Source organism: Microcoleus sp. N3A4 (genome assembly GCF_036701805.1).
In the GTDB taxonomy this organism is placed as follows: domain Bacteria; phylum Cyanobacteriota; class Cyanobacteriia; order Cyanobacteriales; family Microcoleaceae; genus Microcoleus.
The window spans coordinates 1-54,660 of sequence record NZ_JAUBRJ010000054.1; the positions used below are offsets into that span (position 1 = coordinate 1).

Annotated in this window: 54 protein-coding genes, 1 tRNA gene and 3 pseudogenes; 32 read left to right on the plus strand and 26 right to left on the minus strand. The window is 45.3% G+C overall.

The window, feature by feature from the left end; genetic code table 11:
• Positions 1 to 134: 134 nt before the first annotated feature.
• Entirely contained in the window at positions 135 to 776 is a 642-nt protein-coding gene (locus QUA56_RS25500) for an RNA-guided endonuclease TnpB family protein (RefSeq protein ID WP_333363520.1), read from the plus strand.
• 575 nt (positions 777 to 1,351) lie between these two features.
• Here the strand turns inward: QUA56_RS25500 and QUA56_RS25505 are convergent.
• Positions 1,352 to 1,673: pseudogene (locus QUA56_RS25505) on the minus strand (IS701 family transposase); the annotation flags it as partial.
• Between the two features lie 50 nt (positions 1,674 to 1,723).
• Between QUA56_RS25505 and QUA56_RS25510 the strand changes: the two are divergent.
• Complete coding sequence (locus QUA56_RS25510; RefSeq protein WP_333363523.1) at positions 1,724 to 1,972, plus strand: XisI protein; 249 nt, start codon at positions 1,724 to 1,726, stop codon at positions 1,970 to 1,972.
• 183 nt (positions 1,973 to 2,155) lie between these two features.
• Positions 2,156 to 2,401: a type II toxin-antitoxin system Phd/YefM family antitoxin gene (locus tag QUA56_RS25515; RefSeq protein WP_333363443.1), complete on the plus strand. Its 246-nt coding sequence runs from the start codon at positions 2,156 to 2,158 to the stop codon at positions 2,399 to 2,401.
• A 38-nt stretch (positions 2,402 to 2,439) separates the two neighbouring features.
• Here QUA56_RS25515 and QUA56_RS25520 read toward each other — a convergent pair whose 3' ends face one another.
• From QUA56_RS25520 to QUA56_RS25530, 3 genes are all read right to left on the minus strand, one after another.
• Entirely contained in the window at positions 2,440 to 2,700 is a 261-nt protein-coding gene (locus QUA56_RS25520; protein WP_333363444.1) for a hypothetical protein, read from the minus strand.
• 13 nt (positions 2,701 to 2,713) lie between these two features.
• Entirely contained in the window at positions 2,714 to 3,010 is a 297-nt protein-coding gene (locus QUA56_RS25525) for a flavoredoxin (protein ID WP_333363445.1), read from the minus strand.
• Between the two features lie 63 nt (positions 3,011 to 3,073).
• Positions 3,074 to 3,202 carry a hypothetical protein gene (locus QUA56_RS25530; RefSeq protein ID WP_333363446.1) on the minus strand — a complete coding sequence of 43 codons (129 nt, stop codon included), beginning with the start codon at positions 3,200 to 3,202 and terminating at the stop codon, positions 3,074 to 3,076.
• Here QUA56_RS25530 and QUA56_RS25535 point away from each other — a divergent pair.
• Positions 3,193 to 3,321, plus strand: a complete 129-nt coding sequence (locus QUA56_RS25535) for a DUF5674 family protein (RefSeq protein ID WP_333363447.1) — start codon at positions 3,193 to 3,195, stop codon at positions 3,319 to 3,321. The genes QUA56_RS25530 and QUA56_RS25535 overlap by 10 nt on opposite strands.
• Positions 3,322 to 3,338: 17 nt before the next feature.
• Here QUA56_RS25535 and QUA56_RS25540 read toward each other — a convergent pair whose 3' ends face one another.
• Positions 3,339 to 5,756, minus strand: coding sequence for a VWA domain-containing protein (locus QUA56_RS25540; RefSeq protein WP_333363448.1), 2,418 nt, complete (start codon positions 5,754 to 5,756; stop codon positions 3,339 to 3,341).
• A 280-nt stretch (positions 5,757 to 6,036) separates the two neighbouring features.
• Here QUA56_RS25540 and QUA56_RS25545 point away from each other — a divergent pair, with 280 nt between their 5' ends.
• The 3 genes from QUA56_RS25545 (at position 6,037) to QUA56_RS25555 (ending at position 8,080) form a co-directional block, all read left to right on the plus strand.
• Entirely contained in the window at positions 6,037 to 7,416 is a 1,380-nt protein-coding gene (locus QUA56_RS25545) for an NB-ARC domain-containing protein (protein ID WP_333363449.1), read from the plus strand.
• A gap of 121 nt (positions 7,417 to 7,537) precedes the next feature.
• Entirely contained in the window at positions 7,538 to 7,879 is a 342-nt protein-coding gene (locus QUA56_RS25550) for a DUF433 domain-containing protein (RefSeq protein ID WP_333363525.1), read from the plus strand.
• Between the two features lie 114 nt (positions 7,880 to 7,993).
• Positions 7,994 to 8,080: a DUF5615 family PIN-like protein gene (locus QUA56_RS25555; protein ID WP_333363528.1), complete on the plus strand. Its 87-nt coding sequence runs from the start codon at positions 7,994 to 7,996 to the stop codon at positions 8,078 to 8,080.
• Between the two features lie 308 nt (positions 8,081 to 8,388).
• Here QUA56_RS25555 and fba read toward each other — a convergent pair whose 3' ends face one another.
• The 5 genes from fba to QUA56_RS25580 form a co-directional block, all read right to left on the minus strand.
• Positions 8,389 to 9,468, minus strand: a complete 1,080-nt coding sequence (fba, locus tag QUA56_RS25560; protein ID WP_333363450.1) for a class II fructose-bisphosphate aldolase — start codon at positions 9,466 to 9,468, stop codon at positions 8,389 to 8,391.
• A 241-nt stretch (positions 9,469 to 9,709) separates the two neighbouring features.
• Positions 9,710 to 9,781: transfer RNA gene (locus QUA56_RS25565), tRNA-Lys, on the minus strand.
• A 67-nt stretch (positions 9,782 to 9,848) separates the two neighbouring features.
• Positions 9,849 to 10,718, minus strand: a complete 870-nt coding sequence (locus tag QUA56_RS25570; protein ID WP_445242950.1) for an aldose epimerase family protein — start codon at positions 10,716 to 10,718, stop codon at positions 9,849 to 9,851.
• Between the two features lie 134 nt (positions 10,719 to 10,852).
• The gene (locus QUA56_RS25575; RefSeq protein ID WP_333363452.1) at positions 10,853 to 12,934 is read right to left on the minus strand and encodes a CapA family protein; all 2,082 of its coding nucleotides are present in this window, start codon (positions 12,932 to 12,934) and stop codon (positions 10,853 to 10,855) included.
• 12 nt (positions 12,935 to 12,946) lie between these two features.
• Positions 12,947 to 13,102 carry a hypothetical protein gene (locus QUA56_RS25580; RefSeq protein WP_333363453.1) on the minus strand — a complete coding sequence of 52 codons (156 nt, stop codon included), beginning with the start codon at positions 13,100 to 13,102 and terminating at the stop codon, positions 12,947 to 12,949.
• Positions 13,103 to 13,705: 603 nt separating this feature from the next.
• Here QUA56_RS25580 and QUA56_RS25585 point away from each other — a divergent pair.
• On the plus strand, positions 13,706 to 14,017 hold the full coding sequence (locus QUA56_RS25585; RefSeq protein ID WP_006633466.1) for a DUF6679 family protein: 312 nt from the start codon (positions 13,706 to 13,708) through the stop codon (positions 14,015 to 14,017).
• A 426-nt stretch (positions 14,018 to 14,443) separates the two neighbouring features.
• On the opposite strand, the gene QUA56_RS25590 is transcribed toward QUA56_RS25585, so the two are convergent.
• Positions 14,444 to 16,078 (minus strand): MBL fold metallo-hydrolase, encoded by a 1,635-nt coding sequence (locus QUA56_RS25590; RefSeq protein WP_333363531.1) that lies wholly within the window; start codon positions 16,076 to 16,078, stop codon positions 14,444 to 14,446.
• 26 nt (positions 16,079 to 16,104) lie between these two features.
• On the opposite strand from QUA56_RS25590, the gene QUA56_RS25595 reads away from it, so the two are divergent.
• The 7 genes from QUA56_RS25595 (at position 16,105) to QUA56_RS25625 (ending at position 21,505) form a co-directional block, all read left to right on the plus strand.
• Positions 16,105 to 16,326 carry a hypothetical protein gene (locus QUA56_RS25595; protein ID WP_333363454.1) on the plus strand — a complete coding sequence of 74 codons (222 nt, stop codon included), beginning with the start codon at positions 16,105 to 16,107 and terminating at the stop codon, positions 16,324 to 16,326.
• A 444-nt stretch (positions 16,327 to 16,770) separates the two neighbouring features.
• Positions 16,771 to 17,640, plus strand: a complete 870-nt coding sequence (locus QUA56_RS25600; protein ID WP_333363455.1) for a phycobilisome linker polypeptide — start codon at positions 16,771 to 16,773, stop codon at positions 17,638 to 17,640.
• A 207-nt stretch (positions 17,641 to 17,847) separates the two neighbouring features.
• Complete coding sequence (locus QUA56_RS25605; RefSeq protein WP_333363456.1) at positions 17,848 to 18,645, plus strand: phycobilisome rod-core linker polypeptide; 798 nt, start codon at positions 17,848 to 17,850, stop codon at positions 18,643 to 18,645.
• Positions 18,646 to 18,814: 169 nt separating this feature from the next.
• A complete protein-coding gene (locus QUA56_RS25610) occupies positions 18,815 to 19,573 on the plus strand; it encodes a phycobilisome rod-core linker polypeptide (protein WP_333363457.1) in 759 nt (252 codons plus the stop codon).
• Positions 19,574 to 19,805: 232 nt separating this feature from the next.
• Entirely contained in the window at positions 19,806 to 20,339 is a 534-nt protein-coding gene (locus QUA56_RS25615; RefSeq protein WP_333363458.1) for a phycobiliprotein lyase, read from the plus strand.
• Positions 20,340 to 20,551: 212 nt separating this feature from the next.
• Complete coding sequence (locus QUA56_RS25620; RefSeq protein ID WP_333363459.1) at positions 20,552 to 21,151, plus strand: chromophore lyase CpcT/CpeT; 600 nt, start codon at positions 20,552 to 20,554, stop codon at positions 21,149 to 21,151.
• Positions 21,152 to 21,226: 75 nt separating this feature from the next.
• Positions 21,227 to 21,505, plus strand: coding sequence for a CpeR family transcriptional regulator (locus QUA56_RS25625; RefSeq protein ID WP_333363460.1), 279 nt, complete (start codon positions 21,227 to 21,229; stop codon positions 21,503 to 21,505).
• A 122-nt stretch (positions 21,506 to 21,627) separates the two neighbouring features.
• Here the strand turns inward: QUA56_RS25625 and QUA56_RS25630 are convergent, their stop codons facing one another.
• Positions 21,628 to 22,218, minus strand: a complete 591-nt coding sequence (locus tag QUA56_RS25630; protein ID WP_333363461.1) for a phycobiliprotein lyase — start codon at positions 22,216 to 22,218, stop codon at positions 21,628 to 21,630.
• A gap of 151 nt (positions 22,219 to 22,369) precedes the next feature.
• Here QUA56_RS25630 and QUA56_RS25635 point away from each other — a divergent pair, with 151 nt between their 5' ends.
• The 7 genes from QUA56_RS25635 (at position 22,370) to QUA56_RS25665 (ending at position 32,257) form a co-directional block, all read left to right on the plus strand.
• Complete coding sequence (locus QUA56_RS25635; RefSeq protein WP_333363462.1) at positions 22,370 to 23,218, plus strand: pentapeptide repeat-containing protein; 849 nt, start codon at positions 22,370 to 22,372, stop codon at positions 23,216 to 23,218.
• A 557-nt stretch (positions 23,219 to 23,775) separates the two neighbouring features.
• Positions 23,776 to 24,981: a glycosyltransferase gene (locus QUA56_RS25640; RefSeq protein ID WP_333363463.1), complete on the plus strand. Its 1,206-nt coding sequence runs from the start codon at positions 23,776 to 23,778 to the stop codon at positions 24,979 to 24,981.
• A gap of 226 nt (positions 24,982 to 25,207) precedes the next feature.
• Positions 25,208 to 26,608 (plus strand): glycosyltransferase, encoded by a 1,401-nt coding sequence (locus QUA56_RS25645; RefSeq protein WP_333363464.1) that lies wholly within the window; start codon positions 25,208 to 25,210, stop codon positions 26,606 to 26,608.
• 117 nt (positions 26,609 to 26,725) lie between these two features.
• Positions 26,726 to 26,869 (plus strand): hypothetical protein, encoded by a 144-nt coding sequence (locus QUA56_RS25650; RefSeq protein WP_333363465.1) that lies wholly within the window; start codon positions 26,726 to 26,728, stop codon positions 26,867 to 26,869.
• Positions 26,866 to 27,657 (plus strand): ABC transporter permease, encoded by a 792-nt coding sequence (locus tag QUA56_RS25655; protein ID WP_333363466.1) that lies wholly within the window; start codon positions 26,866 to 26,868, stop codon positions 27,655 to 27,657. Before QUA56_RS25650 ends, QUA56_RS25655 begins: the two co-directional genes overlap by 4 nt.
• Positions 27,658 to 29,730, plus strand: a complete 2,073-nt coding sequence (locus QUA56_RS25660; RefSeq protein WP_333363467.1) for a Wzt carbohydrate-binding domain-containing protein — start codon at positions 27,658 to 27,660, stop codon at positions 29,728 to 29,730.
• Positions 29,731 to 29,863: 133 nt separating this feature from the next.
• Entirely contained in the window at positions 29,864 to 32,257 is a 2,394-nt protein-coding gene (locus QUA56_RS25665; RefSeq protein WP_333363468.1) for a sulfotransferase, read from the plus strand.
• Between the two features lie 59 nt (positions 32,258 to 32,316).
• Here QUA56_RS25665 and QUA56_RS25670 read toward each other — a convergent pair whose 3' ends face one another.
• From QUA56_RS25670 to QUA56_RS25705, 8 genes and pseudogenes are all read right to left on the minus strand, one after another.
• Positions 32,317 to 33,537, minus strand: a complete 1,221-nt coding sequence (locus tag QUA56_RS25670; protein WP_333363469.1) for an NAD(P)/FAD-dependent oxidoreductase — start codon at positions 33,535 to 33,537, stop codon at positions 32,317 to 32,319.
• A gap of 7 nt (positions 33,538 to 33,544) precedes the next feature.
• The gene (locus tag QUA56_RS25675) at positions 33,545 to 33,913 is read right to left on the minus strand and encodes an aspartyl protease (RefSeq protein WP_333363470.1); all 369 of its coding nucleotides are present in this window, start codon (positions 33,911 to 33,913) and stop codon (positions 33,545 to 33,547) included.
• Positions 33,910 to 34,227, minus strand: coding sequence for a hypothetical protein (locus QUA56_RS25680; RefSeq protein ID WP_333363471.1), 318 nt, complete (start codon positions 34,225 to 34,227; stop codon positions 33,910 to 33,912). Before QUA56_RS25680 ends, QUA56_RS25675 begins: the two co-directional genes overlap by 4 nt.
• A 151-nt stretch (positions 34,228 to 34,378) precedes the next feature.
• On the minus strand, positions 34,379 to 35,077 hold the full coding sequence (locus QUA56_RS25685) for a hypothetical protein (RefSeq protein ID WP_333363472.1): 699 nt from the start codon (positions 35,075 to 35,077) through the stop codon (positions 34,379 to 34,381).
• 191 nt (positions 35,078 to 35,268) lie between these two features.
• Positions 35,269 to 37,176, minus strand: coding sequence for a 1-deoxy-D-xylulose-5-phosphate synthase (dxs, locus tag QUA56_RS25690; RefSeq protein WP_333363473.1), 1,908 nt, complete (start codon positions 37,174 to 37,176; stop codon positions 35,269 to 35,271).
• Positions 37,177 to 37,393: 217 nt separating this feature from the next.
• Entirely contained in the window at positions 37,394 to 37,660 is a 267-nt protein-coding gene (locus QUA56_RS25695; RefSeq protein ID WP_333363474.1) for a DUF4926 domain-containing protein, read from the minus strand.
• A 15-nt stretch (positions 37,661 to 37,675) separates the two neighbouring features.
• Positions 37,676 to 38,113: pseudogene (locus QUA56_RS25700) on the minus strand (DUF6883 domain-containing protein).
• Positions 38,114 to 38,275: 162 nt separating this feature from the next.
• On the minus strand, positions 38,276 to 38,491 hold the full coding sequence (locus QUA56_RS25705) for a hypothetical protein (protein WP_333363476.1): 216 nt from the start codon (positions 38,489 to 38,491) through the stop codon (positions 38,276 to 38,278).
• 135 nt (positions 38,492 to 38,626) lie between these two features.
• Between QUA56_RS25705 and QUA56_RS25710 the strand changes: the two genes are divergently transcribed.
• Positions 38,627 to 38,839, plus strand: a complete 213-nt coding sequence (locus QUA56_RS25710; RefSeq protein ID WP_333363477.1) for a helix-turn-helix transcriptional regulator — start codon at positions 38,627 to 38,629, stop codon at positions 38,837 to 38,839.
• Between the two features lie 235 nt (positions 38,840 to 39,074).
• Here the strand turns inward: QUA56_RS25710 and QUA56_RS25715 are convergent, their stop codons facing one another.
• Entirely contained in the window at positions 39,075 to 41,162 is a 2,088-nt protein-coding gene (locus QUA56_RS25715) for a thioredoxin domain-containing protein (RefSeq protein ID WP_333363479.1), read from the minus strand.
• Positions 41,163 to 41,289: 127 nt separating this feature from the next.
• Between QUA56_RS25715 and QUA56_RS25720 the strand changes: the two genes are divergently transcribed.
• A complete protein-coding gene (locus QUA56_RS25720; protein ID WP_333363481.1) occupies positions 41,290 to 42,864 on the plus strand; it encodes an outer membrane protein assembly factor BamB family protein in 1,575 nt (524 codons plus the stop codon).
• Between the two features lie 189 nt (positions 42,865 to 43,053).
• Positions 43,054 to 43,551 carry a 2TM domain-containing protein gene (locus QUA56_RS25725; RefSeq protein ID WP_333363483.1) on the plus strand — a complete coding sequence of 166 codons (498 nt, stop codon included), beginning with the start codon at positions 43,054 to 43,056 and terminating at the stop codon, positions 43,549 to 43,551.
• Between the two features lie 120 nt (positions 43,552 to 43,671).
• On the opposite strand, the gene QUA56_RS25730 is transcribed toward QUA56_RS25725, so the two are convergent.
• The 4 genes from QUA56_RS25730 to QUA56_RS25745 all read right to left on the minus strand — a co-directional run bounded on the left by QUA56_RS25730 (position 43,672) and on the right by QUA56_RS25745 (position 46,167).
• Complete coding sequence (locus QUA56_RS25730) at positions 43,672 to 44,523, minus strand: Uma2 family endonuclease (RefSeq protein WP_333363486.1); 852 nt, start codon at positions 44,521 to 44,523, stop codon at positions 43,672 to 43,674.
• A gap of 97 nt (positions 44,524 to 44,620) precedes the next feature.
• On the minus strand, positions 44,621 to 44,911 hold the full coding sequence (locus QUA56_RS25735) for a hypothetical protein (protein WP_333363489.1): 291 nt from the start codon (positions 44,909 to 44,911) through the stop codon (positions 44,621 to 44,623).
• A complete protein-coding gene (locus QUA56_RS25740; RefSeq protein WP_333363492.1) occupies positions 44,887 to 45,414 on the minus strand; it encodes a hypothetical protein in 528 nt (175 codons plus the stop codon). The genes QUA56_RS25735 and QUA56_RS25740 overlap by 25 nt, the downstream gene beginning before the upstream one ends.
• Before the next feature lie 3 nt (positions 45,415 to 45,417).
• On the minus strand, positions 45,418 to 46,167 hold the full coding sequence (locus tag QUA56_RS25745) for a hypothetical protein (protein WP_333363497.1): 750 nt from the start codon (positions 46,165 to 46,167) through the stop codon (positions 45,418 to 45,420).
• Between the two features lie 436 nt (positions 46,168 to 46,603).
• On the opposite strand from QUA56_RS25745, the gene QUA56_RS25750 reads away from it, so the two are divergent.
• The 7 genes and pseudogenes from QUA56_RS25750 (at position 46,604) to QUA56_RS25780 (ending at position 53,525) form a co-directional block, all read left to right on the plus strand.
• Positions 46,604 to 46,948 (plus strand): hypothetical protein, encoded by a 345-nt coding sequence (locus QUA56_RS25750; protein ID WP_333363500.1) that lies wholly within the window; start codon positions 46,604 to 46,606, stop codon positions 46,946 to 46,948.
• A gap of 80 nt (positions 46,949 to 47,028) precedes the next feature.
• Positions 47,029 to 47,184 (plus strand): hypothetical protein, encoded by a 156-nt coding sequence (locus QUA56_RS25755; protein ID WP_333363502.1) that lies wholly within the window; start codon positions 47,029 to 47,031, stop codon positions 47,182 to 47,184.
• Between the two features lie 797 nt (positions 47,185 to 47,981).
• Positions 47,982 to 48,608 (plus strand): annotated as a pseudogene (locus tag QUA56_RS25760) (VOC family protein); the annotation flags it as partial.
• Positions 48,609 to 48,809: 201 nt separating this feature from the next.
• The gene (locus QUA56_RS25765; RefSeq protein WP_333363507.1) at positions 48,810 to 49,046 is read left to right on the plus strand and encodes a hypothetical protein; all 237 of its coding nucleotides are present in this window, start codon (positions 48,810 to 48,812) and stop codon (positions 49,044 to 49,046) included.
• 123 nt (positions 49,047 to 49,169) lie between these two features.
• A complete protein-coding gene (locus tag QUA56_RS25770; RefSeq protein WP_333363509.1) occupies positions 49,170 to 50,549 on the plus strand; it encodes a cytochrome P450 in 1,380 nt (459 codons plus the stop codon).
• Positions 50,550 to 50,605: 56 nt separating this feature from the next.
• The gene (locus tag QUA56_RS25775; protein WP_333363511.1) at positions 50,606 to 51,985 is read left to right on the plus strand and encodes a cytochrome P450; all 1,380 of its coding nucleotides are present in this window, start codon (positions 50,606 to 50,608) and stop codon (positions 51,983 to 51,985) included.
• A gap of 172 nt (positions 51,986 to 52,157) precedes the next feature.
• Positions 52,158 to 53,525: an MATE family efflux transporter gene (locus QUA56_RS25780; protein ID WP_333363514.1), complete on the plus strand. Its 1,368-nt coding sequence runs from the start codon at positions 52,158 to 52,160 to the stop codon at positions 53,523 to 53,525.
• A 364-nt stretch (positions 53,526 to 53,889) separates the two neighbouring features.
• Here QUA56_RS25780 and QUA56_RS25785 read toward each other — a convergent pair.
• The coding region (locus tag QUA56_RS25785) for an HNH endonuclease (RefSeq protein ID WP_333363517.1) at positions 53,890 to 54,660 on the minus strand (771 nt) is incomplete at its 5' end.

A 54,660-nucleotide genomic window follows, 5' to 3' on the forward strand; every position in this document is an offset into this window, starting at 1 on the left:
TCATCTTTATTTGGCAATTTTACTAGCTTTTTCATTTTAACCCTTTTTGGGCATACTCGCCAAAGTGAGATGCACCCATTCAAGTTCCTGTAATTGGGATTCTGAAAACTTATGAAAGGCTACCGCAAGTATCAATCAAGTCTTGTACGATATCCCGTCAAGCCGACAGGTGGTTTATCAGTTTCAGATTTGACGTAGAACAGAAAGAGTTAGGCAATGCAAGTGTTGTAGGAGTTGACCTCGGCATTAAAGCATTAGCCACTATCTCAACAGGTGAAGTAATTTTGGGTGCAAAGTCCTACAATAAATATGCAGCCAAACTGTCAAGAATGCAATGGTTAAACCGCCATAAAGTTATCGGTTCAAGCAACGGTCAAAAAGCGCAAATCAAGATTGCTAGACTGCACAATAAAATAGCCAACATCCGCAAAGATACTTTGCACAAGCTAACGACACTACTCGCCAAAAACCACGGTGTAATTGTCGTAGAGGACTTAAATGTATCAGGGATGATGGCTAATCATAAACTAGCCACGTCTATCGCTGACATGAGCTTTTTCGAGTTTCGTCGCCAGTTAACCTATAAATGCGAGTTGTACGGTTCAAAGCTGGTAATTGCTGACCGTTGGTTCCCATCCAGCAAAACCTGCTCTAACTGTGGAACTAAAAAAGAAACACTCAGTTATGGCGAGCGAGTGTTTGAATGCAGTCATTGCGGCTTAGTTATTGACCGCGATTTGAACGCAGCAATTAATTTGTCAAAAACCGTCAGTTAGACGGGGATAGCCTGCGGACTGGTGAGTGCCGACACTGCCAGAATGAAACAGGAAGTAAGGTTCAAAGTCCAGCTTTGTATAAAGCTGGGTAGCTTTGGGTAAGTCTTATGTAACGGTCACGCTACCCCCGGTCAATCGATTGCGCGATTTTAGATTTTAGATTTTAGATTTTAGATTTTAGAATTGAAGCATTCACCCCACGAATAAATTCGAGGGCTCCTTTATCGGATACAGGTTTTTTATTTCTGGACGGATGAATCCGGGGGCTTGTATCCTGGATGCTTTCGGTCACGTTAGTAGTCAATAATGAACCTAATGGAATGCAGACCACGAAAGTAGGCTAATCTAACAGCCTAAGTTGGAAAGGAGCAAGGGGAAGCACGGAAGGATTAATCACCAGTAATCGTCGTTTGCACGCTTCGTGATGAATAAATAGTGAAATAAGGCTGAAACACTCTCACCAAAAGGTAAGTGGGTAGAAGTAGAGTTGATGATTCTCTAGTTCGACGAAATATAATCCCACCGGAGTAGAGATGGAACCCGACCCGTGACGAATCTCAAACACATAGCGGGACTTAAACAAATTTCAAGCCCAAACAGAGCATCGAACTGGCTTTGTAAGCTGAGAATACATCCCAGTTTTCGTTCAACCACTTCATAAACCGAAAAGAGATCGCTGTCCTAAACGCTTCGAGTCCAAGAGTAAAGGTGTTTAAAGGTTTATTTGCCCGCCTACGTCTTAATCCTCCGGTTAAGGTATGCCAGAGGATGAAACTGTAGGAACAAAACACCAAAATTAAATGCTTCATTAAACTGCGTTTATCCCTAACTAGATATTCTTTTAGCCCTAACGATCGTGAGAGCCTCACGATAGAAAAATTCTACCCAATTTCTTTCAAATTCTCACGAAATATGCTGCATACAAGCCTTCTTATGGAGAAGTGGATGTGCAAGTTGTTTTTGACACAGAACACAATCATTATCAAGTTGTTCGAGTGGGTTGGGATAAAAAACAGCGAATTTACGGTTGTCCTATACATCTCGATATTAAGGATGGCAAAATCTGGATTCAGCAGAATGGAACAGAAATCGATTTAGGGCAAGAGCTGGTTAATATTGGTGTGCCGAAGTCGGACATTGTGGTTGGGTTTCATCCACCTTATATGCGTCAGTTCACAGAATTTGCAGTGAGTTAAAACTAACGTTGATGCTTTTGGTTGGAGACATCGATCGCTCTTGATGCGTGATGGGCGATCGCTCTGGGTACAATCATCGCACTGTTTGGTATTTGCTGTGAGGGGCGATCGATCTTTTTTCACTCTAGCATCGCTTTCCGTCTAATCCTCGCATTATCATAATAGTAGAAATAGAATAAGATTGTGAAAGGTGAACAAATGGCACAAATTACCACGACTGAATTACCCCAAACCCTCCAGACTCTATTTATAGAGGTCGAACGTACCAAAACCCCTTTAACTGTCATCCATGAAGGAAAAGCATTAGCGATTATTTATCCTGCGACCACCCAAGCTCCACGGCCCACCTTTGGTACACTGAAAGGAAGCGGTGAAATATTAGAAGATTTAATTGCTCCTGTCGCCGAACTGTGGGAAGTTTTGGAATGAAACTTTTACTTGATACCCGCATTGAGCTAGCGATCGCACTAGAGTGTTGCTTGAACAAGCATATCCTCTACTTGCCTAATTTGCTTCCAATCAATTATTGCAACCCAAAGACTTTCCTCTTCTGAATATTGCACTACGCCATCGACTTCTAACTCTTCGCTATACAACTCTAGCAATTGACCATCTTCCAACTTAATATTTTGGCGACTCAAATCTTCAATCGTACCAACGCAATTTAGGCGAAGGCGACCCTGCTCATCCGCATTATGAAAATCTGCAAAGATTCTGGGATATTTCATATTTTTACTTTACTCAGGATGATTGTTGTGATGGATTAGGAATCGTTGGTGTCAGCAGCAGACTTGCTTGTTCTGGTGTTAAGCCAGTTAATGTTGCATGATTTGGGCTTCGGCCAGAAGTACGGATGACATCTCCATCGGACGATCGCACCTCACGAACTGTCGTCACACCAACTTGTCCATGAGGGATTGTCACTGCTAACTCTGCGACAGACAATCCTACTCCACATTCTACAGAAATTCCCCTGATGCCGCTGGGGTGAGTTGCCGTGCTGCGTTTAATATCTTCGCTTGCGATTTCGACCGCCACGAACTACTAAGGCCTCGTTTGGAATTCTTTCCACAAGTGTAGGCTGTTTGATTCAAGTACGCGCTATACTTTAGCAGAAATGTTTGCCCATAGTGCGATCGCTTTTTTGTTTTGGTTGGCGATCGCTCTAGTTGGCAAAAATTCTGATTCAAGACCGGGCGACTCAAGAGCAACTTGAATAAATGTTAGCAATTCTTAGCAGTTATATTAAACTAGCAGTGGATATCGAACGGGAAATTTTGGCAGGTGGTGGAGAATTTCATGCTGATTTTGTAAGCTTTTACTACTTTTTCGCGAATCTCGATCGTTAAATGGTTTCAGCACTGATTCACACACCTATGAAAACATTTGGAGTCAGTGTACTTGTTTCTACGCCTTGAACTATTGCTAAATAATTATTGTTAAGTCTAATTGCAGTAGAAACAGTGGGAAGTCCTCCATTTAACTGTAAGGTAATTGGTTCAAACACAAGCTGATTTAGTAACAAGCCACTCGCTAAGCCTATTGTGTCTCCCGGCTGGAAGTCTGTAATGACATCTGCTTGCTCTGGCAAACCCACAGCCGAGTTACCTGTAATGAAAAACGTATCATTACCTGGACCACCGATAAGAACATCTTGACCTAAATCTCCCCATACTTGATCGTCACCGACACCACCATCTACCATATCGTTGTCTTTGCCACCATACAATGTGTCATTGCCCTCTAATCCGATCAAGATATTATTGCCCCTGTAACCAAGTAGTCGGTCATTACTGGGACTACCATTAATAATATTTTGCGTAGGTGTGGTAATCGAGACTGTTTGATTTTCTGCTGATGTTCCCAGGGCTTCAAGGATTACGTCAACAATCTCAGAAGCATCGGCTGCATTTAAAGCTTTACCACCCGTTGCAGTAGCAAGGCTTTGAAAATCAGCCGCAGTCCTTGAGTCATTGCCAATCAGAATCGTGAAAATTTCAACTGGGATTTTGGCTTGATTATCGGTTTGTAAAGCGAAGCGTGTAACAGCAAGGTTGCTTGCAATGTTGCTGGTCTTAATATCACCTGCAATTGACATCGAGCTGGGGAGACTACTAGCAGATACTGACTTTCCCACATTAGATGCAAGTGCAAGTACCTGTGCCCGAAGTTCAGTGTCTTTGGGTGGTGCATCGCCAAACAGGATGATTCGTCGGACATCTGCCTCTGCACGCCACTCTCCAGCATCACCAGACAGAGCGCGGATTAAGCCAGCATTAACTACTTCAGGAAAGTCATCTCCACCACCGACCGAAATGCTGTTGATTGCGTTGAGAGCGGCGGTTTTCCGTTGTTCAATGTCAGGTTGATCCGTAAAGGGTAGAAAGATATTTGTCCCAGGATCGTTGTACCCAACTACAGCAATTCGAGAGCCATTAGAGTTAGTCTCGTCAGGACTCACAGAGTCAGGAGAGTCACTTTTCTCTCCCAATACTATGTTGATAATCTCACTAGCACGGGCTTTAACTTCATCAATGTCATCAGACATACTGTCGGTGGTATCAATGACGAAGGCGATATCTTGTGCTAACCCCTTCTCAAAGACTATCTTCTCTATATTCTTAAGGATGTCTGTGCCGTCACGCGATGGAATCTTGTCACTGATTCGTTGGGAGCCATCGGCCAACTTCTGTATGTCATATTCATCTTTCGCGCCTTTATAGACTGCTGTGTCAAATCCGTCACCTCCATCAAGCTCATCGTCGAAAGTTCTTCCTCTAAGTTGATCGTTGCCAGCACCACCAACTATAAGATATGGTTTCGATTCTACTATCGGGTCTAATGATGAAAGATTAGGGTCATTTTTAGGGCTACCATATATTACTTTAAAAGAATCAGAAGCACGTCTGTAAAACAAGAAGGGATCTGTTTTAAGATTTGCTATGTATTCAATACCCTGTTGAGCGAGTTTCGCTAATCCGCCTGAAATATTTCCCCCTACTAGCCCGAATCTACCTAATGCAACGTCACCCTCACGGCTTTGATCAGTTGCAAAATTTTCCTGGCTGTAACCATTCGGATAAGTTTTTCCCGTCCCCTTAAATTCTATATAAACTGGAATACGAGCCAACTTATAAGGATTCAACAGGGAGTCCAGAGCCCAGTTAGGAACCCCAACCAATTGATTATCAGACTCAAAGTCGAAATTGTCGTTATAAGCACGCACTTCCATACCATTGATCGTTTTTTTACCATCTTTTATCTCGAAGATAATGTTTTCTGTTTTGAGTAGAAAACTGGTTTGACCGAATATGTATGAGCGATCAGCATGATCACGGCTGTTGATTGCGGTTCCATACTGCGAGATAGTAATGTTAATATTAGGATCGTCTTCTGCTCTGTACGGTACTCCCGAGGATGTACTACTGTCAGGGATGCCCAAATCATTTCTGATTTGAGCATAAGTATATTTACCAGGTTTAATATTATTTGCATTGAAAAATTTTTCCACAACAGGAAACAGCGATGGATATGCGAAGCGCCCGCCACCCCCGTCCTCGCTATTCATGTATGCGGTCATATCGTAGGGAATGGAGGGTGCTCTTTTATCACCTCTTTCTCGATAAGCCGCAGCTATTGTATTCCGTTCGTCATCTGTTTTAGCTGTTTTATACTCTTCGCTCTCAAGTCTGATATGCTCGTTATAGTTGTCAGATGACGGTTTACTCTCTCCAAAGACAAGGAGCTTGGTGATTTCAATTGGGTCAAAAATTACGCCAGCCATTGTTAATACCTCTTTGTGGTAAATTTAAGTAGTAAATTTAAAGCATGATTACAAGGTATAAAACGACTAAGGTTTAACCCCTAAATTTACACTTTAATAATTCTCCTATTTTCCGTAGTAATCAAAGCTTTGTCTAGTCCGCAAAATGTACTATTTTGCCCCCAAATTCCCCCCACATTCACTCTCTTTAAATCTAAAAATATACTAAAATATCTAAAAATATACTAAAAAGTCTAAAACTGTGCCATAATACACAAAATCATCCCAGCCTCTTAAGCCGATGAATCTTAAAGAAATGTTAAACCTCGCCGATCGCATAGTCTTCGAGAAAACGGGTCAACACCTTGACGATTTACAAGAGGCGGTACTGAAAGGAACTCTACAACACGAGACATACAAGCACGTAGCCAAAGACTTTGACTGTTCTGAAAGTCGTGTTAGGAATGCGGCTTCGGAATTATGGCAATTACTTTCAGAAGAGTTGGGAGAAGATGTCAATAAAAAGAATTTTCGATCGGCAATTCACAGGTTTCAAGTCTCTAATGTTTCAAACTTTGCAAAAGATGTTGTTGTAGGAATTGGTATCTTTAACCTGTGTGGAGAACCTAGATACCCGCCAGATATATCAAACTCACATAATGACGAAAAATCTAACCCACAACAAACCAAAACTCTACATCAAGATTTAAGCGAAATGCCGGAGTTGGGCAATTTCTTCGATCGCACCCCCGAACTCCAAACCCTCACCACCTGGATTCTACAACAACACAGCCACCTCATCACCCTCACCGGTATCAGCGGCATCGGCAAAACCACCTTAGCAGTGCAACTCGTACAACAAATCAAACACGAGTTTGAGTACGCAGTTTGGTACACACTAGACGAATTCCCCACCATCGATAAATTTCAATCTAACCTAATACAGCTTTTTTCCCATTCCGAAAAAGAAGATTCATCCCCAACAAACCAAAAACGCTTACCGCTGATTAAGTATTTACAAAACTATCGCTGTCTAATAGTCTTAGATGACGTTCACCACCTTTTCTGTAGCGGCGAATTGGCAGGAAAGTATAAACCAGAATACGAAGAATATCGCTCTTTATTCAAACAAATAGAAAAATTATCCCATCAAAGCTGTTTGATGTTAATCGGTTGGGAACAGCCGAGAGAAGTGACTCAAGTTAAAAGCCAAAATACTTCTATTCGCACCTTACAACTCAAAGGTTTAGACATCGCAGCCGGACGAGAAATACTCAGAGATTATGGGTTAGAAGAAAGCGACAACAGTGAAGCACTCATTCATCGCTACCAAGGCAATCCCCTATGGTTAAAAAGCGTGGCGAATCTGATTCAAGACTTGGGTGGAGGCGTGACAGAGTTATTACCAAATGATACCATATTGTTGCCGGAAGATTTGAAAGATGTTTTACAGCAGCAGTTCGATCGCCTATCCGAACTAGAAAAACAAATAATCTCCTTGTTAGCGAAAGAAAGCCAGTCAATCAACCGGGCAAAATTGCTAGAAAATGAGATAATTCCGGCTTCAGATTTGCTAAATGCGCTGCAATCTCTATCGCGGCGCTGCTTGATTGAACAACAAGCAAATTTTTACACGATTTCACCTGTACTGAGGCAATATGCGATCGCCCAGGCGGTGTAATTGATACAACCATTGCTTGCATTCTCGCCGTTCACCCAAATTACTAGAAGTGGCAATGGGCGATCGGGTAAATGGGGCGATCGGTTGGATAGAATAATTGGTAGTAATTCCATTGTTTGTCATGACGCTGAAAGAATTAGAGCCTCAACTGCTGGCACTCTCTGACGACGAAAAAGCTCAAGTGGTTCAACTCCTATCCCAAGGCAAAATCACGCCTTGGCGCGGTATTGAAAAAACGCCTGATGTCTGTGGCGGGAGTGCCTGCATAGCTGGAACTCGCATCACCGTTTGGGGACTTGTAGAAGCTCGCCGTATTGGCTACAGCGAAGCTGACTTACTCACAAGCTATCCATCGCTATCTGCTACTGATATTGCCAACGCTTGGGTTTATGCTGAAGCTTTTTCCGATGAAATTGAAACAGAAATTCGGGAAAACGATGAAGTGATGGACGAGGATTTGTAGCCGATGGCACGTCTCTATGCCGATGAGCAATACCCCTATTCTGTTGTAGAATTACTGAGAGCTTTAGGACAAGATGTTTTGACTGTCTAAGAAGCAGGCAGAGCCAATCAGAAAATTCCCGATCCGGATGTTTTAGCTTTTGCTACTAGCGAAAAACGTGCCGTCATTACCGAAAACCGTAAAGATTTCTGGCGTTGCTGATTCACGGTATGAATCAACTTTTCGCTTGAAGTTATACCAATTATCCAAAGTCTTGCAACAATGATGAGTGTGGTTTTTTTTACGCTCACCCGCTCGTGTAAGGTGCGTCGCTCAAAGATTGTGGATATTATTTAAGATTTAAGGGTGGCGACGCACCCTACAAATACTGTTGCATGAGTTTTGAGAATTAGTATAAGCAAAAGTATGGGTTTCTGTCCAAAAACAAAAACCGGGCAACTTCAAAGCTACCCGGCAATCCAAACTTTATACTTCAGGACACGGCAATGCTGTGTCCCTACTTAAAATTCTTAAACAGCCACAGTCTTCTTAGCAGAAGAGCTCAATTCGCCCTTAGCATACTTAGCTGCAAAATCGTCCAAAGACACTTGCTTAATCTTTGTACCGTTACCGGCGCAGCCGAAAGAGTTGTAACGATCGCTACAAACCTTCTGCATATACTTGATCGACGGCTTCAAGAAGTGGCGGGGGTCAAACTCTTCGGGCTTAGCAAACAAAGCTTCGCGCACCGCAGCGGTAATCGCCAAACGGTTGTCAGTATCGATATTGATCTTGCGAACGCCGCACTTGATGCCCTTTTGGATTTCTTCCACAGGTACGCCGTAGGTTTCGCGGATTTTGCCGCCGTTGCTGTTGATGATTTCCAGCAATTCTTGGGGCACAGAAGAAGAACCGTGCATCACCAAGTGAGTATTCGGCAAGCGGCGGTGAATTTCTTCAATGCGGCTGATTGCCAAAATTTCGCCAGTCGGCTTGCGAGTGAACTTGTAAGCGCCGTGAGAAGTGCCGATCGCGACTGCTAGAGCATCAACGCCGGTTTGCTCGACGAAATCAACAGCTTGTTCGGGATCTGTCAGCAACTGATCGTGAGAAAGCGCACCTTCAAAGCCGTGGCCGTCTTCTGCTTCGCCCATTCCTGTTTCCAGAGAACCCAAACAACCCAGTTCGCCTTCAACGCTAACGCCGATCGAATGAGCCACTTTCACCACTTCGCGAGTAACTTCAACGTTGTACTCGTAGCTAGCGGGAGTCTTAGCATCCGCTTCCAGAGAACCGTCCATCATCACGCTGGTGAAACCTTGGCGCATGGCAGAATAGCAAGTGCCGGGGGCATTGCCGTGGTCTTGGTGCATGGAAATGGGGATGTGAGGATAGGTTTCAACTGCTGCCAAAATTAGGTGGCGCAGGAAATTTTCCCCAGCGTAGGAGCGAGCGCCGCGAGAAGCCTGCAGAATCACGGGGCTGTTGGTTTCGTCAGCAGCGCGCATGATCGCTTGGATTTGCTCCATGTTGTTGACGTTGTAAGCCGGTAGGCCGTAACCGTTTTCAGCCGCGTGGTCGAGCAGCAGTCGCATAGGTACAAGCGCCATAGATATTCCTCCTAGTTATTTGTGGTTTCTAAACAGTGGATTTTGGACAAGTTCAATTCTTACGACAATCTTAAGACAATTTGTAGCCGATCGCGCATTATGTTTCCAGATTTCAATTTAGCCTCAAAAAATCCACATTCCCAAACAAACAATTCAGGGCAATCCCCTGGGGCTGTCCTGAATTGTTTGTGAAAGCTAGAATTAATTCTGCCTTCTACTTTTTAGATTCTGCCTTGAAAAATGGGTCGCCCGGGATTTGAACCCGAGACCAATCGGTTAAAAGCCGAATGCTCTACCGCTGAGCTAGCGACCCGCTAAAACATTGTTTCCGCACACAATTTCTAATAGTAGCACCCATCAATTGAAATAGCAAGTCTTTTTCAAAAAAAAGTTGCAGTCATGCGAACCAGCATCTCGCAAGTCGCTCCCGGCTGCAAATAAATCAAGTGTTCGCCAGTGTTGAGCGCATTTCGAGGAGCAGTCCAAGGTTCCAAACAGTAAAAATCCTTGCCTTTGAGCGTCCAGAACACTAACTTCCCATAGCTGGAGTTGTAACTGAGGGTGAGCCGCAAGCCCTGGGTCGCGTCAGTGACAGTAGCCGCCAGACCAGTGAGCTCATCAAAGGAAATATCAATTTCATCCAGCGTCTGGTCAAAAACCCCCGTGAAATAACCCTTGGAGTGGGTGTTCTGATCTCTGTACTGCATCCCCGGAATCTCAAAGCGGAGCTGAGATTTGTCCGCCGCCAAAAAGTAGGGGTGCAAACCACTAGAAAACGGCATGGGTTCGGCAGACCGATTGGTGTATCGCTGAAAAATTTCCAAAGAATTGCCTTTAATCTGATAAGTGAAGGCTAGTTGGAAATCAAAGGGATAAACAGCCAGCGTCTTGTCGCTGCTGTCGAGAATCAGGGTAAGAGCCGCGCAACCCTCGGTAACTTGTTCGCCTATCGTCCAAGGCAAGTCGCGAGCAAAGCCGTGCTGTTTGAGCTTTCGCTGCATTCCCTTGTGGATGTAAGTATTGTCGGGGAGATTGCTGCAGATGGGAAACAAGATGGGAATCCCGCCGCGTACAGTCAGATCGGGATTGGCGAACCGTTCCGCGTCCAAGTAGAAGATTTCTTTGCCTTCAACCAGCCAGCTAGTGGCAATACCGCCCCGTTCCGGCACAACTTCTAGACAGGAGTTAGCGGTTTCGTCGGAGAGGATATAGGTTTTGTACTGCTTTTGCTTCAGCGCGATCGCAAACACATTTGTCATCGGTAGTAGGTCATCGATCATTGGTTGTCAGTAAATCGGTCGTTAATAATTGGTCGCTGGTATGTTGCTGTTCACCCATTACCGACCCTTTCCTCCCCCTCCATCCTCGCTCCGACCCCCACCGGCTAACCAATGCTCGCAGCTATAGGAGGCAGGGCGATCCGCGGCCCGGAGCGAGTGTTGCTTGTGCCTGGAACTATCGCCGAGGTCGGCTGCTCTTTGACAGCGACTTTGAAAGATAGATCCCGAGTCGGGGGAACATAGCTTTGGGGACTCGGCACCGCTCCTTGACTGGGAGATGGGGGCGAAATAAACGGTTCTTTGATGAATGGCTCTTTGGTAAACGGCTCTGCTTCCCGGCTGGGATTTTGAGATGGAGTGCGGTAGATGCGCGGCGGCAAATCTTGGCTCGGAGGCGGGCTTGACTCAATTGCAGGCCCAGCGCCGTTCTGGAAAAATGAGGAGTTATCCGGCTGTTTGGGGGCAGTCGGCAAAGCAGGCAAAATCGGACTGGGTTTGGGTTGTCCGGTTCCTGGCATATTGCTTTCACCCGTCAGGGGGACTGGGGAACCCGGCCCGGGCTCGTAGGTGCCGCTCTTTACTGCTGGGGGCAAGGTCGAATTTGGAGTTTTTGGTGCCACTCCGGGGTTGATTGGGGCATCGAGAACTACAGAAGATCGCATCGGCCGATCGAAAATACTAGAGATTTGCTCGACGTGTTTGAGGATGCGCGATCCCGCGTCTCCTGTTACCACCTTCGGCTGAAACTTTTTCACCTCCACGGGCAAAAATTCTACTTTCATATTCCTGTCTTTGAGCGATACTTTCAGGACTGCGGTATCGTAATCGCTGCGAGCATTCCCGCCGAATATAAAATTACCCAGCGAGTAAACAATCGGGCGGCCCTTGTAAATTTCTGCACCTTGCAGGACGTGGGGGTGGTGTCCCACTACCAAATCAGCTCCTTGGTCGATCGTGAACCGAGCCAAATCTATTTGCCAATCCCCCGGATAATCTGCCAATTCGACTCCCCAGTGGTAATTAACAATAATCCAGTCTACCTGACCCCTGAGAGCTCGAATATCCTCTGCCACGCGATTGTTGCGGCGGGGGTTAGTACCCGCTTTTCCTTGGTCGGCGGCGTGAAGGTCGGCATCGTAATAACCGAGGTACGCGATCCGTTGACCCTTAACCTCAATAATATCTGGACGCCTCGCTTCTTTAATATTTCTGCCGGCTCCCAGATGCTGAATCCCAGCATTATTTAGAGTATTTATAGTCTCCACCAGCCCCGGTTCCTCGTAATCCATAGCGTGGTTATTTGCCAGATTGACAATATCCACTCCTCCTGCTGTTAATACTTTCACCGATTCTGGATCGGCTTTAAAATTTAATTGTTTTTTGCCAGAACCCAAGGTAGAGCGAGTCAGAGGGTTTTCTAGGTTAACCATCGCCACATCCGCTTGCCGATACTCGTCCATATTGGCGAAAGCCCAATGGTAATCGTTGCCAGTAGATGATGCGAGCGCATCCGATAGATTCACATTTCCTCCGAACATCAGCGTTACGGTTGGGTCGTAGGGATTGGCAACCTGCTTTTGCTGCATTACGGGTACTAATTCTAAGGCCGCTTGCACCGCATCGGGACGTTTTGGGGGCGGCCCCGAAATTATCCCTGCTTGCTGGTACGGGGAGACTGGGGATACTAACCGCATGGCTAGAGCCTCGTGGTAGCTCACCCAAAACCCTAAAACAAATGATGCAAGTGCCGAACCCACTAGCAGCAGAGAACGATACGTTTTAAATTTAACCCAATCAACGACCAGTAGGGAACGATAACGCCGCTGCCGGCGGTTTGCCGGAGTGACAATTCGCACTGACTGTTTCCAGAGAATCTCTGGTTCCCCAGCTAAGCGCGCGTGAATTCGCACCCCTTCTACTGCTGGCGAGTTGAGTCTCCAGAGTTGGTGGCAAATAAATTTGACTAAGCCTTCGCGGAGAGTGCTCCCCAGTAATGTAGTATCTGGCGCAAATTCGCGCTGGAATTCTACGAGGATTTGGACGCAGCCGGCTTGAGCCTGTTCGACGCGGGCATAAATCCCTTCGGGTCGCAGCAAGCTGTCAATCCAGTAATTCAGGGCTTGAAAGTTGCCCTCCCGCGCTAGCTCGAAGATAGACGGCTGCGACCAATTTTCTGCGTACACCATCAATTAGCCTCCTTAATACGCACGAGCGATGACTCCTATTTGTTTTGAACGGAACCGCAATTCTTTTAGCTTAACCGCCACAGGTTCCGCTGCCCGTTTTGAAGCTAGTTGTTGGTTGCCACCATTTTCTACATTTAGCGGCTGTCTACTGTCAGTGATTTTTATCACACTCTGGTCAATAGATTTTAGATTTTAGATTTTAGATTTTAGATTTTAGATTGACAGAGGGTACTCAGAACCAGAACAAAAGTCGAAACAAAAGGTTTCTGGGGGAGTTGAGGTAGAAAAGAGCGAGATTTCTGAGGCAGAGTCTGTTTTTATTGTCGCTGTTTGAGTGTCGCTTTGGAGCTTTCGCTTTGACATTTGAGATTTAAGATTGAGGAAAGAGGCGTTAGCGGGCGATCGAACAAAAGTCGAAATTAGAGTGTTCTTGGCGACTTGAGGCAAAAGAGAGCGAGATTTCTGAGGCAGAGTCTGTTTTTATTATCGCTGTTTGAGCGATCGCGGGAGTCAACTCCTAATACTCCGATCTGTGCTGGCAAATGCCTCCCGCGAGGGATGCCACTGGCTGCACAACCTGTAATTGGATAAATGGCGTACTAGATAGATTTGGTGGTAAAATCAAATTTGGTAACTCCCACAGGTACCAAAGTTTCGGAAAACGTGAAACTGGCCAGTCCATACGGCTGTGCCTTCCGATGTAAAACCCAAAGTACGTTACGGTAAACAGGCCATATTTAAGCAAGTTACACTGCGCAGGAGAACTGACAAATGCTACAGCGCAAAATCTATCAACTCTGTTGTGATGGTCGTGAGGTTTCTATTTTTCTTCGAGATCAGCAACGTTGGATAGAGCGCGCTCGTATCCTAGATATTGAAGGGGATCTAGTCACGCTGCGCTACGAAACCGACGAAGAAGACGAAATTAGTTCCTGGGAAGAAATGGTGCGTCTCGAAAGTATTGGAGCTGTGTCCCAGAAGTTGGCTTCGGTATCGAGAACTAACTGCGAACCCCTAGTTTCTGACGATTGTCCCGAAGCCGAACAAATTCGCAATCACTACCCGGACTCGAATTTGGAATAGTTTTGACCTAGCGCTTGAGGCACAATGAAGGATTGGGGGAAAAGAAAATGACTTTTCTCCCTTTTTTGTGCAGAAATTATGCAAAAAACCCGGTTTAGGCCAAAAATCTTCTGGCCAGATCGTACCCGTTCTAAAAAAGAATGCAACTGTAGGCTAACTCCAAACCTTTATGGAATCAGTCATTTCCAATTCTTCAAATCTTTAATCTTTAATTTTTAATCTTTAATTGTATAAGCTATTTTGTATTTAAATTTAAGCTTTCTGGCGGGCTCTTCTGCCCGCCCCACAAGAGCTTAACTAGCCAGTAGTTTACAAATTCAATAAGCTACAGCTTACTGCTACTTAAACCGGGTTTTTGGCTGGGTGCGTCCAGGACTGTTCTTTTGTTTTCTTTGCCTGCTGGCTGGTTTCGAGGTGCCCGACAGCTTACTCGCCGTCTATTTCCCCATCTAGGAAAAGTTCGGACTCCGGTATCGCTTCAAACACCGGACAGAAACCGTCGGGGGTAACTTTAAAGCCAAACAAAGCACTGGACTGGTTCCAACAGCGCTGGCCGCGGTAGTGTTGGCAATTGCCGCAGCATTCGAGGTGGGCATGAACGGCACTGCCTTGAAAAAGCAGTTCCCGCTGGGAGATACCGCGCAGTACCAGTTCTTCGCCTTGCCAGCGCGCTTCTACCAAACCGGTATCGGCAAAATTAGCCCACCGAGGATCGGCTGTAATGGGACTCGGCAAGCTAATTGCTACCTCTGTCCCCAATTCGCTGAGTTCTCCCTCATAGTTAGTTTCTGCAATAGCCGGCTGCAAAAACATTTCCCCGATCGGCAGTTCGACAAGTGTTCCGGCGGCCGGAGTGTGCAACTGGTAGCGGTTTCGCAGCTCGTCCAAGTTAGCCAAGTCAGCCAAATATGCAGGAGAACCGTGGATCAAAATTACGTGCTGCGGGCGCAAATTGTGGATGAGCTGGGTAGTTCCCGGGCCGTCGCAGTGTTCGGCTAGCAGATAAGTTTCGACACTTCTGACTCCTGATTCGGACCAGTTGCTCAGCCAGTCCCTGACGGGATATCCGGGTTTTTGAGGTGCGAGCAAAATCCAAGGATTTGTGCGATCGGCAACGTACAAAGCCAAATCAGCAAACTTGTCTGTAATCACAATACAGGGCGTGGAGCCCAATCCGGGGCGCTGTTCGGCAGACAGCCGGCGGACGCGGGGTTTCACCCTTTCGTCCCAAAACAAAGGTTGGTGCAGAGCAAAATTTTGGACGGCGGTGGGAAAGTGGGGCAGCAGTTCCAGATAAGCGTCGCACCCGTCGGCGACAGTGCCGTCCACCCAAATATCCAAGTCGCGGCCGGTGAAGTAGTGGTGACTGCGGAGCAGCATCAGCAGTTCTTGACCCAAACCGAGGGCTGGGGAGGGCAGCAGTACCGAGTACCCCTCGGCGATGGCGCGGTGGATGCGATCGGCTAACTGATTTTCCAGTTGTCGGCGGTGAGGGTGGCGCGCCGTGCCGTAACTGCCTTCCAAAATTAGCACGTCCGGCTTCATGCCTCGGAGTTCTCCCAGCGGCAAACCTTCCACCAAACGAGAATTGGACAGAAAAAAGTCGCCGGTGTAAACCAGGGTGTAGGTGCGTTGGGGGGAGGCATAAGTCAGCAGCACAGTCGCCGCTCCCGGCAAATGGCCCGATGGGAACAATTGCACGCTGAGTCCCGGGCGCAATTCGATCGGCGACTGCCAGGGCAGTGGCTGACAGAACCGAGACTCTGGCTGCTGAGACCGTCCCGGCCAGTTGAGCGGTAGCAGTCGCGCTGTCACTTCGCTGGCGTAAATTGGCAAGTGGGGGAAAGACTGGTGGAGTGCTAGCAAACCTCTGGCGTGGTCGGAGTGGGCGTGGGTACAAACCACGAAATCGGCTGGCAGCGATCGATTTAGTGTCGCTGACAGGGGTGTGACATCCTCTAAACCGCAGTCGAGTAAAATGCGGTGCGGCCCCATTCGCACTAGGAGACAGACCCCTTCTTGGGCGTGGCCTGCGCCGTAAGGTAAACAATCGAGATCCATCACTGCGGTTAGCTCCCTGCTTTGCTTTGCACGCAACTTGCAGTATCGCCACATTTAAACATCGGTTGCGACTGCATTCATTCGATCGAGTTGAGTCCCGGACGCAGAAACCGGGGAAAGATGGACGAAAAGACTTTGTTACCGCCCTCGCTCCCGGTAAAAAAAATCCGGTTTATCAAAGTTATGGTGCGTCAGCCCTGGAGTTAAATGTTTGCTCGCAGGCTCCGGCTCTGGTGCAAGGAAAGTAATTGCACTTAAGATTTGATGCAACGCCGGGAAAGCGATTTTCCGAAGTCATCAGCCCTTGGGCATTCGGCTTTCGACAAATTTAATGCTACGGGTTCTGGCATCAAAAGTTACATTTTATTGCACCTTGTAAAAGTAGCGAACTCGATCTCATATTCTGAGTTTTAAACCTTTTTTCACAATTTGCGCCTGCTAAAAGCTAGTCTTTTTTATGAGAAGATTTTAATTCAGCAGCCCAAAGATGTTGACAAAACTTTACAAATCTTCATCTCTCGGGTTTTGAGGGCGGTGTATAGTCCAATAATCAAAACTTGAAGAACCGGAATCGTGGGGGCTAGCTGCTGCTGTCAGGGCAGATAGCCACTTTATGAGTTCGATAGGTCTCTTTGTAAAAGTTTGATACATTCTTCTCAGCAAACCTTGTGGCTATCCAGGAGAGACTTTAAATGGCTTTTGGACCTGCATCTCAATTGGGCGTTGCCCTATTTGAAGACACAGACCCCGTTCAGTTGTGGCCCGGACGCTCGGATGAGGAAGCCGCAGCCGTAATTCAAGCAGTGTACCGACAAGTTTTGGGCAATGCTTACGTGATGGAAAGCGAACGGCTTATCGTTCCCGAATCGCAGCTAAAACGCGGCGAAATTAGCGTCCGCGAGTTCGTGCGCCAAGTGGCAAAATCGGAGCTTTACCGCTCCCGGTTTTTTGACACTTGCCCGCGCTACCGCTATACCGAGCTGACTTTCAAGCACCTGCTAGGCAGGGCCCCTGATGGCTACGACGAAACAAAGTATCACAGTGGCATCCTCGATACAAGCGGCTTCGAGGCTGATATCGATTCCTACATCGACAGCGACGAGTATCAGAACGCTTACGGGGAAGACATTGTGCCGTATTACCGCGGCTACAAAACCCTGACGGGTAAGAACATGGTTGGGTTTACCTATCTGTTCCAACTGCTGCGCGGTGCTTCCAGCAGCGACTTGAAAGGCAGTTTGGCCGGCAAGAGCCCCAAACTGTACAAGCACGTAATTCAGGAAACACCTCTGGCCGTGATCGCTCCTTCGGGCGGCTCGGACGGCTGGTCGTTCCAAGACTCGCCCAGCGGCGCTCGGACTCGTCACGGAGCAGGTGCTGGCGAGGAAGGCAAGGTCTACCGGATCGAAGTTACGGCTTATCGATCGAATGTGGTCAACCGCGTCTCTAAATTCCGTCGCAGCAACCAAGTCTATCTGGTACCTTTTGACAAATTATCGCAAGAGTACCAGCGGATTCACCAAATGGGCGGCGTGATTGCTAGCATCACACCCGTGAGCTAGGTAACAGCAAAATGTCTGGGTAAGGTGTGCAGTGTAAACCCTACAGGGCTGGGTAAGGTGGGCATTGCGTACCCGAAGACTGGGTAAGGTGCGCGGTGCGCACCCTACATTTATTGCTGATGGAATCTACTAGAGGAATTCAACTCAGTAGAAAAGCTGATTTTCAAAGGTTTTTATCCACGGAATAAGAATGGGGAGAAAGTAAAAATGGTCAGTACAGCACCAGCAGTAAAATTCGGAATAGATGCTTTTTCGGGAGCGCCAGTTGAACTGTGGCCGACTAGCGGTTTGGAAGAGACCCAAATCGCGATCCGAGCTGCCTACCGGCAGGTTTTGGGCAACGCTCACGTGATGGAGAGCGAGCGTTTGACGAGTGCAGAATCTCAGTTGTGCGATCGTAGCATTTCCGTGCGCGACTTCGTGCGGGCGATCGCCAAATCTGATATCTACCGCGCCCGTTTTTTTGAAACAGCTTCTCCTTACCGATTTGTCGAACTCAATTTCAAACATTTGTTAGGTCGAGCGCCTCAAGATCAAGCGGAGATTTCTGAGCACGTTCGCCTCTACAACGAGCACGGTTACGAAGCGGAAATTGACTCTTATCTTGACAGCAAAGAGTATCAAGAAAACTTCGGCGAAAATACCGTACCTTTCTACCGCGCCGCTGTGAGTCAAGTCGGTCAAAAACAAGTCGGCTACAACCGGATTTTTGCTCTGTTCCGCGGCCCTGCGGAAACTGACAAAAGTAAGGACTCTCAGCTAGCTTATGCTGTGGCAACTAACAGCACCAGCAAGATTGTGCCCCCGCTGTCTGGAGGCCGTGCTGGCGGTTATGCCGACGCGACTGAAAAGATGTTCAAGATTGTGGTGCAAGGTGCAGCTTACAACGGGCCCCGCCGCCGCAGCACAGTCGAGTATATTGTTCCTGGAAACAGAATGACGCCGCAAATTCAGCGGATTAATCGGACGAGCGGCAGAATCGTCAGCATCACCGAAATTGGGTAATTGATCCTTAGTAATTGGTAATGGGAATCGGTAAGGGTAAATGGGTAAAGAAAAAGGATGAAGAAAAGTGAATTCTGAATTCTGAAATTCTAATTGCCAGTTACCAATTACCAGTTACCAGTTACCAATTACTAACTACAAAATTGATTGAAAATTAGGAGGAAATCAAATGTCTTTATGGGCTGTGGAATCGACACCTGTGGAACTGCGACCGAATGCTACAGAAGATGATTTGCAAACAGTGATTCGGGCTGTTTACAAACAGGTCTTGGGCAATGCACACTTGATGGAGTGCGATCGACTGACGAGTGCCGAATCGCTATTGCGTAATGGCGATATCAGCGTTAAGGGTTTTGTAAATTTGGTAGCAAAATCGGATCTGTACCGATCGCTCTTTTTTGAGTCTAGCTCCCCCTATCGGTTTATCGAACTCAATTCCAAGCATTTCTTGGGTCGCGCACCGGCAGATCAAGCGGAAATTTCAGCACACGTTATCACTTATAACGAGCAAGGATACGACGCTGAAATTGACTCTTATCTCGATAGCAACGAGTACAATACCAACTTCGGCGAAAATACTGTTCCTTATCCCCGCAGCACTAGCAGCCAAGTTGGTACCAAAAATGTTGGTTTCAATCGGATGTTTGCTTTGTACCGCGGCGATGCTACTAGCGATGCTGGTAATAAGGCAAAATTGATTGCTGATGTAGCCTCTAATCTCGGGACTAAAATCAAAGCTCCTGCTAGCGCTTCCGGTGCTTACAGCAATACTGGCAAGCGTTTTCGGATCTCTGCTGTCAAGGGCACGGGTGCGCGGATCAAGGTGAGCAATGTAACTTATGAAGTGGGTTACAGCCAGCTATCTCAGAACATTCAGTATATCAATAAAAGCGGGGGCAAAATCCTCAGCATTACTGAGGTTGCTTAGATTGGTAATTGGTCATCAGTTATTGGTCATCGGTCATCGACTAAGTACAAATAACAGTTGACAGTACGGCACGGATATGCAATGATACGCGGATTAAATATTGTAAAGTCAGTATTTAATCCGTGTATCTGCGTTAAAAATTCCAACTTAAAAATGGCATTTTTGATGGTAATTTTTAATTATTTGCCCAATTTCTTTCCCTATTCCTTATTCTTTTTGTCTTCAATATAAAATGAACTTGAGTGAATTTATCGAGCGTTCAATTGGCAAATGGCGATCGCAACGAAGCGCTCACCATTTAGCATTCAGTCACTTTGAGGAAGTTCGTTCTAGAATTGAAATTGTAGCGCTGAATGCGGACGATCCAGAAGTAGTTGAGCTTTGTCAATCTTACAATATCGATCCTGTGGCGGTGGCTCATCCTTTTCGGATGAGTTGGGAGGGGGAGTCGGATTGGGACGAGAAAGAGGTGCTCTCAGGCAGTTGCGTGCTCGTACCGGTGCCAAATGCGGAAAATCCGTCTGAGGGCAAATTGCTGCGCGATCGCGGGTATGCTGAGACAGTGCCTGCTGTTGGTCGCTACCAGTTGACAGAGGACGGAACTTTTATTTTAATCACAGAGTACGATCGGGCCGCGGCTGAAGAGCGAATTTGGTTCGGCACTCCCAATCTGCGCTTCCGCGTTTCGCTGATCAAAACAGGCGACGGTGCAGGTGTTACCACGGCTTCTTTTTCATCAGAAATCCGCTGTTTGTCGGCTAATTAATCATCAGTCATCAGTCATCAGTCATTAGATAGATGAGAAACTGCTCATGAAAAAATGCTGGCAATTACCAATTACCAATTACCAATTATATCGTTTCCGCGTGCATCGGAATAATATTTTTCGGAGTGCAGCGCGAGCGGGACGCGAGCGCTATAATATAATTCCGATGTTACCGTATTTGATATTACCAATTACCAATTACCAATTACCCAATGACAAGCGAACTTATCGCCCTAGCTAGCTTGATGGCAGGGCATTTTAGCAACCAAAAGCAGGCAAGTGCCAATCCGCAAAGTTACGCTCACATTCGGGTATTGTTTCGGCCTTTACCCTTTGAGTTTTTTGGCGGAATCGGTTTTTATTCCGAACAGGTTTATGACTACGATGTGTGGAATCCTTACCGTCAAGGAATTCACCGACTCGTCGAACAAGAAGGTCAAATTTATGTAGAGAATTACGGCCTAAAAGATGGTATGCTGTATGCGGGTGCAGGGCGAGAATTAGATATTCTCATGACTATTAAGCCGGATTGTATTGAACGGCGCTATAACTGTTCGATGGTATTTAAGAGAGATGGCGAAATGTTTCGAGGAAGTGTGGAGCCCGGGGACAAGTGTTTGATTAATCGCAAGGGGTGCGAGACTTATTTAGTCAGCGATGTGGAATTGACAGAGCATACTTGGGTAAGTTTAGACCGAGGGATGGATGTTAATACTCGCGAGCAGGTTTGGGGTTCGACTGAGGGGCCTTTGCTGTTTGAAAAAGTCGAAAGTTTTGCTAACGAATTGCCTGTGGTCACATTAGTAATGTGAGAAAAACAGTGAAAACAACTGTGAAAACAACAGAATGTTTAATATATTATGTTGCCGCCATTAGCTAGAAAAAAAATGGAGTGCTGGATTCGGAGCCGGCACTTGATTTGTTCGGGAAATTTTCTGATATTTGAAACGTTAGAATATCCTACAATTGAGAGCTTTGGGGAGTGCATTGAGAGTTTGGGCGGCACTTTTATTTGCGTTCATCCAATTAATAAGGTTTGGATTGGCAATCACCGAAAAGTTATTTTGTATCAAGCTAAGGCGAGTTTGCACGCTCCTGAGTACGAGCTCAAACAATACTGGATTAAATACGGTAGTTTTTATACTAGGTTTGATGAACGCTGTTAGGAAAAAGAGTTACCCCCTTGATGATTCGGAGCTTGAACTCGCTACTGCACAAGCTCTCGTCCGAGCAGAGGCGGACTAAGAAATACAGGGGGTATTTAAGCCGGATTTTGTATTCTTTCTTTCTAAGGACTGATGACTTTTTGCTGTTGAATTATTTGCTGCAAAACTTCTGGTGCGACGCAGCGGCGTTCGGAACTGTAAGTCATTAGGTTTACTCCGTTCATCATCCGCACTGTGCTGACGCGCACGCGGAAATCGTCGGTGATAAACCAGCAGCGTTCCTGACCTTGATTTTTTTCATATTCAGTGTCGATTGTCAATACTCCATCGGCAGCAAAATTGTATCTCCCGATAACTGGTATTCCTTCTACATAGCCTTGGTTGCGGAGGAATTTTCCAGATTGCGGATTGTTTGGCTCGGGAATATCTACTAGAATTGCTGCGTAATTTGGGTTTGGTTCTTTGTCTTGGGCGTCGAGGGTTGTCTGCCACATGAATGTAGCTCCGCCGACGGCTAGTGCTGGATTAACCCCTTGTTTGTCGCAAAGTTCTTGGATTTTGGGGTGGTCTTTTTCCATGACTTGAATGATGAGATTTGATTCGCCTGACTCGTCTGCGGCGGCATCGAAGTGATGGACTGAACGCTGCGAAAACCAGGTTCCTTCGCTTTTGCGAAAGAAGTCCATCATTGTCATTGGCGGTTTGATTTTCATAGCGTTTGTGACCTCGGCTGATTTTTTCCTAATTCGGTTTTCTAGATTTTACTAAATTTTATAAATTTTGATTGTAAAGTTTAGTAAGGGATGCCCAGAGTAGTTCCGGTCAAGGTATGATAATTTGAATTGAGGTATTTTTTTTAAAGAAATGGTTAATTTAAAGATCGATCGCACAAATTCCGATTCAGAGTTTTTACGGGCTTTGAAGTCGGGGCAAAGTTTGGCGGGGGCTGAGTTCCCGGATGCTGATTTGAGCGGGGTTGAATTGTACGATCGCGATTTGAGCGGTGCAAACCTCAGCGGTGCAAACCTCAGCGGTGCTAGTTTAATTGGCGCTAACCTCAGCGGTGCTAATTTGAGCGGTGCTAATCTGGTTGAGGCTGATTTGCGGGGCGCTAATTTGCAAGGTGCGATTTTGAAGTCTGCTGCTTTGCAAAACAGTTGTTTGTGCAGGGCAGATTTGCGGAATGCTAATCTGAATGAGGCAGATTTGAACGGAGCGAAATTGCAAGTTGCTCTCTACGACTCGCTGACAGTTTGGCCGTCGGATTTTAGATACAAAAGTTGCGGGGCTGTGGGGCCGGGAGCTCTGTTGAGCGGGGCTTTTTTGAATACGGCTAATTTGCGGTTTGTCGATTTGAGCGGTGCTAATTTGCTGGGCGCTTACTTGAGCGGGGCTGATTTGACTGGTGCTAATCTGCAAGGTGTGGGTTTGAGCGGTGCTAATTTGCGGAGGGCTTTTCTGACAGGTGCTTGCTTGCGGGATGCGCGGTTAAATGGTGCGGAATTGCAGGGAGTTGATTTTCGAGCGGCTGATTTGACTGGTGCTAGTTTCGATCACGTTACTAGCATTGAAGGTGCGGATTTTACTGGGGTTCGGGGACTTGGCGAGGCGGCGAAGGCGATGCTTTCTCACCGGAGTTCGGAGGAGTTGGATAGTTGGAATTCTTATACTAGAACTACTACTCGCGAAAGTTTGAATTGCGAGAGTGTTTAATTGTTTGGTATGTTGCCCTTGAATAGTACCCGATCGCAATTCAAGCTGAAATCAGGAGCGATCGCACAAACCCGGTTTGATCGCAAAATCGGGTTTTTTTGATTTGGCATTAATCGCAAAATTTGGTAGCCCTGGCCGCCAATGACACTCGCAATTGAGATAATGCCCGACGAGCAAGGGAGCATCTCATTTTCGCAAAAAAGATTTTTTTTACAGTGCGAGCGTCCCCGCTCGCGATGATTATACACCTCGCGAGCGGGGACGCTCGCACTACAAATGCAAAAGAGAGATGCACCCGACGAGCAATCGCTGTCGGCGACAAATATTCTGTAGGAAAAAAACTTGACATCAGCCGGTCATAGAAAGTAAGAATAAATAACAGCCATAAAAAAAAGAGGCTTTATGTTTGATTCGCGATCGGCGATCGGCAAGTATGGCATTGATAAGTTGCTATCCCTAAAACAATTTTGGCTAAAATACATCCGGTAAAATACGGAGTATCTATGAGTTTTTCGCAATCTAAAATCTAACATCTAACATCTAAAATGGCATAACTCATGGCAACAGCTATTCTCGACCTGGAAATCTCCAAACTCCCGCCAGAAATTACGGTTGAGGAGCGTTACAGCAAAGCCTTAGTTTTAATTCGACTGGACGGAAAACCGATCGGTCAAGCTCTACTTTCGGTAGTCGGAGGTCGCATTGAGGGAGATCAATTGCGGGAAACACTGATGAATGCAGCGGGCGAGAACCTTTGGAAAAATTGGCTCTACGATGCCCTCGCATGGGACGAACGCGGGCCCGTGCAGCCAATGCCGATCGCCACAGTAGCAGTTTGCACGCGCGATCGCCCGGAAGATTTGCGGCGCTGTCTGGACGCGCTGATGCAGATCCCAGACGACGGTCAGGAATACTTGGTAATTGACAACTGTCCCGCCACGGACGCTACCGAGGAACTAATCAAAAAATACCCAAAAGTGCGCTATGTGCGCGAAGACCTACCGGGTTCCAGCGCTGCCCGCAACCGAGCTTTACGCGAAGCTAAACACGAATTCGTAGCGTTTACAGATGACGATGCAGTGCCCGATCCGAACTGGCTGCGATCGCTCTTGCGAAATTTCAGCGATCCGCGAGTGATGTGCGTCACGGGGCTGGTGATGCCCTTGGAACTGGAAACCGAAGCGCAAGAATGGTTCGAGCGCTACAGCCCCCACGGGCGGGGCTTCGAGCGCCAATTTTTTGACGGGGCGCACTGCAACCCTCTGGTTGTCTATCTTGTGGGGGTTTCGGCGAGCATGGCTTTGCGTAAAAGTTCGATCGACTTTATTGGATTGTTTGACGAAGCTTTGGGGGCGGGAACGCCCACTGTCGGCGGCGAAGACTGTGAACTCTTTGCGCGCATTTTGCGCGCGGGCTACCGCATCGTCTACGATCCGAGAGCTTTGAGCTGGCACCGCCACCGCCGCACCTGGGAAGAATTGCAAAAAACGCTCCAAGGCTACGGCATCGGAGTCTATGCTTTCTGGACGCGGATGTTTGTAATCAACAGAGAATTCAGTGTGCCTCGGTTAGCTTTGGGATGGCTGTATTCCAAGCAAATTCCTGAATTATTTGCTTCTTTGCGGAAGCAGCCGGATGCGATTCCGAGCGATTTGCTGTTGGCTCAACTGCGGGGCTGTGTCAGTGGGCCGATGGCTTATTTTGCTTCTCGCAAGTGGTTGCAGGAAGTTAAAGGGAAGAAGTCAGTAGTCAGCAGTCATTAGTCAGTAGTCATTAGTCAGTAGTCAGTTGTTGGTTGTCAGTTGTCAGTTGTTAGTTGTCAGTTGTTAGTTGTCAGTAGTCATTAGTTAGTAGTTAGTAGTCATTAGTTAGTAGTTAGTAGTTGGTTATTTGCGATCGGTCATTAGTTGTTTTTTTGGTGCTGAATGCGTGGGAACCAAGGTATTTATGCGTCCAGGAATGTTTTTAATAACCAATGCCCAATGCCCAATGCCCAATTCCCAATTCCCAATGCCCAATTCCCAATTCCCAATGCCCAATATGAATAGAGAAAATCCCACAGTTAGCGTAATTATTCCCAGTCACAATCGATGTTCTTCGCTGCAGCGAGCTCTTGATGCTTTGCACTCGCAGACTTATCCGATCGACCTCATGGAAGTTATTGTAGTCGCAGATAGCTGCATTGACGATACTTTGGCAATGCTGCAAGACTACAAAGCTCCGTTTAAAGTGCAGGCGATCGAGGTAAATTGCCGGAGTGCTGCCATCGCCCGCAATACGGGAGCAGCTTCGGCTACCGGGCAATTGCTGCTGTTTCTGGATGACGATATCGAAGCAATGCCGCCTTTGGTGGAAAGCCACGCGCGGGTTCACCGAGAGCGTCCGGGCTGTGCTGTCATGGGCCCTTATCCGCCAAAGTTGCAGGGAGAAACTAGATTTTTTGGCGTAGAAGTGCGGGCTTGGTGGGAAGACAAGTTTTATCAGATGAGCCAGCCGACTCACCGATTTACTTATCAAGATTTGCTCAGCGGCAACCTTTCTTTGGATGCAGAAATGTTTGCTCGTCTCGATGGCTTCGATTCGGCTTTCGGGGACTGCGGCGGGGAAGATTACGAGTTTGGGGTGCGTTTGCTGAAAGCTGATGTACCTTTTGCTGTAGCGGGGGATGCTGTTGGCTATCATTACGAACATGAAACTAATAATCTCGATCGCTCTTTTGGCCGTGCTCGTCAGGAAGGGCGATCGGATGTTTCTATCGGCCGCCGACACCCGGAACTTAGACCGATACTGCCGGTAGCAGCCTACGAAACTGCTGACTCGCTGGTAGATAAAATTGTGGTGGCTGTCACGTTTTTCTGGCCGGCTGCTGTGGATTGGCTGGCCCTGGGACTGAGGAAATCTCTTGATTTACTCGAAAGCTTGCGGATGCGGGGAAGTTGGCGGTGGTTGCGGTCAAAATTGCGCGGTTATTGGTATTTGCGGGGTGTCATTGATGAGTTGAAAAGTCGATCGGCTCTTTCTAGTTTTATGCAAGAAGGAACGGCTAGCGGCGATTTGGGCAGACATGAAATTGAAATCGATTTGCAGGAAGGTTGGGAAGCCGCAGAACGAATCATTGACGAGAAAAAACCCGATGGCATTTACCTCCGTTACGGTGAACAGTCGATCGGTCACGTCACTCCCAAATTCGGTGTAGAGCCACTGCGGGGCGCTCACTTGCGATCGATTCTGGCGCTTGACTTTGCCGAACCCCTGGCTCGGGCGATCGCGGTTAACGGTATGCCCAAAAGTGCTGCTCATTCTGAGCCTAGCTTAGTTGACAACACCCTACTTCAACATCTACAGTTGTTTACAGTATTGGACAAAAAAAAACTGGAAAATCCTTCCTAGAAATGACATAATTAGATTATAGAAAAAACAGAATATAGAGGTGTAATTAAGTAAGCCTTTAATTAATCGCAAACAGTCATTTAGAGTTGAAAAAAATAGAAATTGACAATAATAATTATGGCAATAAAATTGATTGAAGCTGATTTTTTAGAACCAATTCCTGACAAGCTGACCCTGGTGCAGACCCAGAATTTGGTTGAGATTCAGCCCTGGAATGTATCCGGGCCAGAACCTCAGATAGTTGCTGGGGGTGTGCTGTGAAAAATGCGGGAAATGTAGCTTACATTCGCCAAATCACTCATTTCTTTGATTTGCTGCGGGTATTGGTCGATCGCGATATGAAATTACTTTACAAGCGATCGACCTTGGGGATTGCTTGGACTTTAATCAGTCCGCTGTTACAGTTGGCTGTATTTTCCTTTTTGTTTCGCTCTGTCGTACCGCTTAATATTCCCAAATTTTCTTCCTTTGCTTTCAGCGGCTTGTTAATTTGGAGCTGGTCTCAAACGGCATTATTTAAATCAACGGGATTAATTACCACTAATAAAGCACTAATCAGGCAGCCAAATTTCCCCACGGCAATTTTGCCGGTAGTCACGACAATGACTGGGCTAATTCACTTTGTCTTAGCTTTGCCGGTGTTAATTATCTTTCTGGCAATTGATGGACTCCATCTGAATTCAGTGCTACTTTTGTTGCCACTGCTGATGATTATTCAGTTTTTTTTGACAGTTAGTTTTGCTTATCCCCTTGCCGCTTTGAATGTCACTTTTCGCGACACACAGCACACTTTGGGAGTAGTTTTGCAGATGCTATTTTACCTAACTCCGATTTTCTACGACATCAACAGCGTCCCGGAAAAATTTAAGATTTTCTATTACTTAAATCCAATGGTGCCGCTGATTGAAGCTTACCGCGCCATACTGCTCAAAGGTATGCAGCCAGATTGGCAGGCTTTGTTAATTTTGAGCTTGGCTATTGCGGCTCTTTTGCCCATCGGACTGGGAATTTTTAGACGGCAAAGCGATCATTTTGTGGAGGAATTGTAAATGCGTGAAGCAATTATTGTCAAGGGTTTGGGTAAGCGTTTTAACCGCTACTCTACCGCGAAACCTTATACGATTATGGAGGCAGCTTTGTCTGGTTGGCGGAAGCTGAAGCCGGAGGCGAGTTTTTGGGCGCTGCGGAATATAAATTTTACTGTTTCTCCTGGGGAAATGCTGGGAATTCTTGGCAAGAATGGCGCGGGAAAATCAACGCTGCTGCAACTTGTCGGCGGGATTGGTCACGCTGAGGAAGGAACTATTAAAGTTAACGGCAGAATTGGCGGTTTGTTAGATTTGGGTGCGGGTTTTCACACGGATCTAACGGGCAGAGAAAACGTGTTTGTGGGTGCGGTGGTGGCCGGTTTGACTAGCCGGGAAGTGGCGCGCAGGTTTGACGATATTGTGGAATTTGCAGAGTTAAAACAGTTTATTGACAGCCCGATGCGGACTTACAGTACGGGGATGAAAATGCGGCTGGCTTTTTCGGTGGCGGTGCATACCGATCCAGAAGTGCTGTTAGTTGATGAACATTTGTCGGTTGGTGATGTGGCTTTTCAAACTAAATGTTTGAATAAGATAACTGAGTTTAAGAATCAAGGATGTGCGATTGTTTTGATTTCTCACACTGCGTCGCAAATTCAGAAAATGTGCGATCGAGCTTTGTGGCTGAAATCAGGTGAAATCGTGGCTTATGGGGAACCGGAAGTGGTAGTCGGTCAGTATTTGTCAGAAATGCGATCGTCCGCAGAAAATCGCACTCCCCTGCGTGCTGCTGAAGCTACGAGTAGCGGGTCGTCACAGCGAGGTCATCAGAATCGCTTCGGTTCTTTGGAAGTAGAAATTACCGATGTTCAAGTATTGCCAGATTCAGAAATAGATAGCGGTGATGCTATTAGCATTGAAATCTCTTATTCGGTGTCCCAGGAAATTTCTGCGGCTATTTTTGCCGTGACAATCAGCAGGGATGACGGTCAAAGTTGTTTTGAGACTAATACTAATCAAATGGGCAGACTGCTGCCGCTGGTGAAAGGGAAAGGCAAAATCCGGCTGCAAATAGACAGGCTGGATTTAGGAAACGGTCAGTATTACGTGAATGCTGGGGTTTACGAGGAAACTTTGGCTTACGCCTACGATTATCATTGGCAGGTTTATCCGCTGTACGTGCGATCGACTGTAAACCAAAAAACGATTCTTTGTCCGCCGTACCGCTGGGAATTTGAGGGCAAAATGCCGCTTTTGGATTTAGCCGAACCAGCCGCTGTAACTTACGATTTGGATAAAAATAATCCCGGCTACGCCAAGATTTTGACTCAGTTGGAAAACAAGCAAAAGCCAGATTTTTTAATTATTGGTTCTCAAAACTCCGGCACGGAATCTCTATACAGCCATCTCGAAAATCACTTGCAAATTATCAAAGAAGGTTCCCGGGACATTCACTTTTTTGATTTAAATTTTGAGCGCGGTGTTAATTGGTATAACAAACAGTTGACTCGCAGTGTAGCCGGTGAGAAGGTGTTGCTGTGGGAGATGACTCCTTACTATATTTATCATCCTTTGGTGGCGGAGCGAGTTTACAAGTGTTTCCCCGATGTTAAGCTGATTGTGATGCTGCGAAACCCGGTAAAACGAGCGTGGATGCACTATCATTTAGAAGTGGCGAACGGCTGCGAAAAGTTGGATTTTGAAAAGGCGATCGCTTCTGAACCGGATAGACTCAAAGGTGAGATAAAAAAAATCAAAGCAGATGAAGGTTATTACAGTTTTAATCACCAGCATTATTCCTATTTGTCGCGGGGAATTTATGTAGAACAAATCAAAAATTGGCTCGACTATTTTCCGAGAGAACAGTTGCTAATTCTCAAGAGCGAAGATTTTTACGCACATACAGGTCAAGTCTTTTCGGAAGTATTGAATTTCTTGGATATTAGTGAAAGTGCAAGTAAAGAATATGAAATTAATCATGTCGATGAATACAGCCAAATGCCACCGAAAATCGAACGAGAATTGACTGATTATTTCAAACCTTACAATCAGGAACTTTCTGATTTGTTGAAGGAGGATTTTAGTTGGAGTTAGGAAAAGAGTTTTAACCGCAGAGAGCGCAGAGAGGAACAGGAATCATACCTCTTTCTTCTCTTCCTCTGTGCCCTCTGCGCTCTCTGCGGTTCATAAAAAAATCTCATCCACAAACAATTTATAAAGTATAAAAATGAAACGCATATTTTTAGTAGGCTCTCCGAGAAGCGGCACAACCATGCTTCAAAGTTTATTGGCTGCTCATCCTGAAGTTATTTCTTTTCCTGAATCTAAGTTTTTTCATTATTTACTGTACAAAAAGTTTGCGGGAAAGTTGCCAGGTAGGCTGGAAGCTTTTTTTAAGGATGAGATTAATCGCCCTGAACTTTTGCAAGGTTTTGATGATAGTCAAACTGTAGGAAATAAAGTTAGTTGGTTAGTCGGAGTTTTGGATGGTTTGGCGGCGGAACAAAACAAAAGCATTTGGTTGGAAAAAACGCCGGAACACATATATTTTATTGATGACATAGAGCGATTTTTACCGGATGCGAAATTCATACATATTTTGCGAAACGGTATGGATACAATAGCTTCTCTGCATGAGGCTACTAGCAGTTCTCATGATTTGTGGGGGCCTGGTTGGGATTTAAACCACTGTATCGATCGCTGGAAACAGGCGATGTTAATTAGTCACAAATATGCTAAAAAATCTAATCATATATTAGTCAATTATGAGGAAATTGTCGATAACAAGGTCAAAAAGTTAGAAGATATTTGTCATTTTATGGGTGTTGAATATGACGCTAAAATGCTGGAAGCTTATCAAGAAAAAGCAGCTAGTCTCAGTTTGAATTTACCTTGGCACCAAGGGATTGAGAGAGAGGTAAAAAGTAGTAATGTTCACAAATATCATAAAATTTTCACGAGAAATGAAATTAAAGATATTTTAGATAAGATTAAGCGAGTCAAGGATGAAATTGCCTGGAAAGTTGCGGTAGAAGTGAGCGAACCAATTTCGGATATTTGCGCTCTTCCCCAAATATACGATCGCCTGTGCTGTACGATCGAACTAGAGGGCATTAAACTCGGTATTCTTGAATTGCCAGTCTGCGATGGCACGGTTGCGGGTGCGGTTTTGGCGGATGCGATCGCAGCCCAGTTTGCTTGGCAAATTCTCGATCGCTTTTTTCAACGCAATCGCTGCGAAAAAGGTAATAGATTGTGGGAAACTTTGCTGGAACCATTCCACAAGAAAAATGACTGGAGGCTATTTTTGCAAGAATTATGGGGCCGTCCGCATTGGCATTTGGAGGATTTCTACAAGCCAGAAATAGCCGGAGAAGTCCCTACAATTACGCTTGAAAAAGATTTAATTGCTCTGGAAGTTAGCGAGGAATTTGCTAATATAAAAGTTGAGCTTGATGAAATTGACGTGCTGGTGAAAGTAGGCGGCGTTGCTGTCGGTATTGTCACGGTTGCGGTGGAAAATAATTTCGTTTCTGCTCAAAAATTGCGATCGACAATTACTCGAAATAGCGGTTTTGAGTTGTGCGTCGCCACCGTGCGAGAAGCTTTGCTGGGAAAACCGCTCAACGGCAAGCAATCGCTGCGATCGCGCTTAGCCTCTTGTGCTCAACAAAGGTCAAATTTGCCCGACAGTTTGAATGCAGCGGGTGCTGGGGGCATTTACCCGCCAAATGCGGTGATGTTCGGCAGGCGATCGGGTGCGATCGGGACAAGTGTCAGCCGCCGGGCCGCACTCCCAGCGGCGGCAATTGCGGGGGAAACAACAATGGAAATTGCCTCAGAAAACGAGTTTCCAAAGCAAGTATTTTACGCACCGGAAATTATTGGGCGAAAATCGCCGTATAGAGAAGTTTATCACTCGGTGAAACCTCAAGTTTTTGACAATCATAGCGTTACACAAAGGCTGCCGATTCTCGCCTACCGCCGCATTTCTCCTGACGGTTTAGACGCAGTTACCCCGCAGGCTTTGGAACAACAATTGCAGTATCTGAAAGATCGTGCTTATTATAGTGCGAGTTGGGAAAATTGGCGAAGCGCGAAACTGGCTAAAACTCCTTTACCCGGTAAAGCTGTATTGATGACTTTTGACGGCGGCTATCTCGACTTTTTTCAATATGCTTGGCCTCTGCTAAAACGCTTTGATTTTACAGCTACTGTTTTTCTGGTAGCGGAGTCGATAGGAAAGACAAATAGTTGGGAAAAAGCCGAATTTGCAGAAGTGCAGTTAATGGGATGGCCGGAAATTCGCCAACTGCGGGATGCAGGGATTGAATTCGGTTCGATGTCTGCTACTTATCAACCTCTAACTGCATTGTCGCCGACAGAAATTGTGCGGGAGGGGGCAAAATCCCGTGCTATCTTAGAACGGGAATTAGAGAAATCTGTTAAATGTTTTGCCTATCCTTACGGGGATGTCGATCCAATTGTAGCGCATTTAATTGGAGCGAGTGGGTATACTTTTGGTGTATCCTATAGGTCAAAATTTAGCAGTTTTGACGATGCTTTACTGTCGCTGCCGCGCCTTCAAGTCAGCGCAAAAAAGGCCTTAAAATTACCTTAGTAGGGTGCGTCAGCCAGCGAGATTTTTCCCTCAACTAACAATCTCTCAACTGATGAACCTTACCAATGAAATTGCTTAATCAATCCCTTGATTTTTCGCTGCAAATAACCGCCGAATCCTCTAGAAATTTTCTCAAACTTATAATAAAATAAAATATCCATAACATCTTCAGTTTTCATGTACTTTAAATAAGAAATTGCTCTATCAGTAAGTTTATCGTTAACATCATCGATATATTTTCTCACCGCCAACCTTTCCGAAATATTCCATTTCTTATCAAACTTGCGGTGCATTTCCGTCTCATAATCCCGAAAATCCGAGATTTTCCCCTCCAAATAGCTTTGAATATATTTCCCAGCTATTTCCGCACCATCCATCCCGTGTCTAATGCCCTCGCCGCCCAAAAAATTTACTGTCGAGACAGTATCGCCGATCGCAATTATATTATCCTTGCAATAAATATCCTTCAAACCGCGGCTGTACTTCAGCATCGAACCGTGTTTGTCAATAATTTTATAATTTTTAGACTTCAGATATTCATCAATCAGCAAATCAATATATTTTTTCAGCGGTGACAAATGCCTCAGCGTTTTCTGTTCTAAAAAAATGCGTGCCGCACCAACTTTCAGCCTGTTTTGTTCCATTGGAAATATCCAAGAATAACCTTTAGGCATCCATTTATCGCCCACAAATAAGATTAAATCACCGCTATATTTATTGTAAACTTCGGGTTCAACTTCAATTAAATATTCTATTCCGGTTCCAGACAAAAAATCCGGCTTATCCTTCTCTTTTTCATACATAATCGCCCTAGCAAAGCCCGTAGCATCAACCAATACTTTGGTGCTAACTTTGATAAGTTGACCGTCGGATAACTGTTTAAATTCTACTGTTGTTTCGCCCTTGGCTGGTGAATGTCCGGTGTAGCGATAACCAAGCCAAACTTCACCGCCAAATCGCTCAACTTCGCTGGCTAAAAATGCTCTAAATTTAGCAAAATTGAGAACAACGCCCAAGCTTTCGGGAGACTCCCAAGTTTGAGTGACTTTGCTAGTTTCAATAGTAAGTTTGTGCCAAAAACTGCCGATGACGGATTCAGGTAAATCGAATTTAGAGAGGGTTTCTAGAGGTGTAGCGGCACTAGAAAAGTCATTTTTATTAAAATTGTCGTTTTGCTCTGCCAGCAAGACTTTGTGACCGGATTTGGCTAGGATTCTCGCGCAGTGGCCTCCTGCTGGGCCGGCTCCTACTATTACTATGTCAAAACTTTTTAAATTCATTTGGCTTTTAACTAGCTTCCAATGTCAAAACACCCGCAGAAATATCAACTACTAACCGCCGAGTTTTCAGCCACTGGCGGCCGATTAAAATTTCCGGTACTCCGTCACCCACATGAACGGGAATGTCAAACTCTTGCTCATCTATGCGTACTTTTCCTGCATAAAGATCGAAATCAAATTCTCCCTTTGCTGTCCGCATTTCTTGTCGCCTAATATAAATCCAATCAAGTCCCTCGAAATCTTGCTCGTCCATTGCTAACCAGCCCGAAAAACCTGTATCTAGCAGAGCATCAACAGGTAATTCTAAGCCGTTATTAGCAATCAATTCAATTTCAAAAAATAGCTCGTCCTCATCACCAAATCTTCCTTCAATCATATTGAGCCGCACGCCCCTGTGTTGTTGATGCGGAAAAGGTAGGGGATAGCATTTGGGTGTTTCTGGCGGCACATTTTGGTAGCCGCCATATCATCCTTGTCGATAAAATATTCCCCGCTATCAGGTTCAACCGCCATGTACCAGTTGTAGTGAGTGTCAATTAAGTCTGGTTTAAGGCGATCGAAAATTACTTTACAACGCTTGCGAAATGCCGCTCTTTCGGCTCGCCACTGGGCTTTTTTTTCTTCTGACCACTGAATTTCGGGGAACAATCTTCCCCGCCGCACGGTACGATTTGGTTTGACGCTAGTCATTGTTTTTTATACCTTATATTCAAATGTTTCTGCAATCTGATTGTACCATAAACTTCTATTTCATTGTTGGTTTTCCTTTGTGTCAGATGATACGATGTTGTCGGTCGTCAAAAACTATGAGAAATGACTGAAAGCATTGATTCATAGTTGGCTAAATTTTTCCTTGAAGCTGATTGGCTTCAAACAACAGTCGCTTGACTTCTTCCTCAGTTAAACTATCTCTGTTCAACCGATTCACATAGTCAGCTACATAGGCAGCGGTTACATAACTGCTGAAAAAATTTACTTTCTTGTTAGCACCCCCCGAAATTGGTTCATCATAATTTTTACCGACTGTAAAAACACAATTTTCTTCGGGATTACCGTAAGTATTTTTTGGAGCTTCTTCTGATTCGTACCAAAAAACTTTGTATTTTTTGGTAACTGGGGGCTTTACAACCAAAACGTTAATATTGGAAGGCAAATCATCATCCAAGATCGTTTTGCCTTGCGACAGCCAATCCATAAGCGCTTTTTTATCGCCAGACACTTCATAAACAGCATCGTCATCAGAATAATCACCGTAAGTCCCAATCAAACTGCTAATAAAATTGCTAGTAATTTGATCGTTGCTTTGCAGATGAAAATATTTAAGCTTAGATAAAATATCTTGGCAATAAACAAAGATTTTCCATGCGTCAATGATGCTTGCGTGAGCTGATATAAGTCGGCGTTCTACGCTTCCCTTGCGTCCAATTCCAAGGTAGACAGCATGAGCATCGCTGGAAGTAGAAGCAGCGATAAAACATCCAATATTAAGGCGGTTACCGTAATTTGAATCGAATCTTTTTCGGCGGTTAGCTTCTCCCACAAAAACCTCCTCTTCGATCTATGGCTATCAACTAATGACCTTAACTATATAGTAGGACTAATGAGTTCTTCAGTCTTATGCAAGAGGACTTTAGCTTTGAGGCAGGGGTTTAAACCCCTGCCGGACAGAGGGAAATAGGGTGTTTGTTGACACCAATGGTGAGGCAGTGCCCACCCTACAATTCTAGCTAATTAGACGCTAACGGGTGACTGTTTGCGGCTGAATGTTGCTAAGATGCGATCGACCATTTGCGGTGGAGTTAACCCTAAACTGGCAAATGATTGCTCTGGCGTTGCATGATCTACTAATGTATCCGGTACGCCCAGCCGCATCAGCGGAACGAGGACATTATTGTCGAGCAAAGATTCGGCTACTGCTGAACCGAAGCCGCCCATCAAACAGCCTTCTTCTAAAGTGACAACTCGCCCGATTCGCTGTGCTAAAGGCAAGATTAATTCGGTATCTAACGGCTTGACAAAACGCGCATTGATGACCGTTGCTTCAATGCCGTGTTCGCTCAAAATCTCGGCGGTTTGCATTGCCGGATAAACCATTGAACCGTAACCCAATATCAGCAAATCGTCGCCGTTGCGGAGGATTTCGGCTTTGCCGATCGGCAATTCTTCCCAACCTTCTTCCATCAAAGGCACGCCGTAACCGTTGCCGCGCGGGTAACGCATGGCGATCGGGCCGCTGGTGTGGTTGATTCCCGTGACTATCATCCGCTGCAATTCTGCCTCGTCTTTGGGTGCCATAATTGTCATATTTGGCAGACAGCGCAAGTAAGAAATGTCGTACATTCCTTGGTGGGTGGGGCCGTCGGCGCCGACAATTCCGGCTCGATCCAAACAGAAGAAAACTGGCAATTTTTGGATGCAGACATCGTGAATTATTTGGTCGTATGCCCGCTGCAAAAAGGTCGAGTAAATTGCTACAACGGGGCGCATTCCTTCGCAGGCTAAACCAGCCGCTAAAGTCACGGCGTGCTGTTCGGCAATGCCGACATCAATGTACTGTTTCGGCAGTTTTTCCTGAAGTTTGTCAAGGCCTGTTCCGGTTGCCATTGCAGCGGTAATGCCGACAATTTTGGGATTATTTTCTGCTAGCTTGACCAGGGCGTGGGTAAAGACTTTCGAGTAAGCTGGAGGCTTGGGTTTGGTGGAGGGAATGCCTTTGCCGGTGGCTAAGTTAAAGGGATTTTGGGCGTGATATCCTACTTGGTCTTTTTCGGCGATCGCGTATCCTTTACCCTTCACCGTCACCACGTGAACTAGCACCGGCCCTTGGATAGTATGACCTTGTTTGAAAGTGGCAATTAACTCTTCCAAATTGTGTCCGTCTACCGGGCCCATGTAGGTAAAGCCCAATTCTTCAATTACTGCTCCTACTTTGGAAACTGCCAAGCGTTTCATGCTTTCTTTGAGGCGTTCCATTTCTGGGGTAAAAGTTTCGCCGACAAAGGGAATGTGTTTGAATTGTTCCTCTAAGTTATCTTTGAGAAATTGCACCGGCTGCGAGAGTCGCATCTTGTTCAAATAGCGGGTAATCGCGCCGACATTGGGCGAGATTGACATCTCGTTGTCGTTGAGCACTACCATCACATTGGTTTTCGGCATATGGCCCGCGTGGTTGATCGCTTCGAGTGCCATGCCGCCAGTCAATGCGCCGTCGCCGATGACTGCTACAGTTTTAAAGTTTTCGCCCTTGAGGTCGCGCGCCATCGCCATTCCTAGTGCTGCCGAAATGCTTGTGGAAGCGTGACCGGCGCCGAAGTGGTCAAATTTGCTCTCGCAGCGCTTCAGATAGCCTGCAACGCCGTCTTTTTGGCGTAGGGTGTGGAATTCGTTGTAGCGGCCGGTTATCAATTTGTGAGGATAAGCTTGGTGGCCGACATCCCAGGTAACTTTGTCGCGATCGAGGTCGAGTGTTTGGTAGAGTGCTAAGGTCAGTTCGACTACACCCAATCCTGGGCCGAGGTGGCCGCCGCTAGCGGCTACAGTTTCTAAATGCTTTTCTCGAATTTGTCGGGCAATTTGTTCGAGTTGATGAATCGAGAGACCGTGTAATTGGTTTGGGTGAGTCAGTTCGCTCAGATGCATATTTTAAAATCCCGCTCCTAAGAATTAGGACGAATCCTTGATAGATATAGGTTGTAGCTGCAGCGTTCGGTACGTGCAGACGTTAGAATAGTTTAACTGTTATTTGAGAAAAACTGTTAGGCGGGAATTTTTAATTGTTTTTGGGCTGATAATTATAGTCAATGAATCGCCGAAAGTCAATATAAAGAATGCTTATATTGCTAGTGAACGGGGATTGTTAGCGATTTAAAACTGGTTTGTGTACTGATGGCTGACTTTTTAGCCATTTGGTTTCTGCAAGCGGACTGTGATGCAAAATCATTAACTGCGACTTGCTAAGTGCTTCTAGCGCGTAGGTACAACCTTGCAAATCGCTAAACTCAACCTCAACAAATTCTGTATCGTATTCATCAACTACTGTTCCCACTTGACCGCGATATAAGCCATGTTCTGGCAAATCTTCTAGCAATGCAACAACATCAAGCAGTTTGATTTTAAAATTCATTTTTACATACCTCCTTCACGGAATATAACAAGTTACTAAGCGGGGAAAATTCTCTGTTGTTCTGATAATCCAAGCACTCCGTACTATAGCTTGTTTGTCGAGTCGAGTCATTAGAAAATCAACTATAGCCGTTCTCAGAAAGATGAGGTACGTAGTTGGGCTTCAGCCCTATACGTTTAAATGGTTATATAATCTGTCAACCATACCTCATCTTTTTAATAAAGGCTATACATATCTCTGACCGTGCCTGTCTTGTTGAGTCGGAGTTGCTTCAGAAGTCAAAATTGCTTCCAACAAAGCTGTTCGCAGTTCGTCTACGTCCTCTAAGCCTATGCCTAAACCCGATCGGAACACGCGCGCTTTATGTTGTCCATCGGAATGCTCTAAATCTAGACAGTAAGTTGACAGCTTCCTGATGTCAATTATAGCGCGATCTGCGTTAGGTAGCTTCATGATAGCTGTGAAATTTTAGTACAAGTATAAATGAGTATTCATAGGGATCGAAGCTCTCAGATACTCTTGAAATATTGTAGCCGATCGGTTGCCAAGTAAATTTGATGAAGGAGCGATCGCACTTGTAAAACGCGATCGCACTTATCCATTACAGCATTCGCTCTAATTCAGTCGCACTTCAGGCAATTTCTCGGCCCCAGTCGTATCAAATACGATCGCGTGTTTAGCCACCGGCAACAACCGCCGTAAAATCTGCATATATCCCTCTGCATCGCCTCGGCGGTGGAACCTAGCCACAACCAATCGCTGCATATTTGGCAATTGCCGCACGATACACCAGGGATGAGTGTTTAATTTGGGCTTTGATGTTGGTATCATAGGGTAATCCTTCCCCACGTTCGTGGGGTGTGGTAAAAAAGGCGATCGCCCTTAAGTTTTCGAGGCTAGGTGGGCGATCGTTTTTAGTGTACATAGATATTATCCGGTATATATGCACCGAAGTCAAGCAAAAAAATGGGCTACGTGAGACTGCGGATTCGAGAATTAGCTGAGAAGAGAGGTTGGACGTTTAAAGAAGTTGCCGATCGCTCGGGAGTCAATTACAACACGGTAAAAAGCTACGGGAGGCGGGATGCTTTGAACACAGTCGATCTGTCTGCTGTCTACAAAATAGCCCGCGCCTTCGATGTAACAATGGAAGATTTGGTCGAGATTTTGGAAGATTGAGGACTCATATCAATTCCGGTTATATCGGAATGATTAAACCACAGAGGGCACAGAGGACACAGAGAAAGAGAAGAGAGAGATAATAATTCCGATGTCAACGGATTTGATATTACAAAATACCCAGCGGGTGCGGCTCAATCGCAGATATTCAAATAAGCTCGATAATCTCATAGGCGACGCACCAGACAAAATGCGCCGCCTGAAAACTAAGAATCTCGTAAACCCGATCCCCGTGCTAAACTCGCGTTTGACTTTGCAAAATTTCCTCCAACAGCCGCTCTTGACTTTTCGCAGGTTCTTTGCAAGTCAAACACTCGCAAACTAACCCGATAACACCTTCAGGCAAATCAGCCTCAATCTGACAGACAGCAGTCGGATAATACTGGGAAATCAATCCCGAAATCTGGTCGGGAGTCGTGCGAATTAGGGTAGAATGCTGATACCAATCGAGAGCAGAAAGCAAACTCGGACAAGCTTGCGGAGAATCTTGTACAATACTGCTGAAAGCTTGCAAACCTTGCTCCGCGCGATCGAGATATTCCAAATTCGGGCCCAGCAGTGCGAGGCGAACCAAAGAGGCGATCGCAATTCCATTCGCCGCCGGAGTTGCATTGTCTATATAGCTGCGTTCCCGCACCAACAAATCTCCGCTCACATCCTTAGCAGCATTGTAATATCCTCCCAATTCCACGCTCCACAAAAACTCATCAAACTCTTCTTGCACCTGCACAGCTTTCTCCAACCAAAACTGAGAATTCGGCAACTGTTTTGCCTTTTCCCCGTTGCCTAAAGTCAAACTCGCTTGATGCAAATCCAACAATGCTTTCACAAACAAAGCATAATCTTCCGACTGCGCGGTTACAGCAGATAGTCCGTCATAATTCAACCGCTGAAACCGCCCATCCCTCCACTGATTGTCTAAAATAAAATTAGCCGCTTTCACAGCTAATTCCAGATATTCCAAATTTCCAAAAACAGCCGCAGCACGGGCCAAACCCGAAATCATTAAGCTATTCCAAGCAGCAATCATTTTCGTGTCAGTAACTGCGGGAATTCTACCAGGCCAACTTTCGTTTTTAGCTTCTTGATTGTTGCGGGCTGGCGGAAAGGTTTTCACATTATCGGGATTGCCACCGTAGCGAACTTGAAAGAGTTTAGCCAAAGCCTTTTCTACCCTGTCGCTCAGTTTTCCCGGATGGCGGCGCTGCAATACATTTTTGCCTTCAAAATTGCCGCTGCGACTAACAGTAAACTGTGCTTGAATCTCCGCCAATTCCTCAGCAGTTAATAGTGGTTCCAGTTCGGCGTAACTCCAGACATAAAATGCTCCTTCTTCCGGTTCAAGTTCTTCAGAAGTGTTAAAGCTGTCAGCATCCTGTGCAGCATAAAAATAGCCTGTCGGCGCAATCATTTCTCGCTTCAACCATTCTACTGTTCCCGCGATCGCAGTTTCAAAAGCCGGTTCTTGTATTCCCGCGCTCCACAAATTAGCCAAATATTCAACAATTTGACCGTTGTCGTAGAGCATTTTTTCAAAGTGCGGCACAGTCCAAGTTGCGTCAACCGTGTAGCGGTGAAATCCGCCGGCTACGTGGTCGTAAATGCCGCCCAATGCTAAGTCTAATCCGCGCTGAGTGCAGACTTGTTTGCTGTCGTATTTTGATGCAAAATTAAATCGGGTTCCCCGCAGTGCTAGCTCCGCATAAGGTATCATCGGAAAACTGGGGCCGGGGTTGCTACCGGCAATAATTCCGGTGTTAAGTTCTAAGCCTTTTTGGAAGACTTCGCGATTTAATTCGGCGGTTATTCCTGACAGCGCTGCCGACTGTTGGAGGTTGCTTAAAATCTCTGCTTTGAAGGCTTCTACTTTGCCTTTTTCTGTGTCGTAAAAGCGGCGAATTGCTTGCAAAACTTCTAAAAAGCCGGGGCGTCCGTAGCGGGGTTCTACGGGGAAATAAGTGCCTCCGTAGAAGGGAACTCGCTCGTCGGGAGTGAGAAAAACGTTGAGCGGCCAACCGCCTTGGCCGGTCATCATTTGCAAGGTTTGCATATAAATGCTGTCGATATCCGGGCGTTCTTCGCGATCGACTTTTATCGGTATAAAGTGCGAATTCATGTATTGGGCGATCGCGCGATCGGAAAATGCTTCCCCTTCCATCACCGTACACCAGTGGCAGCTAGAGTAGCCAATTGACAGGAAAATCGGTTTATTTTCGCTCCGGGCAGTTTCTAGGGCTTCGTCGCACCAGGGCCACCAGTCGATCGGATTTTCGGCGTGTTTCCGCAGGTAAAGGCTTTGGGATTGAGCAAGACGGTTGACCATAATCAAATATACTTTAAATCGTACTCAGTAAGCTTGTCAGTCCTCTAGCAGTTTAGCGCGAGATGTTTTAGTTGAGTTGTTGCTGATAATTATGTTTTAATATTATGGCTGATTATCTCGATATAATATGAGCTTATCATCTCGGAGAACCTTCAATCAACAGCTAGGACAATTTTTGCTGAGTGCTGCTGTTCCTCCTGCTGTTATCAAACTGATCCAAACTGACTCCTCGGAGCAAGCTTTATTAGAAACTAATCTTAACAATTCTCTGGCAAAAGCAGACACAGAAATAGAATTATTAGTCCCGACATTTTTAGGTAACGACAAGCGTCGGTTCTACGGCAGAGGTGTTCCGAAAAATTTGAAATTAATCGACAAATTTGAGCTAGGAAGCGGACGGACTTTTCTGGGAAGGCGATCGCAAATTTGGAGCGGCGCGGGTTGGACTGGACAGCCAACAATTACCAGAGACCGGGGGAAAACTTATTTAATTATAGGTTCTTTCGACCACAATTTGCGAAAAATAGATATTGCTACCAATAAAGAAGTTTGGCGCTATAAATTTGATGATATAATCAAAGGCTCATCAACGATTTATATCGATGAAAAAGCCAGCGCCGAAAACAGAATTGTGATTTTGCAGGGAAGCCGCAGTGGCGGTGGCGGCAAAAGTGTCGTGCCGAGTTTTAGGGCAATATCTTTTAGAACTGGCAAGGAAATTTGGAAATTGGACATCAGGAGAACGCCCAGCTACAGCCGCGATAATGACAGCAGCGCTTTGGACATCGGCGGTGGCGTTTTGTTCAATGCGGGGGAAAATGCGATCGGCTATTTTCTTGATAGTTCTACAAGTAAGGCCAAGATTAAACAAGGAATTAAACAGCCAAATATATTGTCAGAAGTACAGCTTTATGCAGCAGGAGATATCAGCAAGCACGGCGGCAACTTGGTAGCGGAATCATCCCCGTCGAGGCTCAAAGATAGAATATTTATAGCTGCTGGTTCCGGTCATATTTACGGTATTAGCATTGAAAGTAAAAAGATAGTCTGGGATTTCTATACTGGTTCAGACTTGGATGGAAGTGCTGTAATTTCTAAATCTGGAAAACTATTTTGTGCGATTGAAAAACAATACATTCAGGGCAACGGCGGCGTGCTGAAACTGAATCCAAACAAGGAACCGAATGCCAGCGTTGAATGGTTTTTGCCGACTGGAAATCGCCGACTGTCTAGCTGGGAAGGCGGGATAATTGGCTCGGTGGCGTTGAATGACGAGTACAATCCAGGGGAGTTTCCAGCGCTGTTTGCCACAAATGCGATCGACGGCAATTTGTACATCGGTTCCCAAGATATGATTACAGGCAAAAAAATTGCTGTACCTTGGCGAAATCAGTCTTACGATACTCCGGTAATAGTGTTTAAAAAAGAGATTGGTTCTTCAATTTCGACTCCGATATTTACCGATGGCAATAAACTGGTCAGTGCGGGATACAACGGTGTTTATTTGTTCAATTTGAATTGGGAACGAGCAAAGTCTGGGGATAAGAATGCTTTGAAAAATGCGAAAGGCGAGTTTTACCGTTTGAAAGTAATAGAATCAGGGAGATTTAAACCCGGTTTATCATTTGAGGCGACGCCTGTAGTTTGGGACGGAATTGTGAGGATTTGCGCGAGGGATGGCTGGATGTATACTTTGGGTTAGTTATTGCTATTTTGTACCTCTATCGGGAACAGGCAAGATGCCTGTTCCACAATAAGTAAACTCTGTTGCGGAACAGGCATCTTGCCTGTTCTCAAAAGGGTGTTGAAATCCGCCACCTATTCCTACCTGCGGTTTAACTGCGGTTATATGTATGATAGAAATAATTTCGGAAATTATCGGAAACTCGTTATGGCAACTCATGAAACTCAAATAAGTCAAGTTTACGGTTCAGAGGATGCTCAAGGTATTTTACAGCTTGCGATCGCCCGGCGACAGGATGAAGGGGAATTATCCAGAGTGCAGCTTTTCGAGATTGCAGCGGAATTGGGCATTTCCGAACAGGATATTCTGCTGGCGGAACAGCAATGGTTAGCAACTAGAGGAGAATTTCAAGAAAAGCTGGTTTTTAACACTTACCGCCGCGCTAAATTGCAGAAAAATGTGACAAAGTACGGCATTATCAATACTTTTCTAGTTTTGTTTAATCTAGCAGGATCGCACGAGCTTTCTTGGTCGCTTTTCATTTTACTAACGTGGGGATTGGGATTGTCGCTGAATGCTTGGAATGTTTATCAAACTGAAGGCGAAGATTACGAACAAGCGTTTCAGCGGTGGCGTTTGAAGAAACAAGTCGGTGAGTCTCTTGGTACGGCGGCGGATAAGTTTATGAAGTGGTTGCAGTCGTGATCGGTTACATAATTCCGGTTAAATACATATAAATCCTGTAGGGCGGGTTTTACCGATCGTAATTGCCTAAAATCAATAATCTCATAAACCCGCCCCCGCTTGGGCGGTAAATCCTTAATTTTAGGCTTCAGGATCGATACCCAAAGCTCTTAACTGAGCCGCCAGTCGATCGGCACGCTGCCGCTCTTGTTCGGCTTGTTGTTGGGCTAATTCTTTCTCTTGTTGCTCGCGATCGGCACGCTGTCCCTCTTGTTCGGCTCGTTCTCCACCTGTCAGCAATAAATTACCTTCTTCGTCCCAAAAACGCAGCCAAGGCAGTTCGGCATTTTGATACTGTCCCTGCCATATTCCTAATTCCACACCCAAAGGCCCAATCGGATAGTGTCCGCGATCGTTGGGTGGCAATAACTGATAGTTACCTGTTAGCAACTGATACACTTCTACGCTGGCTCGACTTACTTCATAAATAGCGTAGAACGGCACGCGAATTGCTTGTTCGTAAACCCAAAACTTACCCGTTTTAGGAGTTGCATCTCGTTCTTCCGAGCCGTCGCGAGAAACAAATTCGATTACAATTAAAGGTGCGACAACTTCGTACCACATCACGTAAGAACGCCGAATTTGACCGTCAACTAATGGCGACACGTTTGGAACATAAAACCAATCGGGTGCTTCAGCTCCTTTGTCTGTCGGCTCTGTCAGGCGCCAATAAATGCCGCAATCTTGACCTATGCAATATTGATTGTCCTGATGGCGCTGCTGCAATAGCGGGGTGATGGAATCAGTCAGCAGAATGCTTTGGGGGTGCTCCTGAAAGTTTTTCACAAATGTACCGTCTTCGTCTGGTAGTTGAGTGTGGTCGGGAGGGCGATCGGTTATTGGTGTATAGTTTGTATCTCCCTCGGATTCTGGCAGTTGAGTGTGGTCTGGCAGTCGATTGAATGCGATCGAAGATTTTGTTTGAGAAGTCATGGCACTAGCCGTTAATTATAAGCTGATGATTATTCAATTAATTTAACAGATTATTTGGCTGTAGCGCGGCAGTTTTATGGTTAAGAATTATTGTAGATCATCTTGGAGCGAGAGAATATTTTGTCATCATATATTGCCTCACCGCTGGCGATAGAGTGAAAATCGATCTCTCGCCCTGTTCTTGTTTTTCTATTAATGCTCGCCATCCCAAAGATTGCAGCGCATTGAATAACTCCGATGGCGATAATTGCACTTTCTCTAACAATTGGGAAATTGAAACTGGCTCGATTTCATTCCCGATGCAGCACATCACCTGTTTCTCTAACTCGGATAAGCGATCGCACTGCTGCTGCAATATTGCTTTCAATTCTTCTGGCAAGAATAGCATATAGCAATCCTAAATGATTTGCTTGCATTATACGCGAGCTTTCTGGCTCGCACTGCAAGGATTCTGGTCTCGCTCAATTTTGCGACTGATGCGAGGATTGCTATATCATATTGTAAGAATTCGGCAACTCTGCCGCTAAATAATTCTTGAATCATGGCTGCAACTATTTTTAACCACAAGGGATTGCCTCGGTAAGTGTTAATTAAGGTTTCCCATTTGTCTTCGTCAAGTAAACCTTTTTGTCGGAATATTTCGCCTGCGACTGCACCTAAACCGTCGAGTTGTAAGCTGCGAACGCGGGCTTTTTCTCTGGTTGATGTGACAAGTTCTCTAGGTTTTTCCCAACTATTTAGGATTAAGCAACTGTTGTGGCAAGTTTCGCCTATCCGTTTGAAAAAAGTGCTGTAATTATCATATTTATGTCGATAATTGCCTGCTATTTGTCGGCTGCTGAGAATAGTTTGTACGTCGTCTAGGATGATGAGGCAGCGGTGCGATCGCAATTTTTATATTAACAACGATAGCATTTCATCAGTGTTGACTGGTAACTCGGTTTCTGGTAGATTATAGCCTTTCTCAAAAAGATGAGGTATGATTGACAGATTATATAACCACTTAAACTGAGAGGGCTGAAGCCCAACTACGTACCTCATCTTTCTGAGAAAGGCTATAGATACAAATTTAATTAGGCTTTTTAGGGTGGTTTCGAGAGTTGGAGATGTGTCCAGACTTCGCCAAATTATACAGTCAAATTGATGCTGAATTTGTGGGAGGAGGTGAAGTGCGATCGCCGTTTTGCCAATTCCGCTGATTCCTAATATTGCCACTAGGCGGGTGCGATCCTGTATTATCCACTGTTGTAGGGTGGCGAGTTCGGATGTGCGATCGTAAAATGAGCTGATATCTGGTGCGTCTCTTAAGTCTTGACGTATTTGGGGTTGAGTGTTTTCTGGGGTGGAGGTGGAGGGCGATCGATCTTTTGGAACTTCTGGAGAGTGTGAAGTATCTCCACAGACATTGACATTACCAATTTGTACAGAGTTTTTCTCGACTGTTGATGAAACGATAGAGATTTGCAACCTTTTAAAGGTTGAACGAAAATTTGATTTATTAACTGCTTCACCTAATACATCTGAAAGTATTTTCCATAATTCCGAGGCAACATCCCTAGCATGACCCTCGCTACAATGAGCTTCCTCTGCAATTTTAGGATATTTTTGACCTTGCCAAGCACCGAGTAATATAGCCTCTTGCACGTTGTCGAGATGGGGAGCATCCCATTTTTGCTTTCATATCATGGACGGTTGCATCAGAATAATATATTTCGATGATATAGCGCGCTCGCGTCGTCCATAGCGAACGGCTAGATCGCGAGCGAGACGCTCGCACTCCTAAAAAACGGCTTTTTACCAAATTGGGATGCTCCCGTCGAGATGTTTTCCAGTCTTGGCGAAAACTAGGTTGTCGGCAAATTTTAAGATTTCTTCAGCGTCCATCGATCGGGAAAGTGTGGGGGTTTTAGCTATTGTATCCTACAATTTCCGACCGTGCCGACATTCTCCGACCTGCGAGAGAGGAAAAATCATGTAAAACTACCGACATTTTCCGACATCTTCCGACTAGACAAGTCAAAGATTTTGCTCAACAATAATAACTAATGGAATCACAATACTGAATTATCTAAAAGTAAATATGGACCCAGTTAGATTCAACTCAGAGACTGTAGCAAGAATTGCAACAGGAATGAAAGGCATATACGCCATCTATGATGCCGAATTTCCTCAAGGATCTGCATATGTAGGAATGTCTGAATCATGTATTAAAACAAGACTGACGGCTCACTTAAATCCCAACAATAGGAATGGGAGCAAGACTATCCATATGCTTGTAGAACACAATCATGATTTATGGTTTTCTTACGAAGAAAATGATAATGCTCGTTTTACAGAAGCAGAAGAAATTTTTAAGTTCCAGAAGCCACCAGCCAATAGAAGATATGAGTGGAAGCCGCTGAGAGACGAATGGGGAAGTCTATAAGTTTTTGACTGAGAATTGTCAATTGCACTCGGATTTTTGTTTGTGGCTTACTCTAAGTTTTCTTGATAAGGAGTTTTCTAATGGCAATCGATCTAGATTTATTCTCTGGTAATAATTACCGCTCGACGATTCAGAGGTATTGCAATCAACTAGGATGGAGCATTAGCGACATCAACGATCGCCGTACCATCATGAACTTTACAATGAATTCTGGTACTAAGCTGTTGTGCATTTAAACCACTAACTAGGGTCTTCCGGGTGCGTCATCCGCGAACACGCTCCGCTTAAACGGGAAACACTTCGGACGCCCGGCACCATACAATCTGTTTTAAATGTTCAACAGCTTATCACAGTTTAAATGCGCGACAGCTTAGTGGGTTTCTGACAAACCCTTTAAGAATTAAACTTTGGGTGGATTCATCCCCCAAAGTTTGTCCTTGAGAATCCCCGCATACCATTGACCGGGGAGTGTCAATAAATATTTACAATTATCTAGGATAGCCGAAACAAGCGGGAAATGTCCATTAGCCGAAACCGCTACGGATACTTTTCTCTAAAAATTTGCCCGAGCCTAGTTGACATATCTCCCTGTTTGTTGCCTAATAGTTAAGTGCTTATTGCAAATAATTTTTATTAACTTCATGAAAAACTCCTTGTCTAGAGCCTTACTGTTCGCGCGATCGGTCAAACCTCTATCCAAACATCTCTCCTGCTCTTGAGAGGCTTTGAATTCTCCCCCAACGCTAGCCAAGGAGGCTGGGAGGTTAGGTCTAGCGTTGATTGTCTAGAGCTAGTATCTCCATCTCTGTCTGTCTAACAAGCTACCTGCACAAAGATATAAGTTCTGAGTTACTCCCATCGGCAGGATACGGATCAGCACGGATACACGGATGAAAAATCTGTGTGTTTTAGCAAACACAAGTGACAAATAACACTCATGCCAACATCACTACTGGTGCGTCCCGATAATTTTTTACTGGAAATCGATCGCCTTTTTATCTTTGTTACATAAGGGCGATCGGCAGTTTCCTTTCTTCAAGATTTAGGTCTTCACTGCTCCGAACGAGTAGTGCGGCGTGCAGAGCAAGGAACAATCTCGACGATTTTCTTCTTCGAGAATACATACCTCGAATTAATCTGGATCGAAGACGAAAAAGCAGCCCAACAGCATACAGCACGAACGGGGATCGACGTTTTAGCAAGGGCGCGTTGGCCGCAAACAGGAGCATCTCCCTTTGGAATTGGTTTGCGCTCTTTACCCGAGATGACAACTCAGATTCCGGGATCGAGAAAACACTGGGCAGAGTGGATGCAGCCAGATACGTTTATTAGGTTTTCGCCGCAGAATATCGCGAATGCGGCAGAGCCTATATGCTTGGCTATTCCTAACGATATTGCTCTGACAACTTGGCTCGATCGCTCTTGTGAAAGGCATCAGCAGTTAATTACCGATCCGCTGGGGGTAAAAAAGCTAACTAGTGTCAAAATCGCAGTCGATCGCGATCGAGAACTGAGTGAAGCTGTTTCTCTGCTCGATCGCAATGATGTTGTCGCGATCGATCGCGACACCTCTCCACTGCTGGAATTAACCTTTGACGGCGGTAATCGAGGGAAAATACTCGATGCGCGACCAATACTGCCCCTTCGACTGAGATATTGACCCTTTGGCGATCGGTCATTGGTCATCGACTGCTGACTAATGACTCATGACTACTTGACAATAATAATTATTTGAGGTATACGTATTGATGAAAGAATCTCTCAACCTATTCTTCTACAAAACCCACTTTCCCCGATCGCAATAAGCTGGCGTACTCTCAAGACATTGTTTTTTCCCAGCCAGTCCTCAGTCCCCAGTCCCATGATTAACCCAAAAAGCTTAAAGAAATTCGGATTGCTTGGCAGCTTGTTGTACGTATCGCAGTTTATCCCGATCGCGTGTTTGTACGAAGCTTTGTCCGTATTCATGCGCCAGCGTGGGGCTTCATTAGAAGCGATCGGCTATCAGGGAGTGTTGATAATATTTCTATTGCCATTGCTTTGGTTAGTATCGCGATCGTTGCCAGAGAATTCGATCGGAGGAGACGCACTCAGCTAACTTCAGAAATCGAGTAACGAGTTTTGAATAAAACCTTCCTACTTAGAACATCTCGAAAAAATCCGACTCCACTTCCATCTCTCACGACAAATTTAGATATACATCAACTAATTAAAAAGATCGATGAACCTACCTTCAGGCCCAAAAGCTCCCATCTGGCTGCAATATCTTAAAATCTCCACAAATCCTATTGGCTACATGGAGGATTTCGCAAAACGCTACGGTGAAAATTTCACCATCACGTTTGGGACTACTCCCGTATTATTTGTCAGCAATCCCCAAGCGATCGAGCAAATTTTTACCAATACAAAACAAATTCCAGCTTCTGGAGAATTGAACGAAGATATGGCCCTAATTACGGGGAACCAAGGAATACTCCAACTCGACGGTTTGCGCCACAAACATCGACGCAAGCTGATAATGCCTGCCTTTCACGGTGCGAGATTGCGTTCTTACGGACAGAGAATCTGCGATTTGACAGAAAAAATTATCGGTCAAAATCCGACTGGCAAAGTCTTTTTAGCATACCCATCCATAGAAAAGATTACTTTAGAAATAAGCATTCAAGTAGTCTTGGGTTTACGTGAGGGAAAACGATACGAACGACTCAAGCAATTGCTTCCGGCAATGCTAAAATTGATGCGGAGCAACCCAATTCAGATATGCAATATTTTCCCCTTCCTGCAACGAGATTTAGGACAGTGGAGTCCTTGGGGAAGACTTCTTTACTTCCGCCAGGAAGTTTACCAGCTAATTGAAGAGGAAATCAAAGAACGCCGCCAGCAAGCAGATATCTCAGGTGCCGATATTTTATCCGATCTCATGTCCGCGAAGGATGAAACGGGAGAAGCGATCGACAATGAAGAGTTGCGCGATTTAGTTATCTCGCCTTTGTTAGCTGCTCAAGATGCTTCCGCGATCGCGATCGCTTGGGCCTTATACTGGATTCACAGTTTGCCGACAGTCCGCGATCGACTATTAGCAGAACTTGATACTATTGGCAACTCGCAAGATCCCGCGAGCATCGTCGGACTACCCTACCTCAGTGCAGTCTGTAACGAAGCTTTGCGAATTTACCCAACTCAATTATTCACTTTTCCACGAATCGTAGAATCACCAATTGAGTTAATGGGTTATCAATTAGAACCCGGTACGCTGCTAAGAGTTAATATTTGTGCGACTCATCAGCGCGAGGACTTATACCCAGAACCTAACAAATTTAAGCCAGAGCGTTTTTTAGAGAGAACATTTTCTGCTTATGAATTTCTGCCCTTTGGCGGAGGCACTCGTAGCTGTATCGGTGCAGCTTTAGCCTTATTTGAAATGAAGCTAATATTGGCAACTATGCTTTCCCGCTATCATTTAGAATTAGCCGATCGACAACCGGAACGACCTAAATTTGAAGGTCTGCTCTGTTATCCTGCTAGTGGCGTGAAAATGGTGATGAAAAATCAGCGTCAGCAGAGCGATCGCAGCACGCAGTATCTAGCTCAGAAAAGCTAGATACTGCACGGTAGTCCCCAATTCGCTCTTCCCTAGCCCCCTTCTTATAAATTACTATGAAACTACCTTCAGGTCCGAAAATTCCCACATGGTTAGTGAATCTTAAATTTGCAGCCGATCCCCTTGGCTACATGGATAGCGTTAGCAAACGTTATGGCGACATTTTCACCATCATGTTTGGTTCTACGCCGGTAGTTTTCGTTAGCAATCCACAGGGAATTAAGCAGATTTTTACCCAGACAAAAGAGATCACCGCTCCGGGTGAGTTAAACGAAGATGTGGCTCCACTGGTGGGTAATAACGGATTGTTATTGCTCGATGGCTTGCGCCACAAAAATCGACGCCAGATTTTGATGCCTCCCATGCACGGTACTCGAATCAAAACTTATGGGAAACTCATTTGTGATCTCACAGAAACGTTAATGAGTCAGCAGACTGTTGGCAAGCCTTTTTTGGCTTACCCTACGATGCAGGTTATAACTTTGGATGTGATTTTACAGGTTTTATTGGGATTGCGTGAAGGCGATCGTTACGAAAAATTGAGGAAGTTGCTGCCAAGACTGATGAGTTTTGCCCGGTCTTCATTGTTAGAAACTTGCTTATCTTTTCCCTCTTTGCAACTTGATTTGGGGAGATGGAGTCCTTGGGGATATTTTAGCGATCTTATGCGACAATTTGACGAATTGGTATTAGCAGAAATTAGCGATCGCCGAAAGCAAGCAAATTCCTCTGGGACTGATGTTCTTTCGGAGTTTATATCGGCTTGTGATGAAACGGGTAAGCCTTTGACAGATCGAGAGTTGCGTGATTTGTTTCCTTCACTTATTTTTGGTGGTCGAGATGCTTCTGCAACGGCAATAACTTGGGCGTTGTATTCAATTCACAAGCATCCTGCTGTCCTCGCTCGACTGCTTGAAGAACTTGATGGCCTCGGTGAGAAGCCAGATCCTATGAGTATTGTTGCACTCCCTTATCTTACGGCTGTCTGCAATGAGTGTATGCGGATTTATCCAACTCAAGTGATCACATTTTCCAGGATGGTTGAATCACCAATTGAAGTAATGGGCTATGAATTAAATCCAGGTATCATACTAAGAGGATGTGTTTATTTGACTCATCAACGCGAGGATTTATACCCAGAGCCCAAGCAATTTAAACCAGAGCGTTTTCTGGAAAAACAATTCTCAAATTATGAATTTCTGCCTTTTGGTGGCGGTACTCGTCGCTGTCCCGGCGAGGCTCTAGCTTTATTTGAAATGAAGCTAATATTGGCAACGATTCTTTCAAACTATAAACTAGGGCTAGTTGACAAACGATCGGAACGACCAAAGCCTCAAGGTGTTAACTTTCCTCCTGCTAGTGGTTTAAAGATGGTGATGCTGGGTCAGCGTCAGCGTCAAGAGCAATATTCCTCCACAACGCTGGCCAGATCGTAGCACCTTGTTACTCAATTCACCACTCTATAGCAATCCTAAATGATTTGCTTGCATTATACGCGAGCTTTCTGGCTCGCACTGCAAGGATTCTGGTCTCGCTCGATTTTGCGACTGATGCGAGGATTGCTATATCAAAATTCACCACTCTATCAAACCCCAGATTACATTTATAATGACTTCACAACAGAAAACCAAAGCTACAGATGAAATTCTGCAAGGCAATCTGATTCCACTAATGTTGAAATTATCGGTTCCCGGTATTCTAGGAATGTTACTAATTGGATTGAACACTTTCCTCGATCCTTTCTTTGCAGGGCAACTGATTAGTGAAAGTGCTTTAGCAGGCATATCCCTCGCACTACCGTTGACGACGATTGTAATTGGATGTGCCTTGTTAGTTGGCGTAGGTTCTGCTTCGGTTCTCAGTCGCGCTATTGGTGCGGGAGATACCAAAACTCAGTCTAAGATATTTGGCACTTTTATAGTGCTTAGTTTGATTATCTCTTTTTTCATAACTATTTTAGGTTACGTTTTTGGCGATCGACTAATCTCTTTCATGGGAGGAGAAGGTGAAGTTGCCTTATTAGGAGCGGATTATTTTAAGACTTATATGTTGGGATCGGTATTTCTTGTCCTAGCGGTAGGTTCTAGCCAGTTAATCAAATCAGAAGGTAAAATCATTTTAGCGACTGTATTCTCTGGTATTTACGTTCTAATTGATACCGTTTTAAATCCGATATTTGTTGCATTTTTTCACTGGGGGATTCGAGGAATAGCTTTGGCAACAGTTGTTTCCTCAATGGTTTATGCGGTCATAAATATTACCTATTTTATTTCTGGTAAAAGTTCTACTCCGGTTCAAATTAAAAAGTTAACTTTGTCAGCAGATTTACTGTCACCAATACTATCGGTTGGTATGTCAGTGCTAATCATGGAGTTAATGACTATAGTTCAACAGGTTGTGATTTTTAAATCGATCGCCTACTATGGAACCAATACCGATATTGCTTTTGCTGGCGCAACGTTGAACTTGTATTCTTTGGCAATAACTCCTGTTTTTGGTTTTGTATATGCTTTACAGCCACTAATCGGTATAAATTATGGAGCGGGAAATCTTCAAAGAATGAAGAAAGGCTACTTAATTTTTGGCATTGGCGGTACTGTTCTGTTAAGCATACTCTGGTTGCCCCTACAATTATTTCCGGAAGCTTTTCTGGGCTTGTTGCTGCCGAAGGTTGCTTTCACGGCTAACGATATACTAAACTTTCGCATTGTCATTATAATGCTACCCCTACTGTCTTTTATATTTTGTGGCATTACGTTGTTCCAATCAATAGGCAACGGTAAAATTGCGGGAATAATAGTTGTGGCAAGACAAGTATTTCTGTTTATACCAGTAGTGTTAATATTGCCGCTATTCATAGGAATAAATGGGATTTATTATAGCTTAACTGCTGTGGATATTTTAATTTTCCTAATTGTCGCTTTATTTAGTTGGAGGGAATTGGAGCGACTCCCACTTCAAATCTCAGCAAAATAAGTTGGTGAATTTAAATCGTTGATGGCGTTGCTGAAATGAGGTATGATATCAATTCCGGCTGCACCGGAATTGATATGATGGCTCGATCGAGTGAAAGATCGAGAAAATAATGAACATTAAATCAGAATCAATGGAATGTCCGGTTTTGCTGAATTGAGGTATGATGTCATGTCCGGTCGGTTGACCGCGATACGATCGACAGTTAATTAACATCAACGCCCGACAAATCAGAGATTTCGTTGTCATGCTCTTGCGTTGACGGGAGAGCGAGCGGCCCTCCTTGAGCTGTCATCTGTCTTCCCCCTTGGAGACTCCCACTGTACCTGTACCCAGGTCAGTGGTGAGAGGAAAAGGGGGGCAAGGTTTATGCTGCATACGAATAACCATCCTTTCTGTGAACAAGTGAACAATATTTGTGACTAATTCCTGACACCAATTCCGAGGCGGAAATATTGAATGAACCACTGGTTCTTACGGCAACACGTCCAATGTATATACCAACTTTTTTGCCAGAAGTCACAACCGCCTTGACAATATCTCCCGTTTGAAAACCTTTAACAAACTTAAACCGGGGAACATAGCGAGATGGGAAACCGAATTTATCGGTACGACACATTTGACGTGTCCCGTGTCCAGTCGCTTTGATTAACAACGGCTTGTTTGTCAAAACTTTTAACGACTCAACCTTTCCGACACAAGCCGCATCTAACCAATGAGTTTTTGTTAGATTTAGTCGAGTGCGGTTGAACTTAGTTAACCCACCGCTGCCAGTGAAAACAGGCAAATTAGTTGTGCGGAGTTGGTTGAATAGCGCCCAGCGAGTAGAGTTAACTGTTGCTGCATCTTTCAAAGGACGTTTTGCTTGAGATAGAATTCGTTTCAAAACCTCTGGTTTTTTAGAGAGGAATTGCTCAATATTTTGAGTTCCTTTCTTGATATTGCACTTTTCGCAGGCAAGGCAAAGATTAGAAATGCGATTAGATCCGCCTTTGGCTTTGGGATGAATATGTTCGACTTGCAATGGTGTGTCAGTAACACCACAGTAAGCGCACTTTCTATCCCATTTGTTAGGGTCGAACGGGGTATCGCTACCCCGAACTCCCATGCAAAACCGGACGTGATAGTTTCCCGTCAT

Excerpts from the sequence above, each read along its gene's own strand:
- QUA56_RS25520 (WP_333363444.1), bottom strand. The coding sequence starts at position 2,700 with ATGAAATATCCCAGAATCTTTGCAGATTTTCATAATGCGGATGAGCAG.
- QUA56_RS25535 (WP_333363447.1), top strand. The coding sequence starts at position 3,193 with ATGTTAGCAATTCTTAGCAGTTATATTAAACTAGCAGTGGATATCGAA.
- QUA56_RS25540 (WP_333363448.1), bottom strand. The coding sequence starts at position 5,756 with ATGGCTGGCGTAATTTTTGACCCAATTGAAATCACCAAGCTCCTTGTC.
- QUA56_RS25545 (WP_333363449.1), top strand. The coding sequence starts at position 6,037 with ATGAATCTTAAAGAAATGTTAAACCTCGCCGATCGCATAGTCTTCGAG.
- QUA56_RS25550 (WP_333363525.1), top strand. The coding sequence starts at position 7,538 with ATGACGCTGAAAGAATTAGAGCCTCAACTGCTGGCACTCTCTGACGAC.
- fba (WP_333363450.1), bottom strand. The coding sequence starts at position 9,468 with ATGGCGCTTGTACCTATGCGACTGCTGCTCGACCACGCGGCTGAAAAC.
- QUA56_RS25575 (WP_333363452.1), bottom strand. The coding sequence starts at position 12,934 with ATGGTGTACGCAGAAAATTGGTCGCAGCCGTCTATCTTCGAGCTAGCG.
- QUA56_RS25585 (WP_006633466.1), top strand. The coding sequence starts at position 13,706 with ATGCTACAGCGCAAAATCTATCAACTCTGTTGTGATGGTCGTGAGGTT.
- QUA56_RS25590 (WP_333363531.1), bottom strand. The coding sequence starts at position 16,078 with ATGGATCTCGATTGTTTACCTTACGGCGCAGGCCACGCCCAAGAAGGG.
- QUA56_RS25600 (WP_333363455.1), top strand. The coding sequence starts at position 16,771 with ATGGCTTTTGGACCTGCATCTCAATTGGGCGTTGCCCTATTTGAAGAC.
- QUA56_RS25605 (WP_333363456.1), top strand. The coding sequence starts at position 17,848 with ATGGTCAGTACAGCACCAGCAGTAAAATTCGGAATAGATGCTTTTTCG.
- QUA56_RS25610 (WP_333363457.1), top strand. The coding sequence starts at position 18,815 with ATGTCTTTATGGGCTGTGGAATCGACACCTGTGGAACTGCGACCGAAT.
- QUA56_RS25615 (WP_333363458.1), top strand. The coding sequence starts at position 19,806 with ATGAACTTGAGTGAATTTATCGAGCGTTCAATTGGCAAATGGCGATCG.
- QUA56_RS25620 (WP_333363459.1), top strand. The coding sequence starts at position 20,552 with ATGACAAGCGAACTTATCGCCCTAGCTAGCTTGATGGCAGGGCATTTT.
- QUA56_RS25625 (WP_333363460.1), top strand. The coding sequence starts at position 21,227 with ATGGAGTGCTGGATTCGGAGCCGGCACTTGATTTGTTCGGGAAATTTT.
- QUA56_RS25630 (WP_333363461.1), bottom strand. The coding sequence starts at position 22,218 with ATGAAAATCAAACCGCCAATGACAATGATGGACTTCTTTCGCAAAAGC.
- QUA56_RS25635 (WP_333363462.1), top strand. The coding sequence starts at position 22,370 with ATGGTTAATTTAAAGATCGATCGCACAAATTCCGATTCAGAGTTTTTA.
- QUA56_RS25640 (WP_333363463.1), top strand. The coding sequence starts at position 23,776 with ATGGCAACAGCTATTCTCGACCTGGAAATCTCCAAACTCCCGCCAGAA.
- QUA56_RS25645 (WP_333363464.1), top strand. The coding sequence starts at position 25,208 with ATGCCCAATTCCCAATTCCCAATGCCCAATTCCCAATTCCCAATGCCC.
- QUA56_RS25650 (WP_333363465.1), top strand. The coding sequence starts at position 26,726 with ATGGCAATAAAATTGATTGAAGCTGATTTTTTAGAACCAATTCCTGAC.
- QUA56_RS25660 (WP_333363467.1), top strand. The coding sequence starts at position 27,658 with ATGCGTGAAGCAATTATTGTCAAGGGTTTGGGTAAGCGTTTTAACCGC.
- QUA56_RS25665 (WP_333363468.1), top strand. The coding sequence starts at position 29,864 with ATGAAACGCATATTTTTAGTAGGCTCTCCGAGAAGCGGCACAACCATG.
- QUA56_RS25670 (WP_333363469.1), bottom strand. The coding sequence starts at position 33,537 with ATGAATTTAAAAAGTTTTGACATAGTAATAGTAGGAGCCGGCCCAGCA.
- QUA56_RS25675 (WP_333363470.1), bottom strand. The coding sequence starts at position 33,913 with ATGATTGAAGGAAGATTTGGTGATGAGGACGAGCTATTTTTTGAAATT.
- QUA56_RS25680 (WP_333363471.1), bottom strand. The coding sequence starts at position 34,227 with ATGACTAGCGTCAAACCAAATCGTACCGTGCGGCGGGGAAGATTGTTC.
- dxs (WP_333363473.1), bottom strand. The coding sequence starts at position 37,176 with ATGCATCTGAGCGAACTGACTCACCCAAACCAATTACACGGTCTCTCG.
- QUA56_RS25695 (WP_333363474.1), bottom strand. The coding sequence starts at position 37,660 with ATGAATTTTAAAATCAAACTGCTTGATGTTGTTGCATTGCTAGAAGAT.
- QUA56_RS25705 (WP_333363476.1), bottom strand. The coding sequence starts at position 38,491 with ATGATACCAACATCAAAGCCCAAATTAAACACTCATCCCTGGTGTATC.
- QUA56_RS25710 (WP_333363477.1), top strand. The coding sequence starts at position 38,627 with ATGGGCTACGTGAGACTGCGGATTCGAGAATTAGCTGAGAAGAGAGGT.
- QUA56_RS25715 (WP_333363479.1), bottom strand. The coding sequence starts at position 41,162 with ATGGTCAACCGTCTTGCTCAATCCCAAAGCCTTTACCTGCGGAAACAC.
- QUA56_RS25720 (WP_333363481.1), top strand. The coding sequence starts at position 41,290 with ATGAGCTTATCATCTCGGAGAACCTTCAATCAACAGCTAGGACAATTT.
- QUA56_RS25725 (WP_333363483.1), top strand. The coding sequence starts at position 43,054 with ATGGCAACTCATGAAACTCAAATAAGTCAAGTTTACGGTTCAGAGGAT.
- QUA56_RS25730 (WP_333363486.1), bottom strand. The coding sequence starts at position 44,523 with ATGACTTCTCAAACAAAATCTTCGATCGCATTCAATCGACTGCCAGAC.
- QUA56_RS25735 (WP_333363489.1), bottom strand. The coding sequence starts at position 44,911 with ATGCTATTCTTGCCAGAAGAATTGAAAGCAATATTGCAGCAGCAGTGC.
- QUA56_RS25750 (WP_333363500.1), top strand. The coding sequence starts at position 46,604 with ATGGACCCAGTTAGATTCAACTCAGAGACTGTAGCAAGAATTGCAACA.
- QUA56_RS25755 (WP_333363502.1), top strand. The coding sequence starts at position 47,029 with ATGGCAATCGATCTAGATTTATTCTCTGGTAATAATTACCGCTCGACG.
- QUA56_RS25765 (WP_333363507.1), top strand. The coding sequence starts at position 48,810 with ATGATTAACCCAAAAAGCTTAAAGAAATTCGGATTGCTTGGCAGCTTG.
- QUA56_RS25770 (WP_333363509.1), top strand. The coding sequence starts at position 49,170 with ATGAACCTACCTTCAGGCCCAAAAGCTCCCATCTGGCTGCAATATCTT.
- QUA56_RS25775 (WP_333363511.1), top strand. The coding sequence starts at position 50,606 with ATGAAACTACCTTCAGGTCCGAAAATTCCCACATGGTTAGTGAATCTT.
- QUA56_RS25780 (WP_333363514.1), top strand. The coding sequence starts at position 52,158 with ATGACTTCACAACAGAAAACCAAAGCTACAGATGAAATTCTGCAAGGC.